This window comes from Bradyrhizobium sp. 14AA (assembly GCF_054185205.1).
The window spans coordinates 1-55,666 of record NZ_JAVAYM010000022.1 but is presented as its reverse complement, the minus strand read 5'-3'; the positions used below and the strand labels follow the sequence as shown (position 1 = coordinate 55,666).

The window sequence follows — 55,666 nt, the reverse complement described above, 5'->3', positions numbered from 1 at the left end:
GCTTTAAGCGGCCCGTCTGAAAGATACTGTTGCGCTTGAAATGCGAATTGCTGCCAAATCCAAGACCCTTGCTCAGCTGAGATTGTCAATTGGAAGTCGGCATTTGGAAATGCGCCGCTTCGTCGTGCGACCAAGCCCCGGCGATCTCACGTCTTCGGCACCTCTTGTTCGCGTCTCTGAAGCCGCAACGATATTGCAACGAATTGGGTGAAACGACCATGAACAAAACGGGACGGTAACCTCCGTCACTTCGATAAAAATCAATAACTTAGAAAATACTTACTGCGTTCGGGACGCAGGGCTCTCGCGGCTCGGATCGCAACCTGAACTTAATGTCGGTATCGGTGGGCGCGCCTCGCCGATCTGAAGCTGTCAATCGTTGAAGTTGTGCGCCTGATTCTTCGACTGCCGAACTCATCCTGTTGTGGAACGTGCAGCGGCGGACTCTCGATGCAATTGCAGCGTGCCCGCGAAGCCGCGGGCACGCATTGTCAGCCATAGCAGGAGCGCTCAGTAAGCGAGCTTTGGATACCAGTCAGTGCCGCGCCCTTCTGGCGTGGTGTCGAGAATGGACCAGAGCGGATCCAGGTCGGGCGCGCCGCGCGGATCCTGGTGGGGGTCGGCCATCGTGCCGCTCATCTCGGCGGACCAAAAATGCCGGATCGTGCCGTCGCGCTGCGTGAACACGCTGTAGCCGGGCACGTCGGCATCCTCGGCACTGACGTAGTCGCGCGTGTAATCGCCGGAGATGTCAGAGAAGACCTTGTGCCGCGTCCAGCCACGCGCTTTCTTTGCCTCGATCAACCGCGCGATCGGCGACCTCGCGATGAAGACGATCGCGATACGCTGCTCGATGTCAGGCAATTTGTGCTCCCATGTGCTCATGAAGGACGTGCACATCGGGCATGGCGTCTGCCGTTGCGGCCCGAACATGTAGCTGTAGATCGCGAGCGTCTGCTTGCCGTCGAACAAATCAGCGAAATTCGCTTTGCCGTTCTCGCCTTCGAACACGTAGTCTTTCTTCACCTCGCCGCCGAGCGGCAGCGCCCGACGCAGTTCAGCGACACGCTCAATGTGACGACGCAGCTCGATTTCCTCCGTCAGGAGGCCTTGCCGGGCGCGGCGATAATCGGCGGTTTCGTTGGGAAAATGGGCCTTGTTCGTACCAGCAAGTTCGGAAGCAGCCTTCACGATGGAACTATCCATGGCGTGACCTCTGGTTAGGGCCGATATCCGTGAAGACGTCCGGCGGCGCCTCGTTCCGACACCTCAAAAGATTAACTTCGCCGAGACCGTCCTCTCGTTCGCGCAAACTGCGGAAAGGTTGAGGACTGGCTCAAGTCGCGCAGGCCGCCTTTCATTTGGAAACAACTGCCAAGCTATTGATCTTACTGGGGCCGAATTAAGCGTATTGTTCCAAATGCCCGTTGAAATCATTGAATAATCAAGCAGGTTTTGATTCCGCCATTCGGAGGTTCGATCCCTCCCGCCCCAGCCAGATGCTCCGTTTCCCCTGACATTGCAGCTGAAACCGGCCTGGCTGGGAAGCTGATGCACAGCTCTGCGACACAACGCTGCGTTGGGGGCCTTCGCGCGCGTCCCGCGCACTGACCAGCACTCGGCCTGACGACCCAACTCCACCCGATCCTGGACGATGTCGCAGGTCTCCTGCTGCACGAGGATGGCGGATAGATCTGCTTTTTTGAACGGGCTTCTCCTGGAGCTCCTTGGAACCGCTCGCGCCAAGTTTGCGCCGGGCGCGCGAAAGCTCTTGACAGATCGCAAAATACTTAACATGTTAAGTATATCTACCGGCATACGGGATTGATGCGCTGAAGGGTCTGCGCCGTCCGTCCTCCGGCTTTGCGAAAACAGGTAGAGGTCGCTGCCCAGGTGCGGCGCTGCAAAAAGGGAGTGAACCGTCGTGTCCAAGCTTCAGGAAAATATCGACAAGGCGGAGCGCCATCTTGCCCGCTTCAAGGACAAGGGCGTCCTCAACCGCATCGCCGGTGAAGACGTCCCGTCTGCCGACAATGCAACCTTCGAAACGATCTCTCCGGTCGACCTGAAGCCGCTCGCCAGGGTGGCGCATGGCAAGGCCGCGGACATCGATCGAGCCGCGAAGGCGGCGCAGGCGGCGTTTCCGCAATGGGCCGAGACATCCGGGGACGCCCGGAAAAAGCTGCTGCACAAAGTTGCCGATGCCATCGTGGCGCGCGCCGAAGAAATTGCCTTCGTCGAATGCATGGACACCGGGCAGTCGCTGAAATTCATGGCCAAGGCCGCGCTGCGGGGCGCAGAGAACTTCCGCTTCTTTGCCGACCGGGCGCCCGAGGCGCGTGACGGCAGGTCGCTTCGTGCGGATGGTCAGGTGAACATGACCACCCGCGTGCCGATCGGCCCGGTGGGCATCATCACGCCCTGGAATACGCCCTTCATGCTGTCGACGTGGAAGATCGCGCCGGCGCTCGCGGCCGGCTGCACCATCGTGCACAAGCCAGCCGAATTCTCGCCGTTGACCGCGCGTCTGCTGGTCGAGATCGCGGAAGAGGCCGGTCTGCCCAAGGGCGTCTGGAATCTCGTCAACGGTCTTGGCGAGGATGCCGGCAAGGCGCTGACCGAGCACCCGCTCATCAAGGCGATCGGCTTCGTTGGCGAAAGCCGCACCGGCTCGATGATCATGAAACAAGGCGCCGATACGCTGAAGCGTGTTCATTTCGAACTCGGCGGCAAGAATCCGGTGATCGTGTTCGCGGATGCCGACCTCGAGCGCGCCGCGGACGCGGCGGTGTTCATGATCTACTCCCTCAACGGCGAGCGCTGCACCTCGTCCTCGCGTCTCCTCGTCGAAGCGAGCATCTACGACAAGTTCACGGCGATCGTCGCCGAGAAGGCCGGCCGGATCAAGGTCGGCCATCCACTCGACCCCGAGACCGTCATCGGCCCGTTGATCCATCCGGTGCACGAGAAGAAGGTCCTCGAGTATGTCGAGATCGGCAGGTCGGAGGGCGCCACCATCGCGACCGGCGGCCGCAAGGTCGACGGGCCCGGCGGCGGTTGCTACGTTGCGCCGACGCTCTTCACCGGCGCCAACAACGCCATGCGCATCGCGCAGGAGGAGATCTTCGGCCCCGTCCTGACGGCGATCCCGTTCAAGGACGAGGCGGAGGCGCTCGCATTAGCTAACGACGTTCAGTATGGGCTCACCGGCTATCTCTGGACCGCCGACGTCACGCGTGCCTTCCGCTTCACCGACCGGCTGCAAGCCGGCATGATCTGGGTCAATTCGGAGAATGTCCGCCACCTGCCGACGCCCTTTGGCGGTGTGAAGAACTCGGGCATCGGCCGCGACGGCGGCGATTGGTCGTTCGATTTCTATATGGAGACGAAGAACGTCTCGTTCGCAACCACGGCGCACAACATCCAGAAATTAGGCGGCTAAGCGCTCCGCGAGAGACCAAAGGAGGAAATCATGGCATTGCCCAAGCCCAACCTTTATCCGCCGTTCAACATCGTGCGTCTCAGCCATGTCGAATTTGGCGTGAGTGATCTTGCCAAGTCCCGCGCGTTTTATGTCGACACGCTCGGTTTGCAGGTGACCGACGAGAGCTCCGATGCGATCTATCTTCGCGCGATGGAAGAGCGCGGCCATCATTGCATCGTGCTGAGGAAGTCCGACAAGGTCGAGGCCCGCGATCTCGGCTTCAAGGTGTTCAGCGAGGACGATCTCGACAAGGCGGCCCAGTACTTCAAGAGCAGAGAGCTGCCGGTCGAATGGGTCGAGCGCCCCTATCAGTCGCGCACGTTCCGCACCCGCGATCCCCAAGGCATTCCGCTCGAGTTCTATTCGAAGATGGACCGGTTGCCGCCGATCCATCAGAAATACGCCCTCTACAGGGGCGTGAAGCCGCTCCGTATCGACCACTTCAATTGCTTCTCGCCGAACGTCGATGAAGCCGTCGCCTTCTACAACGAGATCGGCTTCCGCGTGACGGAGTACACGGCGGATGAGGAGACGGGACGGCTTTGGGCGGCCTGGGCCCATCGCAAGGGTGGCGTTCACGACATGGCCTTCACCAATGGCCGCGGCCCACGGCTGCACCACACCGCATTCTGGGTGCCGACCCCGCTCAACATCATCGATCTGCTCGACCTCATGGCGACCACCGGGTGGGTGTCCAACATCGAACGAGGTCCGGGCCGCCACGGCATCTCGAACGCCTTCTTCCTCTACATTCTCGATCCCGATGGTCACCGCATCGAAATCTACTGCTCGGATTACCAGACGGTCGATCCCGATCTCGAACCGATCAAATGGGACCTGAAGGATCCGCAGCGTCAGACGCTGTGGGGAGCGCCCGCACCGAGATCCTGGTTCGAGCATGGCAGTCTCTTCGCCGGCGTTAGTCCGCGCGACTCCGATCTGGCGGCCCAGCCGATCATCGCGCCCTGATTGGGGCATTCGAGGGCGGTAAAGGGAGCACCGACATGCAATTGAAGGATCCGACGCTATTCCGGCAGGCCGCCCTGGTCGGCGGCAAATGGATCGAAGTCGATCGCGCCAACGCGATTGCAGTCACCAATCCCGCGAACGGTGACGTGATCGGCCACGTGCCGAACCTCGGCGCGGTCGAGACCAAGGCTGCGATCGCCGCCGCGGAAACGGCGCAGAAGGATTGGGCCGCGCGCGCCGCAAAGGAGCGCGCGCAGGTCCTGCGACGCTGGTTCGAGCTGATGATGCAAAATCAGGACGACCTTGGTCGCATCCTGACCCTGGAACAGGGCAAGCCGCTCGCGGAAGCCAAGGGCGAGATTGCCTATGGCGCGAGCTTCATCGAATGGTTTGCCGAGGAGGCGCGCCGCGTCTACGGCGACATCATTCCCGGACATCAGAAGGACAAGCGCATCCTCGTGATGAAGCAGCCCATCGGTGTGGTGGCAGCGATCACGCCGTGGAATTTTCCCAACGCGATGATCACCCGCAAGGCCGGCCCGGCGCTGGCCGCCGGTTGCGCAATGGTGCTGAAGCCGGCTTCGCAGACGCCGTTTTCGGCGATCGCCCTGGGTATTCTCGCCGAGCGCGCCGGTCTTCCCGCCGGGCTGTTCAGCGTCATCACGGGTTCGGCGCGCGCCATCGGTGCCGAGATGACCTCCAACCCCACCGTCCGCAAGCTGACCTTCACCGGCTCCACTGAAATTGGCGCTGAGCTCTATCGCCAGAGTGCGCCGACCATCAAGAAGCTGGGCCTTGAACTCGGCGGCAATGCGCCGTTCATCGTCTTCGACGATGCCGATCTCGACGCGGCGGTCGAGGGTGCGCTGATCGCCAAGTTTCGCAACAACGGGCAGACCTGCGTCTGCGCCAACCGCCTCTACGTCCAGGACGGCGTCTATGACGCCTTTTCGAAGAAGCTCTCATCCGCTGTCGGCAAGCTCGAGACCGGCAACGGCTTCGACGATGGCGTCGTGCTGGGTCCGTTGATCGACGAACCCGCGCTCGCCAAGGTCGAAGAGCACGTGGCCGACGCCGTTCGAAGCGGCGCGCGCGTGATCCAGGGCGGCAAGCGCCATCGCTTGGGCGGGACGTTCTACGAGCCGACCGTGCTGGTCGATGTCACCTCACACATGGCCGTTGCACGCGAGGAAACCTTCGGCCCGGTGGCGCCCCTGTTCCGCTTCAAGGACGAGGCCGACGTCATCGCTCAGGCCAACGACACCGAGTTCGGTCTCGCGTCCTACTTCTACGCCAAGGATCTATCCCGCGTGTTCCGCGTCGCGGAGGCTCTGGAATACGGCATGGTCGGCGTGAACACCGGGCTGATCTCCACGGCGGAGGCGCCTTTCGGAGGCATCAAGTCTTCCGGGCTGGGGCGAGAGGGATCGCGCTACGGCATCGAGGAGTTCACCGAGATCAAATATGTCTGTCTCGGCGGCGTGACCTGAGAACACAACTAGAAGAGGGAGCTTCACCCATGTCTCGCCCGAGGTTCATCAGCTTCACCCGCAACGGCTCGCTCGGCTACGGCTTGCTCGCGGACGGCGGTGTGATCGATCTGTCCGCCCGTCACGGCAAACGCTGGCCCACCTTGCGCGAAGTGATCGAGGACGGCGCGCTGGTGTCTCTCGCCGAGGAGAGCGCCGCGCTACCGGTGGATTTTCCGGTCGAGGACATCCGCTATGAGATTCCGCTGCCGGCACCGGAAAAGATCATCTGCGTCGGCGTGAACTTTCCCGACCGGAACGAGGAGTACAAGGACGGGCAGGCGGCGCCCTCAAATCCCTCGCTCTTCATCCGCTTTCCGCGCTCGTTCACGGGCCATGAACAAGCTCTGCTGCGTCCCCCGGAGAGCCCGCAGCTCGACTACGAAGGCGAGATCGTCATCGTGATCGGCAAGGGCGGTCGCAGGATTGCGCAGAGCGAGGCGCTCGGTCATATCGCCGCGCTATCGTTGTGCAACGAAGGCACGATCCGCGATTGGGTGCGGCACGCCAAGTTCAACGTGACGCAGGGCAAGAACTTCGATCGCACCGGCTCGATCGGGCCCTGGCTCATCCCCTATACCGACGAGAGCCAGCTTGCCGACGTCAAGCTGGAAACGCGAGTCAACGGCGAAGTCCGCCAGCAGGACCGCACGAGCCGGATGATCTTCTCCTTCCGCAAGATCATCAACTATATCTCGACCTTCACGACCCTGGTTCCTGGCGATGTCATCGTAACAGGCACGCCGACGGGCGCCGGCGCGCGTTTTGATCCGCCGATCTGGCTGAAGCCCGGCGACGTCGTCGAGGTGGAGGCGGAGGGCATCGGCGTCCTGCGCAACACGATCGCAGACGAGGTGTGACCCTTGTCGACGAAGGTCGGGCGATCACCGACCTCAAGGCGCTCTCGGAGCTTCTCAACGACGTATTTCTGCCGCACGGTAGCGTCGCGCATGTGCGCTCGTCCATCGTTCTCGATCGCCTGAAGCAGACCTCGCAGTTGCCGCTTGGGCACCTGATGCCTGCCGAGAAACGCCCTGCGGGGAGCTCGCGATCCCGAAGCGAAGGTGCATCACGGTCCAGACGATCCAGAAAGGCTTGAGCCGTCGAACGTCATGGATTGCACTTGGTCAAGTATTGAATACCATGGCCATGCACTGATCCAGGGCATTGGCATTCGAGCGAAATGGCGGGGATGGTAGCCGGTTCAAAGAGAGCGCGCGGAGGCAGCGGCCGCGTCAAGCTCGAAGAGGTCGCCCGCAAGGCCAATGTCTCGACCGCGACGGTATCGCGTGCCTTCAACGAGCCCGACAAGGTGTCCGAAGAGGTCAGGCAGCGCGTCAAGGACGCGGCGCGCGCTCTGAACTGGATTCCGAATGCCGCCGGACGGGCGCTGGCCTCGCGCAGGACGCATATCGCGGGCGCCATCATCCCGACGCTCGACAACGAAATCTTCGCCCACCAGATCGGAGGCATGCAGAGCGTCTTCAGCGAGCGCGGCTTCACGCTGTTCCTGGGCTGCTCGAACTATGATCCGGACGAAGGCCTGAGGCAGGCCGATGCCATGCTCGCGCGCGGCGTCGAGGCGCTGGCGGTGGTCGGTGAAAGCCATCCGCCCGAGCTCTTCGACGCGCTCGTCTCGCGGGGCATTCCCTACGTCGTGACGTACTCCTACAACAGAGCGTCGCCGCATCCGTGCGTCGGCTTCGACAATCGCGCCGCCTTCAGTCGCATGACGGACCACCTGCTGTCTCTGGGCCACCGCCGGTTCGCCGCGATCTTTCAGCCCGACACCAACAATGATCGCGTGAAGGAACGACTTCGCGGCGTCGGCGAAGCGCTCGCGGCCGCGGGTCTGGAGATGGCCGCGCAGGATCTGCTGATGGGACCCTCGACGCTGGAATTCGGCGCGGGGAGTTTTGCGAGACTGATGACGCGGGCGGTGGGAACCCGCCCCACTGCGATCGTTTGCGGCAACGACAATCTGGCGCTCGGTGCGCTGATGGCGGCACGGGAAAGCGGCCTGGAAGCGCCCAGGGATTTCTCGATCACCGGCTTCGACGATCTTGCGATCTCGTCGCGCTTTTCTCCCGGGCTCACGACGATGAAGGTCGACAACCAGCAGATCGGCGTGTTGGCCGCCAACGAGCTGCTCGCGGTGATCGCCGGCCAGCAAGCGCAGGCGCAGTCCCGGGAAATCGTGCCGGTCCTGAAAATTCGCGAGAGCACCGGCGAGCCCAGGGGCCGCTGAGCCCTGACGGACGGACGAGGGGCGTCTTTCTCAAGATGCACGGAGTCCTCTGCCGGGGTCGCTTGACAGTGGCTATGTAAGCGCTTACATAACCGCGTTTCAAAAGCCTTGAAAAGTAACCGGCGGGCATCTCGCCGGAATGGGACGGAGAGGAAGCGACAATGCGCGATAGCCTTTTGCGGTGGGTCCGAAACTGCTCGATGGCGGTTTCACTGGTCCTGCCGGTGATGGGGACGGTGAGCCCGGCAGCGGCCGAGGAGAAGCTCGTCGTCTGGTGGAACAAGGGCTACTACAAGGCCGAAGAGGACGCGCTGCTCGACGTCATCAGGAAGTTCGAGGCCAAGACAGGGGTCAAGGTCGAGCTGTCGCAATATGCGACGCAGGACATGATGCCGAAGCTGGTGGCGGCGCTCGATGCCGGCAGTCCGCCCGACGTCAGCTATGCGGACACCTACCACTTCCAGGGCGCCGGCAAGTGGGCGTCCGAAGGCAAGCTGGTCGATCTCAGCTCGGTCCTCGCGTCGATCAAGGGCGAGTTCTCCCCGCAGTCGCTCGAAACGGTCATGCTGTACAACGACAAGACCAAGGCGAAGGCCTATTACGCCTTTCCGCTCAAGCAGGCGACGCTGCATCTGCACTATTGGAAGGACATGCTCGAGGAGGGCGGCCTCAAGGAGACCGACCTTCCGAAGGACTGGAAGGGCTTCTGGTCGTTCTGGTGCGACAAGGCGCAGCCCGCGGTGCGCAAAGCATCCGGCAAGCGCATCTACGGCATCGGCCATCCCATGGGCGTCGACGCCACCGACAGCTTCATCTCGTTCCTGGTGTTCATGGACGCCTACAACGTCGTGCTCGTCGACGACAACGGCAAGCTCCTGGTCGACGACCCCAAGGTGAGGGCGGGTCTCGTCGCCGCCATGACGGACTACATCGAGATCTCGGCCAAGGGCTGCACGCCGCAATCGGCGACGAGCTGGAAGGATCCCGACAACAACGTCGCCTTCCACAACAAGACGACGATCATGACGCACAATTCGACGATCTCGGTGCCCGGCAAATGGCTTGACGACGCCACCAACGAGACGCTCACCGCCGAGCAGCGCGACGAGGCGAAGAAGAACTATTACGAGCGCATCCGCACCATGGTCTGGCCCAACAAGCCGGACGGCACGCCGGTCCACACCCGCGCCTCCGTGGTGGTCGGCCTGATCTTCGAGCAGGCCAAGAACAAGGAGCGCGCCAAGGAATTCGTCTCGTTCCTGCTGCGCGACGAGAACCTGCAGCCCTACGTGGAAGGCGCGCTCGGCCGCTGGTTCCCGGTCAAGACCGCCGGCCAGAAGTCCGCCTTCTGGGACGGCGACGTTCATCGCCGCGCCGAGCGCGACCAGTTCTTCGCCGGCGTCGGCGGCTACGAGATGAGCAAGAACTACAAGTTCACCACGCTCAACAACGAGAACGTCTGGATGAAGGCCGTGAACGCCATCGTCACCAACAAGGTGCCGGTCGAGAAGGCCGTCGACGACATGATCGTGCGCATCAAGGAAGTGGCCGGCAACTGACCGCCGGCCAAGCGTTACGCTCACGCGTCAGGACGCGTGAGCACCGTACTTGAGATCACCGTACTTGCAGGCGAAGCTCCGTGGAGATCGTGCATGTCCCTGATCATCGTCTTCGGCTCCATCAACGTCGACCTCGTCGCCGGTGTCGACGCGATTGCCAGGCCCGGCGAGACGGTCCTGGCAACCGGGTATGCGACGCTCTGCGGCGGCAAGGGCGCCAACCAGGCGGTCGCCGCCGCGCGCGTGTCGTCGCGGGGGCGGGTCGCCATGGTCGGCCGGATCGGACGGGATGCATTCGGCCGGCTGTGCATCGACAACCTTGCGGCCAACGGGGTCATCGTCGACCGCGTCACGGCGGGCACCGAGCCGACCGGATGCGCCTTCATCACCGTCAGCGCTGACGGAGAGAATGCCATCACGGTCGCGAGCGGTGCCAATGGATATCTTGCGGCCGACGCAATCCCGGCGGCCGAACTTTCCGCGGCGACGACCCTCGTCCTTCAGATGGAGGTCCCGCTTCCGGCCTCGCTCAGCGTTGCCCGCGCCGTCCGCGCGGCAGGAGGTCGCGTGATCTGGAATCTCGCGCCCGTGCCGGAGCGGCTGAGCACGGCCGATCTCCGTTCGCTCCTTGACGCGACCAGTGTCCTCGTCGTGAACGAGCATGAGGCCCGTGTCGCTGCGCTGCGGCTGGGCTGGAGCGGCGAAAGCTTCGAAGAGGCCGCGGCCGTTCTCGCGGCGACCGGCGGAGTGACCTGCATCGTCACCGCGGGACCGCTGGGCGCGCGCGCGTTTCATCCGGATGGGACGCGCCACGCCGTTTCGGCCGAGCGAATTCTTCCGATCGATACGACCGGGGCGGGCGACACCTTCGTCGGCATTCTGGCGGCGGGGCTTGACGAGGGGCGCGGCTGGCACGAAACGCTTGCCCGCGCGTGCCGCGGAGCCTCGCTGGCGTGCCTTGCCCACGGCGCGCAGCGAGGAATGCCCACCGCTGAGGCCCTGTCGTGAGCGTCGCCGGCGGACTTGCGCGTATGTCTCTTTTCGACGGGCTCTTTGCCCGTCACTGATCTCAACGTCTTTGGAGCTGATTTGTGACTGCAACCATCAAGGGCATCATTCCGGTGATGCTGACTCCCTTCACCGAAGCTGATGCTATCGACTATTCCGGCCTCGAAAATCTCATCGAATGGTACATCGCCAATGGCGCCGACGCGCTGTTCGCCGTGGCCCAGTCGAGCGAGATGCAGTTCCTGAGTGTCGCGGAGCGCGTCGAGCTGGCACGTTTCGTCGTGCGGCAGGCGGCGGGACGGGTGCCCGTCATCGCGTCGGGCCACGTCAGCGAGTCGCGTGAGGATCAAGTGACCGAGCTGACCTCGATCGCCGCGACCGGCGTGGACGGGCTGGTGCTGGTGACGAACCGGTTCGATCCGAAGGGGCAGGGCGGCACGGTGTTCATGGACAATCTGCGCGGCCTGCTCGATGCGCTGCCCGCCGGTCTTCCGCTCGGTCTCTATGAATGCCCGGCGCCGTTCCGCCGGCTGCTGTCCGACGACGAGCTGGCGTTCTGCGCCGAGAGCGGACGCTTCGCCATCCTCAAGGACGTCTCGTGTGATCTCGACACCGTGAAACGCCGCGTGGCGCTGACGAAGAATTCATCGCTTGCAATCGTCAACGCCAATGCTGCGATCGCCTTCGACGCGATGAAGTGCGGATCTGCCGGCTTCACCGGCGTGTTCACGAATATCCACCCCGATCTCTACAAATGGCTGCTCGCTCACAGCGCGAAGCATCCGGCCCTGGCGGACGAGCTCTCCGTCTACCTCGCGCTCGCCGCGATGGCGGAGCCGATGGGATATCCCAAGCTGGCGAAGCTGTACCATCAGCGGCTCGGCACGTTCTCATGCGTCCGCAGCCGGGCCGTCGACTTCGACATCCGCGAGCGGTTCTGGGCGCTCGATGCGCTGCTCGACAAGATCATGCAGGGGCAGGAAAGCTTCCGCGCCAGGATTGCGGCCGCGCGCTGATCGGATCACGGACGAAACTGCGTTGCGGCGGCCCAAGGCCGCCGCAGCCGCATCGGGACGCCGCCGGGCGGCGGGTCGCCGTCGTCATCGAGCTTGCGCAGCGCGACGAGGATGTCCGTGAGCCGGATCGGGTGATCCACGCCGGGAATCTCGCGCAGCGCAGGATGAGATTCGACGGCGTACATGTCCGAGGCCCACGACGACAATATGATCCGCTTCTCCGCCGTCGAGAGCTCGCTGTCGTCGAGAACGGCGTTTGGCGATGCATAGTATGCGGCGGGATGAAACAGCGGATCGAGGCCGCTGGCGGTTGCATCGGCATTGGTCATCTCTTGTCTCCCTCTACACTCCTTTCGAAGGGATGGTCTGATCGGCGGATGGCGATCCGAATCGCCATCCGCCATGGTCGTCGCTGTCGAACGCGTTCGAGCGGCTTAAGCCGCTTTCTTCTGCTCGATCTGCGGCGACGCGGCGCTGGCGATCTGGATCCGGCGCGGCTTCATGGCGTCCGGAATCTCGCGCACGAGATCGATGGTCAGGAGGCCGTCCTGAAAAGCGGCCTGCTTGACCTGGACGTAGTCGGCGAGATTGAACACGCGGCGGAACGGGCGTGCCGCGATGCCCTGATAGAGATATTCGCGCGCGGCGCTGTCGGGCTTCCTGCCCTCGATGGTGAGCGCGTTCTGTTCGGCGGTCACGGTGATGTCGTTGGCGCCGAAGCCGGCCACGGCTAACGTGATCCGGTAGTGATCTTCGCCGGAGCGCTCGATGTTGTAGGGAGGATAATTGTCCTCGCCCGCCTGACGCAACGTACTGTCGACGAGGTCCGCCAGGTGGTCGAAGCCGATGGTGGAGCGCCACAGGGGCGCGAAGTCAAAGGTGGTCCTCATACCAAGTCCTCCAAAGAGCAAGATGGTTACGAAGGAGCGCATGACAGGAGATCGGAGTGGATCCGATGACCCCGGCCCGGCGCCCGCGCCGGACCCGAGCGGGCATCCGGCACACCGCTCTCGCGGCGAAAAACGACTTAGAGCGCCGCAAGGACCTTGCAAGAGGGGGGCTAAATTTTTTTTTGAGGGAGCTGCTCGGCGGCAGGCCAATGCCTCCGAGGAACCCAGGAGGCGGCGAGAGAGCGTCTTGACAGCGGACGACGCCCGAATATTTTTCTGCGTCGGAAGACGCATCTTCCGACCCCGCAAATTCGAAAAGGACTGTGAAAGACCGTCAGGAGTGACGACGATGCTCGATCAAGATCTGGCCCGCATCCGCGCGCACCGAAACAACCTCTGCCGCTATCGACGCTTGCTGAAGACGAAGCTGTCGGACATTGAGCGGCAGTTTATCGAACGACGCCTCACCGAGGAGCAGACCGCGCTCGCGGCTCTCGCCGCCGGTGCCGTACCCGTCGCATTCGCGCTTCCGAACAGGCTACCGGCTTCGTCCACCACGGGAGCTGAACGATGAGTGACGTTCGTGACCTCCTCATCCGTGGCAGCGAGAAGGTGATCGGGCACTATCGCCTGTTGCTGGCGGGTGCCAGGAACGAGAGCGAGCGCGAGCTCTATCGCGCGCGGATCGAGCGAGAGCAGCGATTGCTCGACGCGCTGCAAAGCGGCTTTCCAGAGCGATCGGTGGCGTGAGCAGGCCCGCACGTTTCATTCCGGAAACTTGCTTGCGAGCCTCCGGCCCTCCTGCACCAGCATGGCCACGAATACCGTGATTTTCGGCGGCCGGAACCGGGCGGCGGGATACACGGCATGGATGCCGCCCATCGGCAAGCTCCAGGACGGCAGAACGTGGACCAGCCGGCGCGATTTCAGGTGCTCCGCGACCAGGTAGTCGGGCAGCACGCAGAGTCCCCCGCCGGCGAGCGCCGCTCCCAGCACCGCAGGCGTCGTGTTGATCGAGATCGACTGCTCCATGCGGACTGTGCGGCTTTCGACATCGTGTCGGGTGAAGCGCCAGACCAGCGGCTCGTCGAGCGCTCCGTTGGCGATGAACGGCAGCGCCGCAAGCTCGTCGGGCGTCTTGCTCCTGAACGCTGCGGCAACGTCCGGCGCGGCCACCAGCAATTGGCGAAACGATCCGATCCGCCTGGCCTGCTGACTCGAATCGTTCAGCCAGCCGACCCGGACCGACAGGTCGATCTGGTTGGCGACGAGGTCCGTCCGCGTGTCCGACAGGATCAGCTCGACACCGCAGGCCGGATATTTTCGTGCAAACTTCGCCGCCAGCGGCGCGATCATCGTTGCGCCATAGTCGTTCGGCGCGGCGATCCGCAGCACGCCCATCGGCTCGGCATTGGTCTGGGCGAGCTCGTCGACGGCGTCTTCCGCCGCGCGCAGGATCATGACGCAGCGGGCATGCAGCAGCCGGCCGGCTTCGGTCGGCTCGACTCTCCTGGTGGTCCGGAGCAGCAAAGCCGTTTTCAATTCCGCTTCGAGCCGTGCGACCTGCTGGCTGACGACGGTCTTGGTGATGCCGAGGCGCTCCGCGGCGCGCGTGAACGAGCCGGCATCGACCACGGCTGCGAAATAGGCGAGGCGGTTGAGGTTGATCGCTTCCATGGGTCATCGCAATTGTTAGCTAATGGCAAACAATATGTACTATTACCAGGTATTTATCAAATAATGATGCGCCACTAGGTTCTGCCGCACCGAACCTTGGCGGCCTGAAATCATGCAGATCACCTATCTCTTCGACCCTCTCTGCGGCTGGTGCTACGGCGCATCGCCGGTGCTGGAGCAGCTTGCCGCGCTCGACGATGCGACGCTGGTGCTGGCACCGACCGGCCTGTTTGCGGGCCCGGCGGCGCGCACCATGGACCAGCATTTTGCGGCCCATGCCTGGCAGAACGATCAGCGCATCGCGCGGTTGACTGGCCTGCCGTTCAGCGAGGCCTATCGCTCTGGCATTCTCGGCAAGACCGGCAGCATGTTCGACTCGGCGGCGGCGACCCTTGGCATCGTCGCCGTGGGTCTCACCGCCCCCGCTCGTCAGCTCGAGGCGCTCAAGCTCCTGCAGTGCGCCCGCTATGTCGACGGCCATGACAATTCCAGTCTTCAGGTCGTCGCCGACGTGCTCGAGGGCGCGCAGCTGGCCGATGCCGGGCGCCGCGTACGGGCGCCTGACGAAGCACTGATCGTGGCTTACCAGGCGCGGATCGCGGCTGCGCGCGCCGACATGATGCGATTTGGGGCCAATGGCGTGCCGGCCCTGGTGGTTGGCGACGGCGCCGGGCGGAGGCTGCTGGACGGCAGCATGCTGTTCGGGCGGTTCGATCTGCTGGCCGCGCAACTCCGTGCCGCCTGATCACCCAAACTGATTTTCCCTTTCAATGGAGAGAGCAATGTTGTCGAGGAGACAGATCATGAAGACCAGCCTTGCCGCGGGTGCCGCCGCGGTATTCGCGCCCGCAGATGTCGGCCATGCCGCGGAGGCCAAGCTGAGCTGGAAGCATTTTCCCGCTGGTCCCAACGGATTTTTCCGTGCGCCCGTCCTGCTTTCCGGTCCGACCGAGGCGGTGCTGATCGACGGCGGCTTCTCCTATCCGGACGGACGCGCGCTCGCAGAGGCGATCAAGGCGAGCGGCAAGAAGCTCACGACCATCTATATCAGCCAGTCCGATCCGGACTATTATTTCAGCCTGAAGCCGGTGCGCGAAGCTTTCCCGAATGCCAAGGTGCTGGCGGCGTCCGCGACGCTCGCGGCCATCAAGGCGAATGTGGAGAAGAAGCTCGCCGTCTGGGGGCCGCAGCTCAAGGAGAACGGTCCGCAGACGCTTGCCGACGTCGTTCTGCCGGAAGCATTCGACGGGGCTTCTCTTGCGGTTGACGGCGAGGCAATCGAAATCGTCGACGCCGAAGGTCTCGCCAACCGCCGCTATCTCTTCGTTCCGTCGTTGAATGCCGTGTTCGGCGGCGTGATGATCTTCTCCGGCGTGCATGTCTGGACCGCCGATACGCCGACCAGGGAGCAGCGCGCAGCCTGGGTCGCCAACCTCGACAAGATCGCGGCCCGCAAGCCGTCCGTCGTCGTCCCCGGCCACATGGCACCGGGCGTCGCCGTCGATCTCTCAGCCATCGAGCACACGAAGAAGTATCTGCTCGCCTTCGACGACGAGCTTGCGAAGGCCGCCGACAGCGCCGCGCTGAAGGCCGCCATGGAAGCGCGCTTCCCGAATCTCGGCATGGGCGTCGCGCTCGATATCGGCTCCAAGGTCGCCAAGGGCGAGATGAAGTGGGGCTGAGGTCTCAATGACGGTTGAGGGCGGCTCGCATTTGCGGTCGCCCCTTCCGGCTCGATCGCCATGTCGCAGAATGGCGCCGCCCGGCGCCGACATTCTGCATTGCGTCCCTGCCGCGTCCTATCCCTCGTACTGGTCCGGCCCCATCGCCCAGGACGCCTGGTCGTGACCAAACGCGTAGTTGCGGTTGTTCAGCGCCGGATTGCGATTGGCCATCGGCCGCATGAACATCGGATGCGTCGCCGAGCGCACCTCGTGCTCGACGGTGAACAGCGGCTTGCCGCTGTCGAGATCGACGATGTCGCAGAACCGGTACTGGTATTGATTGTCCTCGCGCGAGATGAGCTTGCGCGCCAGGAGCTTGCGATACGGGCCCGAGAAATCGGTGATGTACATCTGCACATGGTGCCCGTCATAGTCGCCCTGCGGCCGATCGGTCTCGCGGAACAACAGATGCTGGTTGCGGCCCGTCTTCACGGCGGCGACGGTGCCGTCGCCATTCCACAGATCGGACGGCATGCCCATGATTTCAGGATAGAAGGCGCAGATGCTCCGCGCCGATCCCATCGGCACGTCGAACTCGACATAGGGGATGCCGAGCGCGATGCGCCCGAAGCGCGCCGCGTCAGGTTCGTAGACGTGCAGGCGGTTGCCCCAGGGACAGATCGCCTCGACATGGTCGTTGCGCTCGGCGAAGGTGAATGCCGTGCCCTCGAGCTTCTTCGCGACCGACGCCAGCCGCGCCAGCAGCGCCTCGCGCCCTTCGATGACCAGCCCGACATGACCGCGCAGCACCTGGGCCCTGCCGCTCGGCAAATGGAACTGGCTCCGTCCGGCGTTGATCCACATGTTGGTGTCGGACACCATCAGATAGGGATCGCGGGTGAGGCCAAGCCCTGCGACGTAGAACAGGGTGGCGAGGCGCTGGTCCGGAACCTGGATGTTGACGTGCTCGAAATGGATCGCGTTGCCGAGATCTTCTGCGGATCGGTCGAATTGTTGCGGCATGGGTGTTCGCTCTGGTGAGGGGACAGACAGGTCATACTAGAGCGTTTTCAAGCGAAGTGGAGACCGGTTCGCGGAAAGAAAACGCGTCAAAAATGAGAATCTCGAGGGTCGTTCCGACTCCATAGGAACGGCGCTCAAGAGCAGAATTTCCGCCAGCCGAAACAGCTCGCCGATCAAAACTTGCGGGCGAGGTGCAATGTCCATTGCGACCTTGCCGTGGCAACCGTTCCCTGTAATCTGATGAAAACACCAGGGAAGAGATCGATGCGGGGAGTTCTGGAGGGCGTGCGCGTCCTCGATTTCGGGCGCTATATCGCAGGGCCCTATTGCGCGACATTGCTGGCCGAATTCGGCGCCGAGGTCATTCGCGTGGAGAAGCGCGAGGGCAGCGAGGATCGCTTCGTGGCGCCGGTCGGTGAAGGCGGCGAGGGCGCGCTGTTCCTTCAGGTCAACCGCAACAAGAAATGCGTCACGCTCGATCCGATGAAGGCGGAAGGCCAGGAGGTGATGCGCCGCCTGATCGCGACCGCGGACGTCGTCGTCGCCAATCTGCCGCCGCAGACCCTGCGCGCGATGAAGCTCGACTACGAGTCCTTGAAGGCGATCAAGCCCGACATCATCCTGACCACGGCCACCGCGTTCGGCGGGCCGGGCCCCTGGTCCGATCGCGTCGGCTTCGACGGCGTCGGGCAGGTCATGTCGGGCTCGGTGTACATGACCGGCGCCGGAGATCCGCCGTATCGGGCCGCGGTGAACTGGGTGGATTTCGGAACGGCGCTGCATTGCGCGTTCGGCACGCTCGCAGCTCTGATCGAGCGCGGCAAATCCGGGCGCGGCCAGATCGTCGAAGGCGCCTTGCTCGCTACCGCGCTGTCCTTCACCAATGCCACGCTGATCGAGCAGGCCGTCATCAACGTCAACCGCGTGCCGACCGGAAACCTCGGCCAGACCGCCGCGCCCGCCGACATCTACCGCACCAGGGACGGCTGGGTGCTGTGCCAGGTCACGGGCCACCCGCTGTTCAAGCGCTGGGCACGGCTGATGGGCGAGGAGGAATTTTGGCTCAAGGATCCGCGCTTTGCCGACGACATCAGCCGCGGCAATAACGGCCCTGTTATCAGCGAGCGCATGGCGCGCTGGTGCGCCGAGCGCACCACGCAGGAGGCCGTCGACACGCTGGGACAAGCGATGATTCCGACCGGCCCCGTGCTCAGCCCGCAACAGGCGCTGGATCATCCGCACATCCGTGCCGCCGGCTTCATGCAGGACGTCGATTATCCCGGCCTGCCAAAACCCGCACCGGTGACGCGCGCCGCCGTCCGGCTGTCGGAAACGCCGGGCGAAATCGCAACACGCGCGCCGACGCTCGGCGAGCACACCGAGTCTGTGCTGACCGAGCTCGGCTACGACAAGGCGGCAATCGCGGCGCTCCGGCAAGGCGGCATCATCTAGAGCATGATCCGGACCGGAACGGCCGCGCAGCGCAAAGTGTGCAGCGGTTTTCCGAAAAGATCATGCTCAATCAACAACTCAAAGCGCGCGCCGCGGCGCGTCATTCCGCGCTGCGTTTCCAGGCGCCGGTGCCGAGTTTGCCCGTGATCATCGCCAGCGCGTCGCGGATCTCGTAGGCGCCGCCGTCGCTGTAACCCGACAGGCCCCTGAGGGCGTGCAGGGTCCAGCGGCCATTTGCAGCAGTGATCGTGCCCTCGTGCGCGCGCGCCGACCGCTGCGGCTCGGCGTGAAATTTGTAGGTGCCGTCACTCATGATCTGCCAGATCCAGCGCGACTGCCCACGGCGGTTCGGCACCATGATCTCCCACGTGCCCACCAATGCGGGATCGATCGCCGAGATCGTCGGCACGCGTGACGGTGGGGAGACCACGGCCGCCACCTCGGCGGTGCCCGGTGGGCCGCCGGCGAGATAGATCGCCTTGCGCGAGAGCGAGCCGTAGACGAAGGGCTGCTGCTCGTTGCCGGTGGCTTCCATCACCTCGTCGCGCACGTTGCGGAACATGAAGGTGACTTCGAGGCCGGGCGTCTCGATATTGCGCAGCAGCGCCGCCGCAAACGGGCTGTTGCGGCCGTCGCCGTCGAGCGCCGTGGTGCCGTCCCGCGCGGCATAGGCGACGAGAACATTGCCGACGGGCTCGATGCGGCCGAGCCCGGCGCGCGGGCTCGCGCGCGTCGCGATCGAGCGGTTCATCCTGGCGGCAAACGGATTGTTGCGGCAGGCGTCGAGAATGACGAGGCCGAGGCTCGTGGTGTTGGACACCTGCAGCATCACGCTCTGCATGCTGACGGCCTCGTTGGCCGCATCAATGTCCCTCTTCAGCTCTGCGTCGATCGGGATCAGCCAGTTCTCGCCGTTGATCTCCATGCCATGGCCGGCGAAGTACACGGTCGCCATGTCGGCACCGGCGGCGTCGCGCCCCAATGCAATGAGGGCGCGACGCATCTCGTCGAAGCCGGCGTCGGTGATCACCTGGACGGCGAAGCCGAGCCGCTGCAACGCCGCGGCGATGTCGCGGGCGTCCTTGGGTGGATTGAGCAAGGTCGGCACGTTCCTGTAGGCGCCGTTGCCGATCACCAGCGCGACGCGCTTGCCCTCCGCCGCGGCGCTTCTCGCGACCAGGCCTGCGAACGGGATCGCAAGGGTCAATCCCGAAACAAACGCGCGTCGGTGCATCTGAATCTCGCTGGCTGGAACCGGACGTATCCTAGCGCAGCCGATCCGGGGTCGCCACGACGAAGCCGCGGATCATCTAGGGGATGCGGACGTGATCCAGTGTCTCAGGCCGTCGATGGTGCGAAATCCGTCGGCGGCGTAGCAGCGCATGGACGGCTGAGAGGACTGCATCATCTCGGCCAGCGCATGTCCCGGGCCGAGGTCCAGCACCCCGGTGACGCCAAGCTCCGCGAGCGCCTCCAGCGTTGTCGCCCAATCGATGGGATGCGCGACCTGGTTTGCCAGTTTCGCCGTGGCACCTGCGACCGCGAAGATGCGTTCGCCGTCACCGCCGGCAAGCAGCACGCGCTGGCCTGCGATGGGCGCGCGCCTGCTGGCGTCGAGTGCCTGTTGCAGAGGTGTGCAGGCCTGTTCGAGCCTTGTCGTGTGCGACGCGATCTTCACGGCGAGAAGGCCCGCGCGGGCTCCGTCCCTGGCGGCCTCGTCGCAAAGCGCGATGACGTCCCGCTCTGCGCCTCCGATGACGACAAGAAGGTCGGGATTCCGGATCGCGATCTCGCAGCGATGTTTTGCAAGGAGAGTTTCAAGCGTAGCCTGGTCGAGTCCGCGGACGTAACCAAGGCGGCCATCCGTTCCACCGACTTCTTCCATCAGCCGAGCGCGAATATCCGTGAGCCGCAAGGCTTCGTCGGCGGTCCAGATTCCCGCAATGCTCCACGCCGCCATCTCGCCGACGCTATAGCCGGTGACGGCAGTCTCCTCAGTCAGCAGGTCCGCAACGCAGGCATGGATCGCGAGCGTCGATGTGACGGTGAGGATCTGGCTGGAATGATTGGCGGAGAGTTCGTCCGCGCCCCGTATCCTGATGAATTCCCGCGGATCTACACCGAGAAATGTCGTCGCTGCGGTAAACACTGGCTCCGCAGCGGGCTGCTCCGCGACAAGATCAAAAATCTTGTCCGAGAGCGTACCTTGTCCGCCGCAGAGCAGGGCCAGCATCAGACCTCCAGCCGATCGACGAACAGCGCCATCGCGAGCAGGTCTGCCGAGCCGCCGGGGCTGAGATTGCGCGCCACGAACGCTCGATGAATCTCGGCCGCGCGCCCGCGCCATCCTAGAGACCCGACGCCGCCGGCGGCAAGGAAGCTTGAGGCGCCCTCTTGCGCGAAGCGCAGTCCCTCGGGCCCGCCCCGATGCAGCAGGTTGGTGTCGGTGACTTCGGCGATCAGTCTCATGCAGGTCTGGACGCGCACGGCTTCCTCGTCATGGGGCGCAAGCTTGCGCGCCGCATGCAGCGCGGGCAGGGCGATATCATAGACCGACGGAAAGCCGTCGGCAGCTTCCGCCCTGGCGCCGCCGGCGCCGTAGCGCCGCCCGGCAACGGCGCCATGGCTGCGCAGCGATACCGGGCCGGACAGGATGTCGTCGCCCCAACGCTCCGAAACCAGCCGGCCGAGGGATTTGCGAAAGCCGACGGCATTGCGATAGCCGGCCGCGGCGCAGAGCAGACCCAGCCCGAAGATCGCGCCGCGGTGCGTGTTCACGCCATCCGTCGCGGCCAGCATCGCGCGCTCGGCGGCAACGCCGATCGCGCGCAGCCGGTTCATGCCGGCGCCCTCGGCGCCCGCGGCGGCGAGCTCGCCGAAGAACGGCATCAGGGTCTCGGCGCTCCGGCACAACAGCGCAGCGTCCATGTCGCGATGCGCGCCGTTGTCGACATGGCTGACGAGCCCCGGCTTCGGATAGGTCTCGACTTCGAGCTTCAGAGCGAGCGAAGCGAGATGGCCGAGCTGCTGCGCAGGAAGCGCGCGTTCCGGCCGTGATTGCCATCGGAGCGCAACGGTCATGACACGAGACCTGCGAGGAAGGCCGCGCGCGTTGTCGTGGTGACGCCTGCCTCGCCCTTCACAAGGATTTCGTCCGCGTCAGTGCCGGTCAGCTCGCGCCATTGAACGCCGCCGGCCGGACCCGTGATCTCGCCGTCCAGTCGCATCGGCGCTTGCTTCGCGATTCCCGCGATGTCGGACAACAGAGTTTCGGCTTGCTTCGCCGACGACAGCGGCCAGAGCAGGTCGAGATCCGAACTGTCTGTGAGATAGGGCAGGCCGGTGAGGTGCTGCCAGGCCACGCTGCCATAGGTGCGGGTCTCCGGCAGAAGCTGGACGAGCTTCTCGATCGTTGCGCGCCAGGAAGCGGGCGCTGCTGCTGCGGCGTCGGCGAGCAACGGCGGCGGAGCGGACGCGACGATATCGGCTATGGCGAGCGAGACCGCAATGCGCCGCTTGCCGTGGCTCGGGGGAAGCGGCAGACCGAGCGGAACGAGGCCCGCGGTATCGCTGCAGGCCGGCCGGCGGACGACGAGCGGACGGCCGGCATGTGCCCAGCCCGCGACGATCGGCTCGCTCGCAAGTTCGGGATAGCGGTTCATCACCGCGCTCCATCCGGCCACTGAGGTCTTCACCATGCTGTGGCGCGCGAGGGCTTCAGCCATGTCGCGCTCCATGAGGTGAGGCGGCGCGTGCAACGCGCTCGGCAAGCTCGGCGGCCTTCCGCCGTCCGCCGCGCTCAGCGCCGAGCCGGCCGCGATCATCCTGTCGCTGTGGCCGCCGCAGCACGGCGGCAAGCTGCGGCGCCAACGGCGCATCCGCATCCCAGACGGCGTGAATGCCGCCGGTCTTCACCATGTTGTCGAGCCCGGGCGCGAACACTGGTGTGGTCTCCGCCTTGGCCTTGAGGACGTCGATCGGAAGCTTGGTGACCCGCGCCATCGACGGCAGGTCCATCACCGCGGGATGCGCGCCGGGCAGCGCCACCAGCGTGCCGGTCGCAAGCGCGGTCGCAATGAACGCACCGGCGGCGCTGCCGCCATAGAGCAGGCCGACGGTGCGGTGTTCCTCGGCTTCCGCCAGCAGCAGCGTCTTGGCGAGATGCGACAGATACTCGCTGAGGCCAAGCAGCTCGTCGCGCTTGCTCATGCGCTGGCTGGCGGAATCGACCAGCAGCAGGATCGGCGCCCGATCCCCTGACTTGACGATCTCGATCACGCGCCCCGCGAGCACGATGGCTTCGTCCACGCCGAGCGGCTGCCCTTGCGTGACGCCGAGCACGTGGATCGGTCCGCCGTCGGGCAGCGTCGCCTGTCCCGCGATCATCGCGCCGGTCGTCTCGATCTCGGCACCGTTCGAGAACAGGCCGGCCAGGATGTCATCGAGCGTCATCGGCGTTCTCCCTGTTGGCAGCGGCGCGAAGGAACGCGCCGGTCGGAAGTGCGGGAACATCGGTCGGATTGTCGATGCCGAGTGCCTGCCAGATCTCGACGGCGTCCTCGGCCTCGCCAAAACGCTGCAGCCGCCGCTCGAGGCGCGCCTGTTCAGCCTCGAGAACCGCCGCGTCGCATCCTCTGCCGGCCTTGAGCGCATCGATCGTGGCTTGCCGAAACGCCAGCACCTCGTCGTCGACGAAGGCATCGGCGCCGCCGATGAGGTAGCGGTGCTTGCCGCCCATGGTGCGCCAGACCAGCGCGCGGTCGCGCGAGTCGAATTCCTCGATGCCCTTGTTGGTCTCGATCACCTCGGGACCGCTGACGCTGAGCCGCCCCTGCTCGGAGATGACCAGCTTCGAGCAGGTTCCGGCGATCAGGCTGCCGCCGCCGTAGCATCCCGCGCGGCCGCCGATCAGGCCGACGACGTTGACGCCGGCGCGTCGCGCCTCGATCACCGCGCGCATGATCTCCGCGATCGCGAGCTCGCCGGCATTGGCCTCCTGAAGCCGCACGCCGCCGGTGTCGAACAGGATCAGCAGGTCCTGCTTGAGCGCGCGGGCTGCGCGCAGCAGGCCGGTGAGTTTTGCGCCGTGGACTTCGCCGAAGGCGCCGCCCATGAAGCGTCCCTCCTGCGCGGCAACGAGCACGGGCGCGCCGTCCAGGCGGCCGCGGCCGATGACGATGCCGTCGTCGAACTGCGCCGGCAGGTCAAAGATCGAAAGATGCGGGCTGATCTCGCGCAGCTCCGGGCCGATGAATTCGGAGAAGCTGCCGGCATCGACCAGCGCGTCGATGCGCTGCCGGGCGCTCGCCTCGTACCAGCTCAGCGAGACGTCATTGGCTGTGACGGCTGTCATCGTTCCGGCTCCTCGATCTTGCGGACGCCCTGGGCAAGGCGCAACGCGACCGTGTCGGGCCGGGCGCCGCCGTCATTGATGGAGATGCGCAAGCCCCCGGCAGAGCGGCGGGCGACGAAGTCGCGGACGACGGCGTCCCACACCGTGCCGAATCCGTGGGCGGCGGTTGCGATGTCGATCGTGCAGGTGTCGGCCGGGACGCTGCGTTCCAGCAGCACTTCGAGATTGCCGGAGGCGACGACGCCGACGATCGCCTGCGCGCGGGTGCCGCCGGCGGATTGGGGTGCAGTCAGTTTGAAGCTGAGCTTTTCCATGCAAAACTCCTCACCAGTTGCGGAAGCGGCTGGGCGGGCGGTAGAGGCCGCCGGAGGCCAGCATGAGGTCCTTGATCGAGCGCGCGGCCAGCAGGCGCCGGTCGGCGTCGAGCGGATCGATGCCGAGATCTTCGGGGCGGCGGATCACGCCGCGCTGCCGGAGCTGCTCGACCAGCTTGGCATCGCGCGCGCGTCCGATGTCGGTGTAGCCGGCAACGCCGCGGATCGCCTGCTCGCGTTCGTCCTTGCTGCGGCACATCAGGAGGTTGGCGATGCCTTCCTCGGTGACGATGTGGGTGACGTCGTCGGAGTAGACCATCACCGGCGCCAGATCGAGGTCGAGCTTGCGCGCCAATTCGAGCGCATCCAGTTGCTCGACGAAGAGCGGAACGTTGCTGTCACCGAAGGTCTCGCCGATCTGCACCACGAGCTTGCGGCCTCGGCGCAGCGCGGCGCTGGAATCGGGATCGGCTTCGGCGCCGGCCTTGAGCCAGGGTTCGCTCGGATGGCGACGGCCGCGCGGATCAGAGCCCATGTTGGGCGCGCCGCCGAAGCCGGCGATGCGGCTGGTCGTCACCGTCGAGCTATGGCCTTCGAGGTCGATCTGCAGCGTCGAACCGATGAACATGTCGCAGGCATAGAGGCCCGCTGTCTGGCAGAACGCGCGGTTCGATCGCAGCGAGCCGTCGGAGCCCGTGAAGAAGATGTCGGAGCGCGCGGCGACGTAGTCCTCCATGCCGACTTCCGATCCGAAGCAATGGATCTGCTCGACCCAGCCGGATTCGATCGCCGGAATCATCGTCGGATGCGGGTTGAGCGCGAAATGGGTGCAGACCTTGCCCTTCAGGCCGAGCTTCTCGCCATAGGTCGGCAGCAGCAGCTCGATCGCGGCGGTGTTGAAGCCGATGCCGTGGTTGAGCCGGCGCACGCCGTAGGGCGCGTAGATGCCCTTGATGGCGAGCATCGCCGTCAGGATCTGGGTCTCGGTGATGGCGGCGGGATCGCGGGTGAACAGCGGCTCGACATAGAAGGGGCGGCCGGCCTCGACCACGAAATGCACGAGGTCGCCGGGAATGTCGACGCGCGGCACCTTGTCGACGATCTCGGTGACCTGCGCCACGACGAGACCGTTCTTGTAGCTGGTCGCCTCGACCACCGTCGGCGTGTCCTCGGTGTTCGGCCCCGTATAGAGATTGCCGTCCTTGTCGGCGCTGACCGCCGCGATCAGCGCGACGTTCGGCGTGAGGTCGATGAAGTAGCGCGCGAACAGCTCGAGATAGGTATGGACCGCGCCGAGCTCGATCTTGCCGCCGAACAGCATGCGCGCGATGCGCGCCGATTGCGGGCCGGAATAGGAGAAGTCGAGCTGCCGCGCGATGCCCTTCTCGAAGATGTCGAGGTGGGAGGGCAGCACCACGCCCGACTGCACCATGTGCAGGTCGTGGACATCCCGAGCGTCCAGGTTCGCGAGCGCCGCGGCGAGGATGTCGGCCTGCTTCTGATTATCGCCCTCCAGGCACACCCGGTCGCCTGACCGGATCACCGCCTTCAGAAATGCGGGGAGGGTGGGGATCGGGACGACCTTTCCCTTGGCGTGCTGTCGGCCGGCCGCGAGGCGCTCGCCCAGGGCGGCCTTTTGCATACCCCAATCGCTCATTTCAGCTCCTTGGCATGCGAAGTTGGTCTTCGATGGGGTCGAATGTATGCGTATTGCCTTCCTCTGTCAATTAGTGTATGCACAAACTTATAAGCGAGGAACTTTCGCATACACAGGAGGGAATTTATGATGCGAATGCATACAGAAGCCCCGTATCCTGGGGCTCGCGCCCCGCTCGCAGAGGGGAGGCACCCGTGACCATTTCCGGCGTAGCTCTGCTCGCGATCTGCACCCTGCTGGGGGGCCTGCTCGGCGACCTGCTCGGCGTTGCCCTCGGTGTGAAGGCCAATGTCGGCGGTGTCGGCATTGCGATGATGTTTTTGATCGCCGCCCGGCTCTGGCTGGTGCGGAACGGCCTGCTCAGCCGCGGGCTCAATACCGGCGTCGAGTTCTGGGGCAGCTTCTACATTCCGATCGTGGTCGCCATGGCCGCGCAGCAGAACGTCGTCGCCGCGGCGAAAGGCGGCCCGATCGTCGTCATTGCGGGCGCCGGCGCGGTCGCGGTGTGTTTTGCGATGGTGGCCTTGATCGGCCGGCTCAGTGGCCGCGTCGAGACCATGGACGAGATCGAGGCCCGAGAGGCGATCGAGGCGAATGTGCCCCACTTCAAGTCCGGGAGGGTCGGATGACCATGATCTCTCACATTCTCGCAGCCAATGCGCTGATCACGGCATTTGCCGCTGTCGGGATCCTGATGTGGATCTCGGGGGCGATCTCGAAATACCTCACCTTCGGGCGCATTCACGGCTCGGCGATCGCAATCATGCTGGGTCTCGTGCTGGCCTTTTTCGGGGGCCTCGCCACCGGCGGCGAGAAGGGCGTCGCCGACCTGCCGGCGTTGACCGGGATCGGCCTGATGGGAGGCGCGATGCTGCGGGATTTCGCCATCGTCGCCACCGCCTTCGAGGTCGATGTCGTCCATGCGCGCAAGGCCGGACTGATCGGTGCGGTCGCGCTCGGATTGGGGACGGTCGTTCCGTTCATTCTGGGCGTTCTCGTCGCCGCGGCGTTTGGCTACACTGATGCCGAATCGCTGACGACGATCGGCGCCGGCGCGGTCACCTACATCGTCGGTCCGGTCACGGGGGCAGCGATCGGCGCGTCATCGCCGGTCATTGCGCTCTCGATCGCGACCGGTGTATTCAAGGCGGTGATCGTGATGATCGGCACGCCCTTCGTTGCGAAGATGATCGGCCTCAACAATCCGCGCAGTGCAATGGTGTTCGGCGGCTTGATGGGGACGGTCAGCGGCGTTTCCGGAGGCCTTGCGGCAACCGATCGGCGTCTGGTGCCTTACGGCGCATTGACCGCGACGTTTCATACTGGGCTTGGATGCCTGGCCGCACCGTCCATTCTCTACTTCACGGTGCGCGCAATCATAGGAAGCTGAATGGCAGGTCTGTTCAAAGTCGCAGCCGAAGCAGAAGAAGATGGCGGCCTCCTCTCCGATCGCATCCGCAATGCGCTCACGGACGAGATTGCGTCCGGTGCGCTCGTTGCCGGCTCGGCTTTGGAAGAGCAGCAGCTTGCCGATCGCTTCGGGGCTTCCCGCACGCCGGTGCGGGAAGCTCTCCGGCAGCTCGTCGTCAGTGGGCTCGTCGAGGTGCGTGGGCGTCGCGGGGTCGTCGTGGCGCGCATGACACCCGAACGGATCATGGACATGTTCGAGACCAGCGCAGAGGTGGAAGCCATGTGCGTCAGGCTCGCGACCTATCGCATGACGCCGCTCGAGCGCAGCCGCCTGATCGAGCTGCACGAAGGCTCGCTGGCAATGGTCGAGGCCAACGACGTCGATGCCTATGATGCGTTCAACCGGGTGTTCCACGAATGCATCTACAGCGCGACGCACAACTCGTTCATGGCCGAGCAGGCGCAGGACGTCCGTGCGCGGCTGAGCGCCTTCCGCCGCACGCAATTGCGGCAGGGCGATCGCATCCGCAAGTCCCGCGACGAGCATGATGCGATCATGCAGGCGATCGCCGAAGGCGACGGCGAGACGGCCTCACGCCGGATGCGTGCGCATATGCTGAACGCCGCCGCAGCGCTGCGGCGCTACATCGATGATCGTCTCGGCGGCGAGGACTGATCCGCTGCAGAAAATTCCGGCCAAAGCGCAGTGGCCGCGACGTTCCTGCCGGGACGGCTACGGAAGTCCAAGGGGAAGTCGTTGCAGCGCGACAGCGATCGCGTCGTCTGTCACATTCCCGATGCGGGATGCGTCGTTCGAGCGGGTCGAGGAATTGCTGGAGCTTCTGGACGAGTCGTGTGTCAGGGCGTGGGCTGATCAAGGCAATGTCGGCTGCTGACGGCCAAACGGAACAGGTCTACTCGGTTTGAGCTTTACCGGTTTTGACCCGGAGCGGACTCTCGCATCGGCTACTAGTCAGCTTCAACGTAGCGAATGATGCTCTGATTTTGAACGTTTGCTACCAATTCATCGGTGCGGGACAAAAGACGGCGGAGCAGGGGCGACGGATTGGTCCGATTGTATCCCAACGCCAGATCGACCGTGGGCGTGCCGCCCTCGAGAGCTCTGGCGACGACGTTCGGTGCAAGCATATTCTGCGCATAGAGCGGGACGAGGCTAATTCCGCCTGTGGAAGCCACGAGCGACATGGCCGATGATATGTTTTCGCCTTCATACTTCGCCTTGAGGGTAATGCCGACCCGAGATGTGTAATTCTGTATGACCTCTTGCAAGACCGGCGATGTTCTTGCCGAGCTGACATAGATCTCGCGGGTGAGATCCTGCGGACGAATCTTCTTCCGTGATGCCAAGCGGTGTTCGGCCGGCAGCACGGCAATCAAGGGCTCCTTCGCCAATATCTTGAAGACGACGCCCTCGTTGTCTTTCTCCGGACGAAGGAAAGCGATGTCCAGCTTTCCCCGCATCAATGCCAGTGCGAGTTCTGGCGAAGATTGCGTGCTGAGCGTCACGTCGACATCGGGAGCTTCCTCGCGGAGGATGCGCAGCAACTGGGGGAGCCACATCACCTCCAGCCCGACGAGAAAGCCCATCGAGAGGAGGGGCCTTTGCGGTTGTGCCGTCTGCCGGGCCCCTTCCGTTGCGGCCTCGACCTGCAGCAGCGCCAGCCGCGCATGATCGAGAAACACGCGACCGGCAGCGGTCAGCGTCACGCCTCGCGCCTGGCGCTCCAATAACTGGACGCCGACTTCGGCTTCCAGATCGCGAATTTGCCGGCTCAAGGACGGCTGGGAGGTGTTCAGTCGCCGTTCGGCGGCGTTCAGCAGGCTGCCTTCTTCAGCGACGGCAACGAAATAGCGCAGGTGCCGGAGCTCCATGATCCCTCGTATATCTTCCAGGCATAGCTTGAAGCCTACAAGGTCTTGGTCAGGAGCCAAAGAGGGATTTACCGTTTCGCAGTCTTCAACAAAAAAAGGACAACGAACAATGTCTCCGCCGAAGCATAGTATGGTCTTCAGCAAAGTGATCCCAGCACTCCAGGCCGATAGGCACGGCGTGATCGCAATTTAGTACGGCCTCGACAAAAATGAAACGCGCGCGAATGCGCAGGAGCGACGAATAGCGCCGCGCCGGATTCGGCGATAACGCGTCGGCGATCGGGTGTTACGACGGCAAAGGCTCGCCGGCCAGGCCGCTGAACGTCGTGTCTTCTGGAAAGACAGGGGGCGCGATCTGTGGCCTGATCAGCTTGGGCCTGTCTGCTTTTTTAGACCCCCCGTCCGCAAACTTTTCAACAAAGATCTAACAGCGCAGATGGAGCGACTCGATGCCCACGATCACGACTACCGACGGCGTAAACATCTTCTACAAGGACTGGGGCTCAGGCCAACCGATCGTTTTCAGCCACGGCTGGCCGCTGACAGCGGACGACTGGGACGCCCAGATGACCTTCTTCCTTCGCCACGGCTACCGGGTGATCGCCCATGACCGGCGCGGCCACGGCCGGTCCGACCAGCCCAGCACCGGCAACGACATGGACCACTGGGTTGCCGACCTCGCGGCCCTGACTGAACACCTCAACCTGCGCGACGCGATCCACATCGGCCACTCCACAGGTGGCGGTGAGGTGGCTCGCTATGTCGCCCGCCACCAGGAGCGCGTCGCGAAGGCAGCGCTGGTCGCTTCACTGACGCCGAACATGTACCGGGGCAAGGACAACCCGTCCGGACAGCCGCCGGAGTGGTTCGAAGCGATCCGGGCAGGCGTGCTAGGCAACCGGTCGGAGTTCTACCGTTTCGTCCCTGAGAATCCGTTCTACGGCTACAACCAAGATGGAGCCAAGCCTTCGGAGGCGATCATTGCGAACTGGTGGCGCCAAGGCATGGCCGGCGGTGCCCTCGCTCATTACGCAACCGTCGACTCCTGGCTCGAAGATTATACCGAAGATCTCAAGAAGATCACCGTGCCGGTGCTGGTGATGCATGGCGAGGCCGATCAAGTCGTCCCGTTCGCAAGTTCAGTGCCGCGTGCGGTCGACCTGCTCAAGAACGGCTCGCTGAAGACCTATCCCGGCTACCCCCACGGCATGCTGACAACGCATGGGGATGTCCTCAACCCCGACCTGCTTTCGTTCATCAGATCTTGACGACATCTCTCATCCATCATCGCCTTCCCGCACGAAGGAGATGCCGTTTGCAAGGCGGCCTCTCCTTCCAGTTCAAGAGACGGTATACGACAGCCGCTTTTGGCCCATTTGCGACCTCAGAGAATGTCCGGTCTTGGTCCGGTGTTGGAAGTTGACCGGATATCAGTCGGCTCGTCGCTTCATGAGCACACGCCCTAGAAGCACACACGCCCTAGTTCACAGCGAGCTGCCGCCGCAGATCACGAGCTGCTGTCCGGTGATGGCGGCGGCGTCCGCCGAGAGCAGGAAGGCCACGGCGGCCGCGACTTCGTCTGCGCGAATGAAGCGGCCGATCGGCGGCAGCTTTGGCGTGACGTTGGCGCGTGACGGATCGCTCAGCATCGGCGTCTCGGTCGCGGCGGGCGCAACGACGTTGACAGTGACGCCGCGCGGCGCGAGCTCGCTCGCCCAGGACCGCGCGAGCGCCACCAGCGCCGCTTTCGTCGCGGCATATTGCCCGCGACCGGGCGCGCCCGATGCGGTGCGGCTGCCGATGAAGACGATGCGGCCGCCTTGCGTCATGCGCGGCGCCAGCGCGTTGGCGAGGCGTTCGGCGACGTCGACATGCAGCCGCCACATCGCCGCGCCGTCGTCATGGCTAAGCGATCCGAGCTGACCGGTCTTGAGCATGCCGGCGGCATGCACGAGCGCCGTCGGTGCGATGCCGGCCACGGCACTCGCGATGCTCTCGACCTCGCTCAGATCGAGCGACAGGTGCTCGAAAGCCGGATGGTCGAACGGCCCGGGCCGCCGGCTGATGCCGGTGACGCGCCAGCCGTCGCGCAGCAGCCGCTCGACGATCGCAGCGCCGATCCCTGAACTGGCGCCGGTGACCAGCGCATGCGGCTTTACGTCCATCGTCTCAGTCTCGCACGGTGCGCGTTACCCATGCCTCGCTCACGCGCACATATTTGATCGCGCGGCGATGGAAGGTAAACGCCGTGTGGATCGCCCCGTCGGCGGTCTGTTTGACGGACGGATAAGACAGCTCGCGATTGGTCTGCTCGCGCGAATTGTTGGTCATGCAATAGCCGTCGCCGGTCTCGACGTTGCGTTTCGTCCAGCTCCGCCCGCCGTCGGTGGAGATCGCCAGCGTCATCGGCGCGCGCGGAGCTCCCCAGAACGCGGTGCGACCGTCGGCCTTGCTGCCGTCGCCGGCGAGAACGGGCGGCAGATCGTCCTCGATCTCGTCATACAGCGAGAGGCGGCGGTCGGTCGCGTCCTTTGCGCTGGAATCGTTGAACACGAGTGCGAGATGGCCGTTGCCGAGCCGCGTGACCTGGATCGAGGAATTGTTGTTGGGAAGCACGGTCGCAACAGGCGCCGACCAGCTGCGGCCGTGGTCGGTCGAGCGGCTCTGATGGATGTTGTCCGCCCAGCGGCTGCGATACAGCGCCAGCAGCGAGCCGTCGTCGAGCCGCACGATGCTCATATGCACGCAACCGCGGCTTCCGGGAACGTCGACATCGCGCCAGGTCGCGCCGGCATCGGAGGAGATCTTCACCGCGCTGGTGTCCTCGTCGCCGTTCCATTTCCGGCCGGGCATGCTGTGGCAATAAAACACCGGCAGCAGCCAGTCGCCGTTGTCGAGCACGACGATCGGCTGCCGGATGAAGGTGCCGCGGCCGCGATGCTCGGGAAACAGCGTCTCGATCGGGCCCCAGCTCTTGCCGTGGTCGCGGGAGAGGCGGCGGCGGATCAGCGCGGTGTCCTGGTTTCCGGCGAGTTGCGCCGTCCACATCAGCCACAGCGTGCCGTCAGGCGCGGGAAACAGCACCGGGTTCTGCTCCGAACGCGCGCTGTCGTCGGACAGCTTTTCGGCCCGAGACCATTGCGTGGCGCCGCGGGGCAGGCGCGAAAAATACACCGAGATATCAGACATGCCCTCCTGCGTGCCGCCGAACCAGACGCAGGCGAGATCGCCATTGGCGAGCGGCATCAGGTTGGCGGCGTGGTTCTGCACGCAGGGCGAGGGAATGAAGGCATCGAACCGGTCGGGATCGCCGGCGGCCGGGCGAACGATGCCGTCGGCGGCGATCTCGGTATCGACGATCATGTCGAAGTCCTTTCCATCAATGCGTTGGGTTGCGGCGCCGGCGTCGCGGGGGCTGCCGAGGCGCGGGGCAGGACAAGCCGCTCGATCGCCATCACGATCAGCGGCGTCGCTGCGGCGATGTACATGTTGTCGATGCCGAAGGGATTTCCGAGCATGTACCAGACCGTGGTCGAGACCGCCGCGCCGATCAGGCCCGCGGTCGCGCCGCGATTGCTGGCGAACAGCGGCAGGTAGAAGCCCATCATCGCGATGATGGTGATCGACAAGCGCAGCGCGCGCGTGAAGAACGACAGCTTCAGGATCTCCGGGACGAAGAACACGAACACCAGCGGCACGATGCCGATCACCACCGAGAACACGCGGGTCATCTTCAGCTCGCGCTCCGGCGTCGGCTTCCAATAGGGGACGTAGAAGTCGCGCACCACCAGCGAGGCGATCGCGAGCGCAACGGTGCAGACGCTGACGAAGATCGAGGCGACCAGTGAGGTCGTCACGAAGGCCGAGGCCAGCGGCGGCATCTTCTCCAGGAACACCGGCAGCGCATAGAGGCTGTTCATGTCGGGATAGAGATATTTCGCGGCGACGCCGATCAGCGCGAGCAGGAAGCCGAGCGGCAGGCAGAACGCGGCCGCATAGAAGGTCGCCTTGCGCGCGTCGTCGGCGCTCGGCGTCGAGGAGATCGCCTGGACGATGAACTGCGTCGAGAAGATCGCGCCGACCGTGCCGAAGGTCCAGGCGAAGATGGTCGCAAAGCCGATCTTGCCGTCCCAGCTGAAATAGTGTGCCGGCAGCTTGGCCTGCATCGGCGCAATCCCGCCGGTCAGCGACATCGCGACCGCGAAGATGATGATGATGCCGACGACCTTGAAGGCGCTGTGCAGGATGGTCACCCAGGCGACGCCCTTCAGCCCGCCGAACACGTAGTAGAAGGTGGAGACGACCGCGATGACGCACATCGCCACGGGCAGGCTGACATGCAGCGCGGTGGCGATCGCAGCCGCGCCGCTGACGTAATTGCCGACGTTCACGAGCAGCAGCGCGTAGATCATGATCACGGACACCGTCAGCATGGTCGACTTGCCGTATTTCTGCGCGATCGCCGCCGAGATGGTGTATTCGCCGGAATTGTAGAGCTTCTTCACCATCAACAGGCCGAACAGCAAAAAGCCGATCGAGGCGCCGAGCACGGCCCACCCTGCGGCCATGCCGGATTGAAACGCCTCCTGCGCGGTCCCGACGGTCGACTTGGCGCCGACGAATTCGGACATCATCAGCACGCCGACGACGACGGCCGGCATCGCGCGCGCGCCGGTCATGAACTGTTCGCTGGTCCGGCTGCGCAGCTTGAGCGTGAGCCAGGAGGTGAAGGCGATGTAGGCGACGATCATCGTGATGATGAGCGTGCTCCCACCGTTGAGGATGGTTTGCATCGTTGACGTTTCCTCTGGTGACGGACGCGGTGTTGTGAGCCCGCTCTGTCCAATTCGCGATGTTCGGAATGCGAACAATTGTTCTTTAAAATCATTAGACCTGTCCGGGCGCCTTGCGTCAAGCACGCGCGCGCGAACCCGCGGCGAGAACGTCCCGCAGGCCGGCATTGCTGGAGCCTGTTCAGAGGGTTGCCGGGAGGAACCTGTCGCGATGCAATTGCGCGATCAGGTCCGGCCGTGGCGCCGTGCTGTCCCGATCAGTTCGCGCTCAGCGCCGTCCTGGCGACTTCGGCCATCCAGCTCGAGGCCACCGGCAGGATCGCGTCGTTGAAATCGTAGCGCGGGCCGTGCAGCTCGGCGCCGTCGCGCAATTCGCCGTTGCCGATCCAGACGAACGCGCCGGGCCGCTGCTGGAGATAGTGGGCAAAATCCTCGCCGGCCATGCTGGGCGCGAGGTCGCGCCGCACCTCGGCCCGCACCTTCTGCGCGGCGATGCGCGCGAGGTCCGCCTCGTCAGGCGTGTTGATCACGATGCCGACGCCAATGGCGATGTCAGGCGTGACCTTGACGCCAAAGCTGGTCGCAATTCCGGCGCAGGTCCGCGCGATGCCGTCGAGGATGATGTCCTTGATCGCCTCGCGATGAAACCGCAACGTGCCGCGGATGGTCACGCGTCCGGCGATCTGGTTCGGCGCAGTACCGCCTTCGATCGTGCACAGCGAGAGCACCGCGGTGTCGAGCGGATCGACGCTGCGCGACACGATCGATTGCAGCGCGACGATGAGATGGCCGGCGGCCACCACGGGATCGCGCGTCAGATGCGGCATGCCGGCGTGGCCGGCATGACCTTCGATGGTGATGGTGACGCGCCCGCCGGAGGCCATGACGACGCCGTCATGCACCGCGATGGTGCCGGCCTGAAGGCCCGGCCAGTTGTGGAAGCCGAACACGCGGCTCATCGGAAAGCGTTCGAACAGTCCGGCCGCGACCATCGCGCGCGAGCCGCCGTAACCTTCCTCGGCCGGCTGGAAGATGAAGTCGACGGTGCCGCTCCAGCTGGTGTCGGCGGCGAGCAGCGCGGCGGCGCCGAGCAGCGAGGCGGTGTGCCCGTCATGGCCGCAGGCATGCATCACGCCTGACGTCGTCGAGGCATAGGGCAGGCCGGTATCCTCAGTGATCGGCAGCGCGTCCATGTCGGCGCGCAGGCCGACGCGGCCCTGCGCGGACCCGCGTGCCAATGTCGCGACGATGCCGTGGCCGCCGATGCCTGCCTCGAAGGGAATGCCGAGCTCGGCGAGCTTGTCCTGCACGAAGGCGGCGGTCGCCTTCTCCTGGAGGGACAGTTCGGGGTGCGCGTGAAGGTGCCGGCGCCACGCGGTCAGTTTCTGGTGCAGTTCGGGTGTCAAGGCGGGACTCTCTCGCAAGGTGTCGGCTGCCGCCACCATAGCGGATTATCCGCGCCCCGCATCAAGCGCCTTGGAATGCCTCGCGTGCAAAGCAGCTCTCTCAATCGTCATGGCCGGTCTTGTCCCGGCCATCCACGTCTTCTCACGGCGCCAAGAACGTGGATGCCCGGGACAAGCCCGGGCATGACGGAGTTCTACGCCGCCAGCTTCGCCAGCCCCTTCCAGTCAAAACTGATACCGTGGCCCGGCCGCGACGGCGCCAGCGCCTTGCCGTCCTCGAGCACCAGCGGATGCTCGATGTATGTGTCCAGCCCGAAGCCGTGTGCCTCCAGATAGGAGCGGTTCGGGCAGGCCGCGAGCAGGTGCACGGTGATGTCGTGCGCGCCGTGGCTGGTGACGGGCAGGTTGAACGCCTCCGCCAGCCGCGCGATCTTCATGAAGGCGGAGACGCCGCCGCAATTGGTGACGTCGGGCTCGGGATAGGACACCGCGCCCGCGACGATGTAGTTCTTGAACTCCCACAGCGAGCGCAAATTCTCGCCGGCCGCGATCGGCACGCCGCCTGCTTGCATGATCCGCGCGTGGCCCGCAACGTCGTCGGGGATAACAGGCTCTTCGAGCCAGGTGAGGTCGTAGGGCACGAAGGCGCGGGCGGCGCGGATCGCCTCCTCGACCGTCCACTTCATGTTGGCGTCCGCCATCAGCGGAAAGCCGTCGCCGAGATGCTGTCGCATCGCGGCGACGCGGGTGACGTCGGATTTGAGGTCGGGTCGTCCGACCTTCATCTTGATGGCGCGAAAGCCTTTTGCGAGATTGCCGTCGGTCTGCTTCAGCAGCGCCTCGACGGAGAGATCGAGGTCGATGCCGCCGGCATAGCACGGCACGTGCGCATCGAAACCGCCGAGCAACTGGTACAGCGGCAGTTCGGCGCGCCGCGCCTTCAGGTCCCACAGCGCGATGTCGAGCGCGGACAGCGCCAGCACCGCCGGCCCGCCGCGCCCGCCATAATGCAGGCCCCACCAGACGTGATGCCAGATCGCTTCGGTGTCGTCGGCCTCACGTCCTTCGACCAGCGGCGGGATCTCGCGCTTCAGGATATCGGCGGTCGCACCGCCGTTGCGTCCCACAGTGTAGGTGTAGCCGACACCTTCGGCGCCATCGACATCGCGGACGCGGCAGGTGATCAGCTCGAACGCCGCGATCTCGCCATGCGTGGAGTCGGAGAGCGTGACCGGGAGGGGGATCCGGTAGAGCCCGGATTCGATCTCTGCGATGCCTGGCATGTGGCCTCCCTGTTTTTTCTTCTTCGTAGGGTGGGTTAGCCAGTGGCTGTGCGAAGCGCAGCCACTGGCGTAACCCACCACTTCTGCATCCGCGGTGAGAGGCGTTGGTGGGTTACGCCGAGCAGATGCGCGTTGCGCATCTGCACGGCTAACCCACCCTACGAGAGCAACATCTCACCGCATCGTCGCAAGCTGCACGGCCAGCGCACACGCGCGGTCGTATTCGTCGAGATTGATCCATTCGTCCACCGTGTGCGCCTCGTTCTGGCCGGCGCCGAAGGTCACGGTCGGAATGCCGTGGCGAACCATCCAGTTGGCATCGAGGCCGCCATTGGCCGCGCGCACGTTTGGTGTACCGCCCACCGCGGACACCGCCTCGGTCGCGCGTTTGACGACCGGAAGGCTCTCTTTCATGCGGAACGGAAAATAGTCGGTCTGGGCCTGGAACTTGACCTTGCCGGACTTGCCTTGCGCGTTCGTGACCTTCTTGGCCGCCTTCTCGAACGCGGCCTTGTAGGCCTTGGTGATCTCCTTGAAGAACTTTCCGTCATGGCTGCGGCTTTCGCCGCGCACATGCACGTAGTCGGTGACGACGTTGGTGGCATCGCCCGCCGGGCGGCCCTCGCCGCCGGTGACGGGGCCGACATTGCTGGTGCCTTGAAGCTTGCCCTTCACCACCTTGCCGAACCAGCCGCCGGCCTTCACGTCGGCGAGCGCGAGGGCCATGATCATGGTGGAGGAGATGCCGCGCTCCGGCGCGACGCCGGCATGCGAGGCGCGGCCATGGATCTCGACGGTCCAGCGGTCCGCGCCGACCGCGCCGATGATGACGTTCGAAGCCGAGCCGCCGTCATAGTTGAACGCCATCACCGGCGAGCCGAGCTCGTCCAGCTTGACGTGGCGCGCGCCATAGAGCCCGCTCTCCTCGCGTACGCAGAACAGCAGCGTGATCGGCGGATGGTCGAGCTTCTGTTTTGCCAGCTCGGCCGCCAGCGTCACCAGCACGCCGCAGCCGCAACGATTGTCGCCGCCGAGCGCGGTCTTGGCGGAGTTGACGATTTTGCGGCCGGATTTTTTCGGCTTGGCGCCGGCGCAGAGCGGCACAGTGTCCATGTGGGTCATGAACATGATGCGCGGCTGGTTGTGCAGCGCGCCGCGGCCGGGCAGGTCGACGATGAGGTTCCCGGTCTCGGTCGGCACCGGAATGCGGGTGTTGGCATCGTCGAGCCGGATCGCCTTCGTCGGCACGCCGGCCTCCTTCAGCGCGGCCGTGAGCTCACGCCCGATCGCCGCCTCCTGTCCGGTCACGCCCTCGATGGCGAGGAAGCGCATGAGACGGTCGGTGGCGGCTTTGGTGTCGACGGGCATGGAGCATTCCTTCGGTGCACAAATTCGGTAGGATGGGTTGAGCGAAGCGAAACCCATTGAGCCAGGCGCGATCACGATGGGTTTCGCGAAGAGCTCAACCCATCCTACGAATGCGATGACGTATAAGTCAAAAAGATCAGCACGCCGAATGCCAGCATGGCAGCCATGAACAGCAGCACCGCAGGCAGCCCGGCGAGCGCGGCCACCGCGCCGGTGACCGACTGCATCAGCGCAGCGCCGAGGAAGAAGGCGAGGTTGATTGCCGCCAGCGCCTTGCCTGCCACTTGCGCGTCGACCAGCTGCCTGGACATGCCGAACAGCAGCGGCTGCGCGGAGGTCGCCAGGCCAATCAGCACGAACAACACGAGGTCATATTGCGGCGGCATCACGGGCACGCCGAACAGCATCGACACGGCATAGTGCGGCGCGCCCAGCGCCATCAGCGCCAGCAGCAGCGCGCCAACCATATGCGAGCCCGCCACCAGCTCGCGGCGGCGGCCGAGCCTGCGGTCGATCATGCCGATGCACAGCGGGCCTGCGATCATCGCCAGCGTGAACGCGCCAAGCTGGTTGCCGGCCTCGACCCGCGACAGTCCCTTGACCTCCATCAGCCACGGACCGCCCCACAGGCCGCGCAGCACCAGCGAGGTCGCCAGCGACACCAGCGCCAGCGCGATCAGGCCGCGCAGCGGGCGCGAGAGGCCGAGCCTGAGCACCTCGATCATCTGCGACAGCGGCGAGGACTCATCCTTGTGCTCGGCCGGCTGGCTCGGCACCAGCAGGAACACGGCAAGCGCCACCACGACGCCGCCGAGCGCCGAGATCCAGAACCCGGCGCGCCAGCCGTAATGATCGACCACGAAGGCGAGCGGGCTCGACGACAGCAGCATGCCGATATTGCCGATCGAGAGGATCGCGCCCGACCACAGGCCGAAGCGCGCCGCCGACAATTGCTTGGCCGCCAGCGTCATCGGGCACATCAGCATGCCCGAGGTGGCAATGCCGAGCAGCACCTGCCCGACCGCAAAACTTTCGGGCCCGGTCGCAAAGCCCGATGCGATGGCGCCGACCACGGTGCCCGCGAGCAGGCTGAGCGACACCGGCCGCACGCCAAACCGGTCCATCGCCGCGCCGACCGGGATCTGCGCCGCGGCAAAAGCGAACGGATAGACCGAGGTGAGGCTCGCCAGCGCCTGCGGCTCGATGTGGAAATCCGCCGCCATCAGATCGAGGCTGACCGCGGGGATGGTGCGCAGCAATGTCGAGAGCATGTGCCCGCAGGCGAGTGCGACGAGCGCGAAGATCAGCGCGCGAGTGGCATCGCCCGCGTCATTGGTGGTGGCGGTGGTCATGGGCGTCCCGTCCCGAGAAGGCTTTGGGTCGGGTTACAGGATTAGGAGGCGGGTGCCAATGGCGGAGCTGTTGCCCAAATGCAGGGCCGGCCAGCTCGGCTAGCGCCTCCGGAGCGTCGACGAATGCGAACGCATTGAGGAATTGCCGCAGACCACTCGAGCCAATCGATCCCGCCGGTACTCAGCCTGACTTCATCTCGGCCAGCAGCTTGCCTGTCTCGGCCAGCAGCGTGCGGATCGCTCTTCGTTCCGCGATCCGGTCTTGTGTGAAGGCGCCGTGCTTTCGCGCGTTCTGATTTCCCCGTGGCGCGCTCGTTCCCCACGCACCGCCGTGCATGCGGCAGCGGACCTTGCCGCGCATTGCCGGCGCGCGGCACGCGGTGCCGTTTCTCGTCCCGGCGTCGCAACGCGGGCTCGCCAGCATCGCGCCCGTGTTGCGCAAGTGATCGGCGTTCATGCGGCGGCACCTTGGCTGGCGTCGACTTGTCCGCGTTTGTCGGCGTCGCGGGGCGTGACCAGTGCTGGATCCGGCGTAGCGTTCACGTCGGCAACCGTCACACCTGCATGCTGCGTGACGTTGCCCACGAACGCCTTGCCGCCGTCCTGCACCGACAAATTCCGGACCGTGATCGCGCAGGCGCCGTTGCTGCGATGACGGCTCAAGGCTTCCATCTGGGCGGCGAAGGTGCGGGCCAGCCGGGTCAATGCGCGTGTGATGCTCTCCTGCTGCGAAAGGTCGTCGGTGAGGGCGAGGCGACAGGCGGAGCGCATCGCCGCCATGTGAACAGAGACCATCTGGGCCACCAGCATGGCCTCGATGGAATCCCTCGGCGCGATGCTCCTGATCATCGAGATCATGAAGGCGAGATTGGCTTCATCGGGCTTATGTCCGATCGCGCTCGCCTTCACCAATTGCTTGAGGATGCCGTGCAGCGCGTCACGGTCGGTGGCACCGAGCGCCTCGGCTAGCAGCCGCTCGCCGGCTTGCGGGTCGGGATGGCGGATCGCAATGCGCCGCTTGTAGAGCCTTATCCGTGGGGTCGCGGCAGGGCCGCTGCGATCACTTGCCGCCATGGGGGGCGTATTGTTGCGGGTCTGAGGTGTCGTCATGTCGATGTGTCCTTTGCCGGCACAGAAGCGAGGCCTCGCCGTGCGCGAGGCGGGTCGCGCCTGCTGCGCGGCGGTTGCGATTTTCAGATGTCGATGAGGGGGTTGCGCACAATCGCCGCGAGGCGTCCAGGGCCGGTCCGGCGTGGGCGCTGGCGATTGTTGCGATGATGGCATCATGCCGGTGTTTTGCCCGACGAGTCAAATGGAATTTCGCTGTATCCGAAAATTATCCGTCCCCGCGCAAGTCCTTGTTCCGACAGGGGCCGGCTACTGTGCATGGGGTTGTTTTCGCGCTTTTTGTTTTGAGGTGGCTCTTCACGTGCCGTGCGGCGGAATTGCGTTGGCGTCGCGAGCATGGAAACGCGATTGCGAAATCCGGCGCGGCCGCTATTCATGATCCTCGACTGCGCCGCACCAACAAGCCTGCACAAGCGGCGCGATGAGGTCTGGGGAGAGAACGAATGCAACGGACGGCTCGTCTGCTGGCGATCATCGCCGCGCTCTGCGCCTCTGCGCTGTCGACGCAGGCTCTCGCGCAAAAATATCCGGTGCGACCGGTCAAGATCATGGTCGGCTTCAGCGCGGGCGGTCCGGTCGATGTCGTCGCGCGCATCATCGGCGATCGGCTCGGCAACAAGCTCGGCCAGCCCTTCGTGGTCGAGAACCGCGCCGGCGCCAACGGCATGATCGCCGCCGAAGGCGTCGCGCATGCGGAGGCGGACGGCTATGTCATGCTGGCCTGCAACTCCTCCACCATCACGCTCAACAAGACGCTGTTCAAGGATATCCGCTACGATCCGCAAGGCGACTTCGCAGCTCTCACCACCGTCGTCTCGGCGCCGCTCGTGCTCGTGGTCAATCCCGAGAATCCCAAGACGGCCAACATCAACACGGTGGCCGATCTCGTCGCGGCGGCAAAGGCCGCGCCCGGCGCGCTCGCCTACGGCTCGGGCGGCAACGGCAACCTCGCCCATCTCGCCATGGAGCTGCTCGGCCAGAAGGCCGGCATCAAGATGATTCATGTGCCGTATCGCGGCGGCGCGGCGTCCGAGGTCGGCATCCTCGCGCAGGAGGTGCTTGCGGTGTTCGATCCCCTGTCCGCAGTGCCGCTGGTGAAGGCCGGCAAGCTGCGCGCGCTGGCGGTGTCATCGGCCGAGCGGCTGCCGGCGCTGCCTGACGTGCCGACCGTGGCCGAAGCCGGCTATCCCGGCTTCGACATCTCGTTCTGGGTCGGTTTCTTCATGCCAAAGGCGACGCCCGCGCCGATCCTGGAGACGCTGCACCGGGAGATCGTCGCCGCCGCCAAGGATCCGGCGGTCGCGGAGAAGCTCAGCTCGCAAGGCGTCGTCAGCGTGCTCAGCCCGCCCGAGTACGCGGCCAAGATCGCCAAGGAGACGAAGGAGCTCGCCGAGGTCGTCGCCGCCGCGAACATCAAGGCGGAGTAGGGAAGTCGGTATGACCCCTTAGCGCTCGCTCGACGCGAGGCGGATAGCGCGGGCCTTCGCGCTCTTTCCGGCGGCGCGCGCCGCAATCATGCTGCGCGTCTTGCCGTGAGTGCTCTTCCGGATCGAGGACGCAAGCCGCTTGCGCGCGCGATTGGCCGTCAATCGCGCCGCCAGTTGCTCGGCCTTGCGAATGATGGTGGCAACCGAGGGCGTCAGGTTCGCCGGAACCCATGCGACGTCCCTGGTCTTGGACAGGTTGCCGATGCCTTCGCAGGGCGCTTCGCGCGGCAGGTCGATCCGGATCGCAAGCGCAGCCGCGCGCTCGGTCCAGTCCTCGGCCCTGGTGCCGGTGATGATGCGGACATAGTCGCGCGTCTCGCGCGGCAGCTCGCTTTCCCTGGCGAGCCATTTCTGGACCCGGCCGGGACCTGCGTTATAGGCGGCCGCGGCAAGACCGAGATTGCCGAATTCGTCGTGGAGCCTGCGCAGGAATTTGGCCGATGCAGGCAGCGCCTTCATGGGATCGAAGGGATCGTCGAGCCCGACTTCGGCGGCCGTGTCCGGCATGAACTGCGCAACGCCCTGCGCCCCGGCGGAACTGATCTCGTCCGATCTGAAGCGGCTCTCCTGCCAGAGCAGGCGCGCGAAGAACGGCACGGGAATGCCGCTGCTCTCTGCGGCTTCGCGCAACGCGTGGCAGAATCGTTCGATCGGTGAGACTGGCGCCTCGACGGCAGGTTCGACCGCAAACCGTGGCGGCTCGATCGTCTGCTCATGGGCCGCCCGCGCATTGGCCAGCTCGATGGCCTGCACGCTCGCGAGGAAGAGTTCGACGAGAGGAACCAGTGACGGCGCGCGATCGGATTTCAGGGCGGAGTTGTCGAAGCGCGATGCTTGCCAGGACGGCGACGAGCCGACGTCGCACATCAGAATCAAGAACGCGGCGCAAGCCGCGACGAGAAATCGCATCTCGGTGGAAGTCCTCGAACTGTGGGGGAACGACCGGCGCCAGCGCCGGTGACAAGGACTTCTTAACCGCAATTGCGGCGAAGCTGCGATTCCGCGGCACGACCGGTGTTAGTACGGTGTTCCGCAACGACGAATGCGAGTCGTGCTCCCGCGGATCTACGGGAACCGATGACGGTGGGATGCTGTCAGCGAGGATGGCTGCGGGCCGGCGCCGATTCCGCCTTGCCGATTACGCCTTGGGGAAGTCCTTGCGCATCGCGATTTCGGCGGCGTCGCCGGGCGACAGCACGGTCTGGTCGAAGGCGGATTGCGGCCTCGTCATGATGTCGTAGAGCGAGATGCCCTTGATGGGCTTGCCCATGAGCTCGCGGACACAGTCGGCGAGCGTGCCGTTGTAGACGAGATAGGGCGGACCTCTGTCCTTCTGCCTCTCGCCTTTCAGCGACGGCCATTTCTTCAGCTCGGCCGGCGCGTCATAGGCGATCGGCGATCCCTCTTTGAACATGCGCTTGACCTCAGGCAGCGTGAAATGCCTGAAAATCCTAAGCCCGCCGGGTAAACGCTTGTTAAAGAATTAGTTAAAATCAGCCGGCAACGAAGACGAGCAGGGTGCCGTTGGCCTTGGCCGGCGGCACGCAGATCGCAGCCCCGCTGCGCTGGCTGGTCGACCCCAGTGCCTTCTCGGTCGCCGCAAGATCGCCGCTGACGAGCACCAGCGCGGCGCCGCCGCGCTCGGAGAGCCCCGCGAGCGGCACGCCGGGATAGCGTTTGCCGAGCTGGTCCAGCGTCAAATAGACGAAGTCGGCACGATCGCCGCCGGAGGGCACCGTGACCGCGCCGTCCGCTTCGGCCTTCGGTTCTTGGTCGATCAGCCGGCCGAGATGCGCGGCTTCCTTCGCGGGCTCCGGTGTTGCGATCAGCGTCTGCTTGATCCGCTTGGCCGCATTGGCATGCTCCATCAGTTCGGGAATCCAAACCGTCTCGCGCGTCTTGTGCTGGCAGGCGAAGATGCGGACCCCGCCCGGCGCTTCCGCGGTCGGCCACATGAAGGTGCGGAATTTTGCCGCCGAGACCGTGCCATCAGGCAGCGTGACGGGCCGTTCGAAATCGGTGGGGCCGATCGGCGTCAGGCCACGCGCGCGGATCTCCTCCGCGCCCGCGGCGGAATCGACGGCCGTGAAGGCGATGCGCTCGATGCCCTCGCCCTGCTTGTCGAGAAAGGCGCGCGCTGGTGCGTTCTGTTCGGTCGCGGCCAGGACGCCGAGCAGCTCCATATAATCTGGGTCGAACATGATGGTGTAGTTGCCGGTGCCCATATGCGCGCTGTGGGTGCCGCGCGGCGATAGGGTGAAGCCGAGCTGACGGTAGTTCTCGGCGGCCTTGTCGAGGTCTTGAACCATGACCACGGCGTGGTCGATACCGATGACGTTCTTGAGGGCCACTGTTCTTTCCCCGCGACATTTCAAATGAACTCGGACCGCACCGGCGGCCGCGGGTCCTGTCTACGCCGGATGGGCGGTCAAGTCATTTTCAAATCGGCGGGAAAGGCGGAATTTCATTCCGCGAAAAGCTCCGTCGGCGCGATGGCGTCAGCGGGCCTGCTCGATATAGGTAGCGAGGATCGCGCGCTCCTCGCTGGTCATCTCGGTGATGTTGCCGGGGGGCATCGCGTTGGACCAGGCGGCGACGCGGCCGATCAGGCGGATGTTGCGGTGGATGTGTTCGGGGGCGTCGAGCAGAATGCCCTTCGGCGCCGTCACGATGCCGGCCCAGACCGGCTCGGCCGCGTGGCACATGCTGCAGCGGGACATCACGATCTCCTCGACATTGGCAAGCGTCGGCTGCGCCGACAGCGCGCCGGTCTTGATCTCGCGCGGGCCGGCTGCGGAAAGGAAGAGGATCGCGATCACGCCCATCGCTGCGACGCCCCATACCCACCACGGCGATTTGCGGCCGGCGTGGCCCTCGTTGAAGAAGTGGCGGATCACCGGTCCCAGCGCCAGGATGATGGCGACGATGATCCAGTTGAAGCGGGTGGCGTAGAGCAGGGGGTAGTGGTTGCTGATCATCAGCACGACCACGGGCAGCGTCAGATAGTTGTTGTGGACCGAGCGCTCCTTGCTGGTCTTGCCGAGCTTCGGATCGGGCGCCTGGCCCGCGATCAGCGCCGCCACGATCTTCTTCTGGTTCGGGATGATCAGCGTGAAGACGTTGGCGACCATGATGGTGCCGATGATCGCACCGATCTGGTTGAAGGCGCCCCGGCCGCTCAGCACATGGGTGAAGGCGTAGGTCAGCGCGACGAGGAACAGATAGCCGCCGATGGCGAAGGGCAGCTCGCGCTGCGCCAGCCCGGTGCGGCAGGCGACCTCATAGAGCAGCCACGCCAGCGCGAGGCTAAAGAAGCTGAACAGGCCGGCCTGGAATGGCGTGAGGTCGAGGATCGACTTGTCGACCAGGAACAAATCGGCCTCGAGATAATACACCACCACCATCAGCGCGAAGCCGGACAGCCAGGTGGTGTAGGCCTCCCATTTGAACCAGGTCAGCTCGTCCGGCATCTGGCTTGGCGCCACCATATATTTCATGATCCGGTAGAAGCCGCCGCCATGGACCTGCCAGGCTTCGCCCTGCACGCCGTCCGGCAGGTCGCTTCCGGGCTTGAGGCTAAGGTCGAGGGCGATGAAATAGAAGGAACTGCCGATCCAGGCGATTGCCGCGACCACGTGCAGCCAGCGGAGCAGCAGGCTCGCCCATTCCGATATGATGGATCCCCACATGATCACCCCATCAGGTGCGACTTGGATGCCGCAGCTTTGATGACCGCAACCGGCGGCCGTGCCCCTATGATGTGTCGCACCTATCCGCCGCGTTTTCCAGTACGATGGGTTGCGGCTGATGCACATCGTGCGGGCATGAGCTGATGTGGGATGCGGCAGGCGTTTTGCCTGCTGCAGAGGGTTTGCGGGGCGATCGGCGTTAACGCTCGAGACGTGCAGGCCGGGAGGAAGGCGACGTGAAAAACAGGATTTCGACTGCGGCGATGTCTGCGGTGGTACTGGTTGTGGCTGCGGCTGGCGCGCAGGCCGAGCCGGTGCTGCAAGGGAAGGACGCCTACGGCGATTGGCAGGCTGACAAGCCCGGCACGGTCAGGTTGATCCGGCCGCAGGATCTGGTCAGGCCCGGCGCCACGCGGTCGGTTGCGAGTTCGTCGCGTGTGGTGCCGCGTCCGCCGGAGGCCGTGCTCCAGGTGCCGCCGGGCTTCAAGGTCGAGCTGTTCGCAGAGGGCCTGCGCGCACCGCGCATCGTGAGGGTTGCGCCGAACGGCGACGTCTTCGTCGCGGAGACGCGGGCCGGCACCATCCGCGTGCTGCGCACCGGCGACGCCGGCAAGGTCGCGACCAACGAGGTCTTTGCCAGCGGTCTGAGGCAGCCATTCGGCATCGCCTTCTTTCCGAACGGCGACAATCCGCAATGGGTGTACGTCGCCAACACCGACAGCGTCGTTCGCTTTCCCTATCAGGCCGGTGATCTCAAGGCACGCGGCAAGGCGGAGACGATCGTGGCGAGCCTGCCGCATGACGGCGGCCATTCCACCCGCGACATCGTCTTCACGACGGACAACAAGCGCATGCTGGTCTCGGTCGGCTCGCTCAGCAACGTCGCCGAGGGCATGGGCACTCCACCGGGCGGGCTGGAGGCCTGGTCGAAAGCGCAGCCGCCTGGCGCGACCTGGGCCAGCGAGCTCGAGCGCGCCGCGGTGCTGGCGTTCAATCCTGATGGCAAGGAGCGAAAGATCTACGCGACAGGCATCCGCAACTGCGTCGGCCTCGCGGTCCATCCGCAGACCGGTCTGCCCTGGTGCTCGACCAATGAACGCGACGGTCTCGGCGACGATCTCGTCCCCGATTACGTGACCAGCGTGAAGGAGGGCGCCTTCTACGGTTGGCCGTGGTTCTATATTGGCGGCAACGAAGACCCGCGCCATGCCGGCGCGCGGCCGGACCTCAAGGACAAGGTGACGGTCCCGGATGTGCTGATCCAGCCGCACTCGGCTTCGCTCGGCATGACGTTCTATCAAGGCACGCAGTTTCCGGCGGAGTATCAGGGCGATGCCTTCGCCGCCGAGCACGGCTCCTGGAACAGGTCGAAGCGCACCGGCTACAAGGTGATCCGCATCCGGATGAAGGACGGCAAGCCGACCGGCGAGTACGAGGATTTCGTCACGGGATTTGTCGTGAGCGATGCGGAGGTGTGGGGAAGGCCGGTCGGTGTTGCCGTCGCGAAGGATGGTGCGCTGCTGATCTCGGAGGATGGCAACGGCACGATCTGGCGGGTGACGAGAGCGCCGCAATGACACTGCACCCTCTCCCCTTGTGGGAGAGGGTGGCTCGCCGCGAAGCGGCGAGACGGGTGAGGGGTCTCTCTGCGCGAGTCCATATCGCTATGAGCTTGTCGACAGAACCCCTCATCCGGCGCTTCGCGCCACCTTCTCCCGCAAGGGGAGAAGGTAAGAGCAGCGTGCTCGCTGCTACCCCCGTCTCACGCTCGCCCCGCCATCCACTGGCAGCGTCACGCCGGTGATGAAATTCGCCTCGTCCGAGGCGAGGAACAGTGCGGCATTCGCGACGTCCCATCCGGTGCCCATCTTCTTGCGCAGCGGCACCTTTGCTGTCGCGCTCGGCTTCGACCTCGGCGCGGGTCTTGTGCCATTCGCGGGCGCGGGTATCGACGGCCATCGGCGTGTTCATCAGGCCGGGCAGGATGACGTTGGCGCGGATGCCGTATTCGGCGTTCTGGTAAGCGAGCTGTTCGGTGAAGGCGATCATCGCCGACTTCGTCGCCTTGTAGGCGACATAGGGATAATTCGTGATCGCCGCCATCGAGGAGATGTTGATGATGGCGCCACTGCCTTGCGCGCGCATGATCGGGATCACCTCTTTCGCCGCCAGGATGCAGCTCTTCAGATTGATGGCGACGACGCGGTCGAACGCTTCCTCGGTCAATTGCAACAGCTCGGCGTCGCCGCCGGACAGGCTGACACCGACATTGTTGTGCAGCACGTCGATCCGACCCCAGCGCGACTGCGCTTCCTTGACCATCGCCTTGATGTCGGCGGACTTGGTGACATCGGCCTTGAAGGCTGCGGTGGTGCCATGTTTCGCGGTGATCATCGCAACCGTTTCCTGCGCCGACTCCAGATGATGGTCGACGCACAAGACCTTCGCGCCTTCGCGCGCGAAGGTCAGCGCGGTGGCGCGGCCGTTGCCGATGCCCTCGCCGGGGCTTTGCCCGGCTCCGACCACGATGGCGACCTTGTCGTTCAAGCGCATGACGTTTTCTCCCTGCTTTTTCATCACGATAGCACGTGCGAGCAGCGGCAGAAGACCGAACCTGCATGGCTGCGTCGCTCTCGCGAAACACCTGCCGGCCAATGGTTTGCTGCCGCGCAGGAACGGTTTTCGCGCGATCGCGTTTGCTGCCGGAGCCTTTCCCGCGCTAGGCTCTCTCCCGGGGCTTCCCAACCGCCAGTGGCTTGCCGATGAATCTGCTTGATCCACAAGGGCCCGTGGCTGCGGCCAACAGCACCATTTTGGTCGATTCCGTCTTCATCATGCTCGTGATCGTGGTGCCGACCATTATCGCGATCCTCGCCTTTGCGTTCTGGTTTCGCGCCTCCAATCCGCGCGCGCGGTTTCAGCCGGACTTCGTCTATTCCGGGCGCGTCGAAATGGTGGTGTGGGCAATCCCGGCGCTGACCGTGATCCTGCTCGGCGGCGTCGCCTGGATCGGCTCGCATCAGCTCGACCCCGCCGCGCCCGTGCCGGGCACCGGCAGCCCGGTGCGAATTCAGGCCGTCTCGCTCGACTGGAAGTGGCTGTTCATCTACCCCGACCAGCGCATCGCCACCGTCAACTCGCTGACGGTGCCGGCGGGGGCCGAGCTGAACTTTCAGCTGACGTCGTCGAGCGTGATGAACACCTTCTTCATCCCGCAGCTCGGCAGCATGATCTACACCATGAACGGCATGGTGACGCGGCTGAACCTGCGCGCCGACAACGAGGGCAAGCTCCAGGGCCTGTCGGCGCACTTCTCCGGCGACGGCTTTCCCGACATGATGTTCGACGTCAACGTGATCTCGCCGCTCGCCTTTCCGGACTGGGTGGCGAGCGCCGCGAAGTCCGATGCGGTGCTGAACGAGGACAGCTACAAGAAGCTGATGCAGCAGGGCATCGAGAGAGGCAGGCCGACCTATCGGCTCGAAGACCCGCGCCTGTTCGACCTGATCGCGACCCAGCACATTCCGCCAGGGCCCGGCCCGGAGCTGATTTCCGCTGCCGGCCGTCCGCACAGTGGAGGCCACGATGCTCGGTAAGCTCGATTGGTCGGCCATCCCGTTCGATCAGCCGATTCCGCTCGTCGCCGGCGCGATCGTGCTGGTCGCGATCCTCGGCGTGCTGGCCTGGGTCGTCGTGAAGGGACACCTGCCCTATGTCTGGCACGAATGGATCACCAGCGTCGATCACAAGCGCATCGGCGTCATGTACATCCTGCTGGCCTCGGTGATGCTGCTGCGCGGCGGCAGCGACGCCATCATGATGCGGATCCAGCAGGCCGTCGCCTATCAGTCGCAGGGCTATCTGCCGCCGGAGCACTACAACCAGATCTTCTCGGCCCACGGCACCATCATGATCTTCTTCGTGGCGATGCCGTTCGTGATCGGATTGATGAACCTGATCGTGCCGCTTCAGCTCGGCGTGCGCGACGTCGCTTTCCCGACGCTGAATTCCGTCGGCTTCTGGCTGACCGCGACCGGCGCGCTGCTGGTCAATCTCTCGCTCGTCGTCGGCGAGTTCGCGCGCACCGGCTGGCTCGCATTTCCGCCGCTGTCGGGACTGTCCTATTCCCCCGGCGTCGGCGTCGACTATTACGCCTGGTCGCTGCAGATATCCGGCGTCGGCACGCTGGTGGCCGGCATCAATCTCGTCACGACGGCGCTGAAGCTGCGCACCAGGGGGATGAACTATCTGCGCATGCCGATGTTTTGCTGGACCACGCTGGCCTCGAACCTTCTGATCGTCGCGGCCTTCCCGATCCTCACGGCCACCCTCGCGATGCTGCTGCTCGACCGCTACCTCGGCTTCCACTTCTTCACCAACGAGGCCGGCGGCAACGTGATGATGTTCATGAATTTGATCTGGGCCTGGGGCCATCCGGAGGTCTACATCCTGGTGCTGCCGGCCTTCGGCATCTTCTCCGAGGTGGTCTCGACCTTCTCGGGCAAGGCGCTGTTCGGCTATCGCTCCATGGTGCTCGCGACCATGGCGATCTGCGTCATCTCCTTCATGGTGTGGCTACACCATTTCTTCACGATGGGGGCAGGGCCCGACGTCAATGCCATCTTCGGCATCGCCAGCATGATCATCGCGGTGCCGACCGGGGTGAAGATCTACAATTGGCTGTTCACGATGTATGGCGGCCGCATCCGTTTCGCGACGCCGATGCTGTGGGCGGTCGGCTTCATGGTCACCTTCATCATCGGCGGGCTGACGGGCGTTTTGGTCGCGGTGCCGCCGGCCGACTTCATGCTCCACAACAGCATGTTCCTGGTGGCGCACTTCCACAACGTCATCATCGGCGGCGTGCTGTTCGGAGCTTTCGCCGGCTTCGAATACTGGTTTCCCAAGGCGTTCGGCTTCCGTCTCGACGAGCGCTGGGGCAAGCTCGCGTTCTGGTTCACCTTCACCGGCTTCTACGTGACGTTCATGCCGCTCTATGTCGCCGGCATGCTCGGCATGACCAGGCGCCTGCAGCACTATGACGTCGCGGCGTGGCGGCCCTGGATGTTCATTGCGGCAGCCGGCATGGCCGTGCTGACGATCGGCGTGATCTGCCAGATCATGCAGCTCGTGGTCAGCATCCGTAACCGGGAGGCGCTGCGCGATCGCACCGGCGATCCCTGGGACGGCCGTTCGCTGGAATGGGCGACGTCGTCGCCGCCGCCGGTGTTCAATTTCGCCTTCCATCCCGATGTCCGCGGCGAGGACGCCTATTGGGACATGAAGACCCGGGCCCTGCAGCAATCGTTCGAGCACGAAGAGCCCGAGTATCGCGACATCGAGATGCCCCGGAATTCGCCGACCGGATTTGTCTGCGCGTTCTTCGCCACCATCATGGGCTTTGCGCTGATTTGGCACATCTGGTGGATGGTGATCTTGGGGGGCATCGGCGCGTTCGCGACCTTCGTCGTGTTCGCCTGGCGCGACCATGACGAATACGTCATTCCGGCCGGGGAAGTCGCCCGCATCGACCGCGTCAATCTCGAGGAGCGGCGCAGCCTCGTCAGCATGGCGGGAGTAGTCTGATGTCGATGACCGCGACCGCCGGCCACGCCCATGCCGATCCCCATCACATCGGGGTCGTCATCGAGCATCCCGGGCCCGCGTCGAAGCGGATCGTGACCGCCTACGGCTTCTGGGTCTTCCTGCTCTCCGACATCGTGATGTTCTCCTGCTTCTTTGCGGCCTATGCGGTGCTGTCCGGCCAGACCGCCGGCGGCCCGAAAGGCTCGGAGATCTTCGAGCAGAGGAATGTCGCGATCGAGACGGTCTGCCTGCTGCTGTCGAGCTTCACCTGCGGCATGGCCAGCATCGCGGCCGACGTCCGCAGCCGGTTCTGGTTCTATCTCGGCATGACCGTGACTTGCCTGCTCGGGCTCATCTTTCTGGCCATCGAGTTCCGCGAATTCGCCGATCTGGTCTCCCGCGGCTATGGCCCGTCGCGCAGCGCGTTCCTGACGTCGTTCTTCTCGCTGGTCGGCTGCCACGGCCTGCACGTTTCGGCCGGCATATTGTGGCTGCTCACGATGATGGCCCAGGTCTTCGCCAAGGGATTTCGTGCCGATGTCCTGCGCCGGATGATGTGCTTTGCGCTGTTCTGGCACGCGCTGGACATCGTCTGGGTCGGGGTCTTCTCCGTCGTCTACTTGCTTGGAGGTGGCGCATGAGCGATCAGACGGACGTGCGGACCGAACATGGGCTTGCACCGGGTGAGGAAGAGCAACACAGTGTCGGCGCCCGGATCCTCGGCTATGTCGTCGGCCTTGTGCTTGCGCTGCTGCTCACGGCGACGTCGTTCTTCATCGCCGGGACCGATCTGGTCTGGCAGCCATCGATCCCGGTCGCGCTGATCGTGCTCGCGATCGCGCAGATGGGCGTGCACCTGGTGTTCTTCCTGCACATCACCACAGGCCCCGACAACACCAACAACGTGCTGGCGCTCGCCTTCGGGCTCCTGGTCGTCTTCCTGGTGGTGGGCGGGACGGTCTGGATCATGGCGCATCTGAACGCGAACATGCCGCCGATGGACCAGATCATGATGCGCCAGTAGCGCGGACTGCGAAAGCGCGGTTAGCGCCGCACAAAAAAGAAGAGCCGCTTGTTGTGACAAGCGGCCCAAGTCTAGGGAGGAAACGCCCGAGCAAAACAATCGGCCGGAGCCGGATTGCCGCCAAGGAAACGCTCGCGCAAAGCGCTTGCGTACACATATAGGTGCAGCAACTCCCGTAAGAGTTCAATTCCGGATCAATACGGTCTCGGACTACCACTCACGCGTGCGTGAACCAATTGTTCACTTTGGCCGGCGGCAGTTATACGCCTTGCGGAAGCCGGCGGCCTGGGCGTCGTCCTCCGAGCAGAACCAGCGGTCCGGCTTGGTGGTCGCGGGATAACTCGGGCAACCCCGCAGATGATAGATGCCGATATTGCCGGTGACGCGCGCGCGCACCGCGAGCTTGCCCTTGATGCTGCAGCTCGGCGGCATCGTCAGTTCCTCCGGAAACAGTACGCCGCGGATCTCCTTGTCGCGGTCCGCGCGGCAGGCGGCGCCCAGAAGCGCGCCGTCCTTCTTGCCGGCGCGGAATTCTTGCGGTGCAACAAAGCAGCCTTTCCAGATTCCGGCCGAGGCCGTCTTGGCGTCGGACGCCGCCGGCTTGACGTTCGCCTTGATCGGTTCGCGCGCGATGGCAAAGCCGAGCTTGACCAGCTGCTCGTTCAGGCTGGTCTTGTCGCCCTCGGCCGTGCAGATCGCGCGGTGCCGCTTGCCAAAACTCTTTTCCGGCCCGACATCGTCGCAACGCACGGAGCGCTTGTTGATCAGCTTGGCCAGCTGGTCGCGGGCCTCGATGCCGCAGGTCCAGGAATCGGCGTGATCGTCGATGCAGACCTGGTCGAGCTCGGGCGCATCGACGCCGTCGAGCCGGTAGGTGACGTCGCCGAGCTGGATGGAGTTGCCGTCCCGGACGGTCGCGGCGGCGGTCAGCGCGGAGGCGGGGCCGGTTGTGCCCAGAAATCCGGACAGGGCGAAAAACGAAACGAACGCAAAAGCGCGGGCGGAGGCAAAGAAATTTCGGAAGGACATACGATCTCGCTATCGATTGCTCGTGCACCTCGTTCCTAGCATCCGGATGTGGCGATACCAATGGTCTGCGCCCTGCGAAGTGCGACATTCCGGCCCCGCGGCTTTACTCGGCCGTAGCTCTGATCCTATCGTTCGCCGGCCCCGCTGACCGCGAAGGGCCGAATCGCCCGGAAAGCGGCGAGGGGGAGGAAAAGGTTGCAATGAAAGACCCCGTGGACGTCCTGATCATCGGCGCCGGCGCTTCAGGCGCGGCGGTGGCGTGGTCGCTGGCCGAGACCAAGATGCATATTCTCTGCATGGAGCAGGGCGGCTGGATGAACCCGGCGGAATATCCCAGCACGGGCCGGGACTGGGAGGCCAAGTTCTACGGCGAGTGGTCGTCGAGCCCCAACATCCGCGGTCGTCCCGAGGACTATCCTGTTAACGACGACAATTCGCCGATCAAGGTCGTCAACTACAATGCGGTCGGCGGCTCGACCGTGATGTACACCGCGCACTGGCCGCGGCTGCATCCCTCCGATTTCAAGGTGAAGACGCTCGACGGCGTCGCCGACGACTGGCCGATCGACTACGACGCGCTGACCCCGTTCTTCGAAGAGAACGACCGGATGATGGGCACGTCGGGGCTCTCAGGCGATCCGCGCTCGCCGCTGACCCATCCGCCGATGCCGCAGCAGCCGCTCGAATTGTCCGGCGCCATCATCGGCAAGGCCATGAACAAGCTCGGCTGGCATTGGTGGCCGTCGGACACGACGGTCGCGACGATGGACTATGAGGGCCGGGCGCGCTGCATCAATCTCGGCCATTGCACGCCGGCCTGCGCGCAAGGCGCGAAATCCTCCACCGACATCACCTATTGGCCGCATGCGGTCCGCGCCGGCGTCGAGCTGCGCACCCATTGCCGCGTGCGCGAGATCACCACCGACGAGAACGGCATGGCCTCGGGCGTGGTCTATTACGACAAGGACGGCGTCGAGCAGTTCCAGCCGGCGCATGTCGTCATCATCGCCTGCAACGGCGTCGGCACGCCGCGGCTGCTGCTGAACTCGGCCTCAAACCGCTTCCCGAACGGCCTTGCCAATTCGTCGGGCCTCGTCGGCAAGAATTTGATGTTCCACCCCTACGCGCAGATCTACGGCTATGTGAAGGAGCCGACCGACTCTAACCGCGCGCCGCCGACCTGCCTGTGGAGCAAGGAGTGGTACGACACGGACCTGTCGCGCGGCTTCGTGCGCGGCTATGGCGTGCAGTTCGTGCGTGGGGCAGGTCCCGTGTTCGAGGCCGTCGTCAGCGAGCAGAAGGGCATTCTGCCGTGGGGTGAGGATCACCACCGCGTCTTCCGCAAGCTCAACGGCCACCGGCTGGGTTTCTCCGCGATCTGCGAGGATCTGCCGGAGGAGCACAACCGGGTCACGCTCGATCCCGTGCTGAAGGACAGCCACGGCATTCCCGCGCCGAAGATCGACTACACGATCAGCGAGAACAGCCGGAAGATGATGGAGCACGCGCTCGCGCGCGGCCGCGAGGTTCTCGAGACCGCAGGCGCCACCGACATCTGCGTCAACTCGCCGATCCCCTGGGGCGGCTGGCATTTGCTCGGCACCGCGCGCATGGGCACTGATCCCGAGCGCTCCGTGGTCAACGAATGGGGCCGCACGCATGACGTGAAGAACCTCTTCATCGTCGACGGCAGCATCTTCGTCACCTCGGGCGGCGTGAACCCGACGTCCACCATTCAGGCCCTCGCGCTCTACATCGCCGACCAGATGAAGCAGCGCCTCGCCAATTTGTTCGATTGAGGCCGTCATGTCCGCAGACAATCTTACGCGCACCCAGCGCGACGACCTCCGCACCGTCGCCGGGATGATCGTTCCCGCCAGCGACGAGTACAAGGTGCCCGGCGCCGACGATGCCGTGATCCAGGCCGACGTGCTGGCAACGCTCGGCCGCGACACTAGACTGGTGGCGGCGGCGCTGGACCATCTGGCACAGCTCGCAGGTCAGCCGCTCGCCGAGCTCGATACCGCCAGGCGCGATGTGGTCGCGCAGGAGTTTCGCACCTCCGGCGGCGCGGCTGCCGCCACGCTCGTGCGCGTGGTGCTGCAATGCTACTACCGCGACGACCGCGTGTTGCGTTCGCTCGGGCTGGAGCTGCGCGCGCCGTTCCCCAAGGGCTATGTGCTCCCGGATGGCGACTGGTCGCTGCTCGACCCGGTCAAGGCGAGGGCCGGCACACTGCGGCGAGCGCCCTAGGGCCGATCGACATTCAGGATTCCCAAGTGGTTTGATCGCTGATTCATAGAGTTCCGTGATTCGACACGGAGCAGATGATGGCGGCGAAGCGATATGAGCTGACCGAGGCGCAATGGGCGAGG

At 64.8% G+C, this 55,666-nt stretch carries 54 protein-coding genes and 3 pseudogenes (1 of these 57 cut by a window edge); 28 read left to right on the top strand and 29 right to left on the bottom strand.

The features are described from left to right. Positions 1-20 carry the final stretch of an inorganic diphosphatase gene (locus RAD15_RS31760; protein WP_458182327.1) on the top strand. Its footprint begins 166 nt before the window's first position, so 20 of the gene's 186 nt are visible here — the last part of the coding sequence; its start codon lies off the left edge, out of view; it ends in the stop codon at positions 18-20. 490 nt (positions 21-510) lie between these two features. Here the strand turns inward: RAD15_RS31760 and RAD15_RS31755 are convergent, their stop codons facing one another. Beyond that, entirely contained in the window at positions 511-1,206 is a 696-nt protein-coding gene (locus RAD15_RS31755; RefSeq protein WP_458182325.1) for a DUF899 family protein, read from the bottom strand. A 718-nt stretch (positions 1,207-1,924) separates the two neighbouring features. Here RAD15_RS31755 and hpaE point away from each other — a divergent pair. The 9 genes and pseudogenes from hpaE (at position 1,925) to RAD15_RS31710 (ending at position 11,813) form a co-directional block, all read left to right on the top strand. After that, a complete protein-coding gene (gene hpaE / locus RAD15_RS31750; protein WP_458182323.1) occupies positions 1,925-3,442 on the top strand; it encodes a 5-carboxymethyl-2-hydroxymuconate semialdehyde dehydrogenase in 1,518 nt (505 codons plus the stop codon). 30 nt (positions 3,443-3,472) lie between these two features. Then, positions 3,473-4,453, top strand: coding sequence for a 3,4-dihydroxyphenylacetate 2,3-dioxygenase (gene hpaD / locus RAD15_RS31745; protein ID WP_458182322.1), 981 nt, complete (start codon positions 3,473-3,475; stop codon positions 4,451-4,453). Between the two features lie 35 nt (positions 4,454-4,488). Then, positions 4,489-5,943 (top strand): NADP-dependent succinate-semialdehyde dehydrogenase, encoded by a 1,455-nt coding sequence (gene gabD, locus RAD15_RS31740; protein WP_458182320.1) that lies wholly within the window; start codon positions 4,489-4,491, stop codon positions 5,941-5,943. 29 nt (positions 5,944-5,972) lie between these two features. Further along, complete coding sequence (locus tag RAD15_RS31735; protein WP_458182318.1) at positions 5,973-6,842, top strand: fumarylacetoacetate hydrolase family protein; 870 nt, start codon at positions 5,973-5,975, stop codon at positions 6,840-6,842. Between the two features lie 23 nt (positions 6,843-6,865). Further along, positions 6,866-6,997 (top strand): annotated as a pseudogene (locus tag RAD15_RS31730) (Lrp/AsnC family transcriptional regulator); the annotation flags it as partial. A gap of 177 nt (positions 6,998-7,174) precedes the next feature. Next, complete coding sequence (locus RAD15_RS31725) at positions 7,175-8,230, top strand: LacI family DNA-binding transcriptional regulator (RefSeq protein ID WP_458182317.1); 1,056 nt, start codon at positions 7,175-7,177, stop codon at positions 8,228-8,230. 200 nt (positions 8,231-8,430) lie between these two features. Next, the gene (locus RAD15_RS31720; protein WP_458182315.1) at positions 8,431-9,789 is read left to right on the top strand and encodes an ABC transporter substrate-binding protein; all 1,359 of its coding nucleotides are present in this window, start codon (positions 8,431-8,433) and stop codon (positions 9,787-9,789) included. Between the two features lie 93 nt (positions 9,790-9,882). Further along, positions 9,883-10,797, top strand: a complete 915-nt coding sequence (locus tag RAD15_RS31715) for a ribokinase (RefSeq protein ID WP_458182314.1) — start codon at positions 9,883-9,885, stop codon at positions 10,795-10,797. 83 nt (positions 10,798-10,880) lie between these two features. Beyond that, entirely contained in the window at positions 10,881-11,813 is a 933-nt protein-coding gene (locus RAD15_RS31710) for a dihydrodipicolinate synthase family protein (RefSeq protein WP_458182312.1), read from the top strand. A 5-nt stretch (positions 11,814-11,818) separates the two neighbouring features. Here the strand turns inward: RAD15_RS31710 and RAD15_RS31705 are convergent, their stop codons facing one another. Together RAD15_RS31705 and RAD15_RS31700 are read right to left on the bottom strand one after the other, a co-directional pair. Further along, positions 11,819-12,142: a hypothetical protein gene (locus tag RAD15_RS31705; protein ID WP_458182311.1), complete on the bottom strand. Its 324-nt coding sequence runs from the start codon at positions 12,140-12,142 to the stop codon at positions 11,819-11,821. Positions 12,143-12,247: 105 nt separating this feature from the next. Beyond that, a complete protein-coding gene (locus tag RAD15_RS31700) occupies positions 12,248-12,703 on the bottom strand; it encodes an Hsp20 family protein (RefSeq protein ID WP_458182309.1) in 456 nt (151 codons plus the stop codon). Between the two features lie 349 nt (positions 12,704-13,052). Here RAD15_RS31700 and RAD15_RS31695 point away from each other — a divergent pair, with 349 nt between their 5' ends. Continuing rightward, positions 13,053-13,277 carry a hypothetical protein gene (locus RAD15_RS31695; protein ID WP_458182308.1) on the top strand — a complete coding sequence of 75 codons (225 nt, stop codon included), beginning with the start codon at positions 13,053-13,055 and terminating at the stop codon, positions 13,275-13,277. Then, the gene (locus tag RAD15_RS31690; protein WP_458182307.1) at positions 13,274-13,453 is read left to right on the top strand and encodes a hypothetical protein; all 180 of its coding nucleotides are present in this window, start codon (positions 13,274-13,276) and stop codon (positions 13,451-13,453) included. Before RAD15_RS31695 ends, RAD15_RS31690 begins: the two co-directional genes overlap by 4 nt. A gap of 15 nt (positions 13,454-13,468) precedes the next feature. Here RAD15_RS31690 and RAD15_RS31685 read toward each other — a convergent pair whose 3' ends face one another. Next, positions 13,469-14,380 carry a LysR substrate-binding domain-containing protein gene (locus RAD15_RS31685; protein WP_458182305.1) on the bottom strand — a complete coding sequence of 304 codons (912 nt, stop codon included), beginning with the start codon at positions 14,378-14,380 and terminating at the stop codon, positions 13,469-13,471. 112 nt (positions 14,381-14,492) lie between these two features. Between RAD15_RS31685 and RAD15_RS31680 the strand changes: the two genes are divergently transcribed. After that, positions 14,493-15,125 carry a DsbA family protein gene (locus RAD15_RS31680; RefSeq protein ID WP_458182304.1) on the top strand — a complete coding sequence of 211 codons (633 nt, stop codon included), beginning with the start codon at positions 14,493-14,495 and terminating at the stop codon, positions 15,123-15,125. A 37-nt stretch (positions 15,126-15,162) separates the two neighbouring features. Further along, positions 15,163-16,062: an MBL fold metallo-hydrolase gene (locus RAD15_RS31675; protein WP_458182303.1), complete on the top strand. Its 900-nt coding sequence runs from the start codon at positions 15,163-15,165 to the stop codon at positions 16,060-16,062. Between the two features lie 117 nt (positions 16,063-16,179). Here the strand turns inward: RAD15_RS31675 and RAD15_RS31670 are convergent, their stop codons facing one another. Next, a complete protein-coding gene (locus RAD15_RS31670) occupies positions 16,180-17,067 on the bottom strand; it encodes a hypothetical protein (RefSeq protein WP_458182301.1) in 888 nt (295 codons plus the stop codon). Positions 17,068-17,331: 264 nt separating this feature from the next. Here RAD15_RS31670 and RAD15_RS31665 point away from each other — a divergent pair, with 264 nt between their 5' ends. Then, complete coding sequence (locus tag RAD15_RS31665; protein WP_458182300.1) at positions 17,332-18,519, top strand: CaiB/BaiF CoA transferase family protein; 1,188 nt, start codon at positions 17,332-17,334, stop codon at positions 18,517-18,519. 100 nt (positions 18,520-18,619) lie between these two features. Here the strand turns inward: RAD15_RS31665 and RAD15_RS31660 are convergent, their stop codons facing one another. From RAD15_RS31660 to mdcA, 8 genes are all read right to left on the bottom strand, one after another. Continuing rightward, on the bottom strand, positions 18,620-19,753 hold the full coding sequence (locus tag RAD15_RS31660) for a caspase family protein (RefSeq protein WP_458182298.1): 1,134 nt from the start codon (positions 19,751-19,753) through the stop codon (positions 18,620-18,622). A gap of 72 nt (positions 19,754-19,825) precedes the next feature. Then, positions 19,826-20,752: an acyltransferase domain-containing protein gene (locus RAD15_RS31655; protein WP_458182297.1), complete on the bottom strand. Its 927-nt coding sequence runs from the start codon at positions 20,750-20,752 to the stop codon at positions 19,826-19,828. Next, positions 20,752-21,600 carry a triphosphoribosyl-dephospho-CoA synthase MdcB gene (mdcB, locus tag RAD15_RS31650; protein WP_458182295.1) on the bottom strand — a complete coding sequence of 283 codons (849 nt, stop codon included), beginning with the start codon at positions 21,598-21,600 and terminating at the stop codon, positions 20,752-20,754. Before mdcB ends, RAD15_RS31655 begins: the two co-directional genes overlap by 1 nt. Continuing rightward, positions 21,597-22,244, bottom strand: a complete 648-nt coding sequence (gene mdcG, locus RAD15_RS31645) for a malonate decarboxylase holo-[acyl-carrier-protein] synthase (protein ID WP_458182294.1) — start codon at positions 22,242-22,244, stop codon at positions 21,597-21,599. Before mdcG ends, mdcB begins: the two co-directional genes overlap by 4 nt. After that, a complete protein-coding gene (gene mdcE, locus RAD15_RS31640; RefSeq protein ID WP_458182292.1) occupies positions 22,237-22,971 on the bottom strand; it encodes a biotin-independent malonate decarboxylase subunit gamma in 735 nt (244 codons plus the stop codon). Before mdcE ends, mdcG begins: the two co-directional genes overlap by 8 nt. Then, a complete protein-coding gene (locus RAD15_RS31635; RefSeq protein ID WP_458182290.1) occupies positions 22,958-23,872 on the bottom strand; it encodes a biotin-independent malonate decarboxylase subunit beta in 915 nt (304 codons plus the stop codon). The genes mdcE and RAD15_RS31635 overlap by 14 nt, the downstream gene beginning before the upstream one ends. Further along, positions 23,869-24,186, bottom strand: coding sequence for a malonate decarboxylase acyl carrier protein (mdcC, locus tag RAD15_RS31630; RefSeq protein WP_458182289.1), 318 nt, complete (start codon positions 24,184-24,186; stop codon positions 23,869-23,871). Before mdcC ends, RAD15_RS31635 begins: the two co-directional genes overlap by 4 nt. A gap of 10 nt (positions 24,187-24,196) precedes the next feature. Further along, positions 24,197-25,843: a malonate decarboxylase subunit alpha gene (gene mdcA, locus RAD15_RS31625; RefSeq protein ID WP_458182287.1), complete on the bottom strand. Its 1,647-nt coding sequence runs from the start codon at positions 25,841-25,843 to the stop codon at positions 24,197-24,199. Positions 25,844-26,037: 194 nt separating this feature from the next. Between mdcA and madL the strand changes: the two genes are divergently transcribed. From madL to RAD15_RS31605, 4 genes and pseudogenes are all read left to right on the top strand, one after another. Then, positions 26,038-26,472, top strand: a complete 435-nt coding sequence (gene madL / locus RAD15_RS31620; RefSeq protein ID WP_183259649.1) for a malonate transporter subunit MadL — start codon at positions 26,038-26,040, stop codon at positions 26,470-26,472. After that, complete coding sequence (gene madM / locus RAD15_RS31615; RefSeq protein ID WP_458182286.1) at positions 26,469-27,233, top strand: malonate transporter subunit MadM; 765 nt, start codon at positions 26,469-26,471, stop codon at positions 27,231-27,233. Before madL ends, madM begins: the two co-directional genes overlap by 4 nt. After that, positions 27,234-27,929, top strand: a complete 696-nt coding sequence (locus RAD15_RS31610) for a GntR family transcriptional regulator (protein ID WP_458182285.1) — start codon at positions 27,234-27,236, stop codon at positions 27,927-27,929. Between the two features lie 18 nt (positions 27,930-27,947). Continuing rightward, positions 27,948-28,149: pseudogene (locus tag RAD15_RS31605) on the top strand (hypothetical protein); the annotation flags it as partial. A 73-nt stretch (positions 28,150-28,222) separates the two neighbouring features. On the opposite strand, the gene RAD15_RS31600 reads toward RAD15_RS31605, so the two are convergent. Continuing rightward, a complete protein-coding gene (locus tag RAD15_RS31600) occupies positions 28,223-29,146 on the bottom strand; it encodes a LysR substrate-binding domain-containing protein (RefSeq protein WP_458182284.1) in 924 nt (307 codons plus the stop codon). Positions 29,147-29,595: 449 nt separating this feature from the next. Between RAD15_RS31600 and RAD15_RS31595 the strand changes: the two genes are divergently transcribed. Continuing rightward, positions 29,596-30,414, top strand: coding sequence for an alpha/beta fold hydrolase (locus RAD15_RS31595; protein ID WP_458182283.1), 819 nt, complete (start codon positions 29,596-29,598; stop codon positions 30,412-30,414). A 216-nt stretch (positions 30,415-30,630) separates the two neighbouring features. On the opposite strand, the gene RAD15_RS31590 is transcribed toward RAD15_RS31595, so the two are convergent. The 9 genes from RAD15_RS31590 to RAD15_RS31550 form a co-directional block, all read right to left on the bottom strand. Then, entirely contained in the window at positions 30,631-31,311 is a 681-nt protein-coding gene (locus tag RAD15_RS31590) for an SDR family NAD(P)-dependent oxidoreductase (RefSeq protein WP_458182282.1), read from the bottom strand. A gap of 4 nt (positions 31,312-31,315) precedes the next feature. Then, a complete protein-coding gene (locus RAD15_RS31585; protein WP_458182281.1) occupies positions 31,316-32,509 on the bottom strand; it encodes a sialidase family protein in 1,194 nt (397 codons plus the stop codon). Continuing rightward, a complete protein-coding gene (locus RAD15_RS31580; RefSeq protein WP_458182279.1) occupies positions 32,506-33,939 on the bottom strand; it encodes a sodium:solute symporter family protein in 1,434 nt (477 codons plus the stop codon). Before RAD15_RS31580 ends, RAD15_RS31585 begins: the two co-directional genes overlap by 4 nt. A gap of 257 nt (positions 33,940-34,196) precedes the next feature. After that, positions 34,197-35,345 carry an amidohydrolase gene (locus RAD15_RS31575; RefSeq protein ID WP_458182277.1) on the bottom strand — a complete coding sequence of 383 codons (1,149 nt, stop codon included), beginning with the start codon at positions 35,343-35,345 and terminating at the stop codon, positions 34,197-34,199. A 194-nt stretch (positions 35,346-35,539) separates the two neighbouring features. Next, complete coding sequence (locus tag RAD15_RS31570; RefSeq protein WP_458182275.1) at positions 35,540-36,628, bottom strand: mandelate racemase/muconate lactonizing enzyme family protein; 1,089 nt, start codon at positions 36,626-36,628, stop codon at positions 35,540-35,542. A 174-nt stretch (positions 36,629-36,802) separates the two neighbouring features. Then, on the bottom strand, positions 36,803-37,996 hold the full coding sequence (locus tag RAD15_RS31565) for a M20/M25/M40 family metallo-hydrolase (RefSeq protein WP_458182273.1): 1,194 nt from the start codon (positions 37,994-37,996) through the stop codon (positions 36,803-36,805). Between the two features lie 104 nt (positions 37,997-38,100). Continuing rightward, positions 38,101-39,348: an MFS transporter gene (locus RAD15_RS31560; protein ID WP_458182272.1), complete on the bottom strand. Its 1,248-nt coding sequence runs from the start codon at positions 39,346-39,348 to the stop codon at positions 38,101-38,103. Between the two features lie 181 nt (positions 39,349-39,529). Next, a complete protein-coding gene (locus RAD15_RS31555; protein WP_458182270.1) occupies positions 39,530-39,805 on the bottom strand; it encodes an HGGxSTG domain-containing protein in 276 nt (91 codons plus the stop codon). Further along, entirely contained in the window at positions 39,802-40,458 is a 657-nt protein-coding gene (locus RAD15_RS31550; RefSeq protein ID WP_458182269.1) for a hypothetical protein, read from the bottom strand. Before RAD15_RS31550 ends, RAD15_RS31555 begins: the two co-directional genes overlap by 4 nt. A gap of 461 nt (positions 40,459-40,919) precedes the next feature. Between RAD15_RS31550 and RAD15_RS31545 the strand changes: the two genes are divergently transcribed. Next, positions 40,920-41,903, top strand: a complete 984-nt coding sequence (locus RAD15_RS31545) for a Bug family tripartite tricarboxylate transporter substrate binding protein (protein ID WP_458182268.1) — start codon at positions 40,920-40,922, stop codon at positions 41,901-41,903. Between the two features lie 18 nt (positions 41,904-41,921). Here the strand turns inward: RAD15_RS31545 and RAD15_RS31540 are convergent, their stop codons facing one another. The 4 genes from RAD15_RS31540 to RAD15_RS31525 form a co-directional block, all read right to left on the bottom strand. After that, the gene (locus tag RAD15_RS31540; RefSeq protein WP_458182266.1) at positions 41,922-42,872 is read right to left on the bottom strand and encodes a lytic transglycosylase domain-containing protein; all 951 of its coding nucleotides are present in this window, start codon (positions 42,870-42,872) and stop codon (positions 41,922-41,924) included. 229 nt (positions 42,873-43,101) lie between these two features. After that, on the bottom strand, positions 43,102-43,377 hold the full coding sequence (locus RAD15_RS31535) for a hypothetical protein (RefSeq protein WP_458182264.1): 276 nt from the start codon (positions 43,375-43,377) through the stop codon (positions 43,102-43,104). 79 nt (positions 43,378-43,456) lie between these two features. Then, entirely contained in the window at positions 43,457-44,314 is an 858-nt protein-coding gene (locus RAD15_RS31530; protein WP_458182263.1) for a VOC family protein, read from the bottom strand. A 147-nt stretch (positions 44,315-44,461) separates the two neighbouring features. Further along, the gene (locus RAD15_RS31525) at positions 44,462-45,652 is read right to left on the bottom strand and encodes a urate hydroxylase PuuD (protein ID WP_458182262.1); all 1,191 of its coding nucleotides are present in this window, start codon (positions 45,650-45,652) and stop codon (positions 44,462-44,464) included. Between the two features lie 236 nt (positions 45,653-45,888). Here RAD15_RS31525 and RAD15_RS31520 point away from each other — a divergent pair, with 236 nt between their 5' ends. Next, complete coding sequence (locus tag RAD15_RS31520; RefSeq protein WP_458182261.1) at positions 45,889-47,229, top strand: PQQ-dependent sugar dehydrogenase; 1,341 nt, start codon at positions 45,889-45,891, stop codon at positions 47,227-47,229. A gap of 174 nt (positions 47,230-47,403) precedes the next feature. Here RAD15_RS31520 and RAD15_RS31515 read toward each other — a convergent pair. Continuing rightward, positions 47,404-48,205: pseudogene (locus tag RAD15_RS31515) on the bottom strand (SDR family NAD(P)-dependent oxidoreductase). A gap of 236 nt (positions 48,206-48,441) precedes the next feature. Between RAD15_RS31515 and RAD15_RS31510 the strand changes: the two are divergent. The 4 genes from RAD15_RS31510 to cyoD are packed head-to-tail and all read left to right on the top strand — an operon-like array spanning position 48,442 to position 52,262. After that, positions 48,442-49,248 carry a cytochrome ubiquinol oxidase subunit II gene (locus RAD15_RS31510; protein WP_458182260.1) on the top strand — a complete coding sequence of 269 codons (807 nt, stop codon included), beginning with the start codon at positions 48,442-48,444 and terminating at the stop codon, positions 49,246-49,248. Further along, complete coding sequence (gene cyoB / locus RAD15_RS31505) at positions 49,238-51,238, top strand: cytochrome o ubiquinol oxidase subunit I (RefSeq protein WP_458182258.1); 2,001 nt, start codon at positions 49,238-49,240, stop codon at positions 51,236-51,238. The genes RAD15_RS31510 and cyoB overlap by 11 nt, the downstream gene beginning before the upstream one ends. Further along, positions 51,238-51,879 (top strand): cytochrome (ubi)quinol oxidase subunit III, encoded by a 642-nt coding sequence (locus RAD15_RS31500; RefSeq protein WP_458182257.1) that lies wholly within the window; start codon positions 51,238-51,240, stop codon positions 51,877-51,879. The genes cyoB and RAD15_RS31500 overlap by 1 nt, the downstream gene beginning before the upstream one ends. Then, positions 51,876-52,262 carry a cytochrome o ubiquinol oxidase subunit IV gene (gene cyoD / locus RAD15_RS31495; protein ID WP_458182255.1) on the top strand — a complete coding sequence of 129 codons (387 nt, stop codon included), beginning with the start codon at positions 51,876-51,878 and terminating at the stop codon, positions 52,260-52,262. Before RAD15_RS31500 ends, cyoD begins: the two co-directional genes overlap by 4 nt. 240 nt (positions 52,263-52,502) lie before the next feature. Here the strand turns inward: cyoD and RAD15_RS31490 are convergent, their stop codons facing one another. Beyond that, a complete protein-coding gene (locus tag RAD15_RS31490; RefSeq protein ID WP_458182254.1) occupies positions 52,503-53,291 on the bottom strand; it encodes a thermonuclease family protein in 789 nt (262 codons plus the stop codon). Between the two features lie 200 nt (positions 53,292-53,491). Between RAD15_RS31490 and RAD15_RS31485 the strand changes: the two genes are divergently transcribed. Further along, on the top strand, positions 53,492-55,090 hold the full coding sequence (locus RAD15_RS31485; RefSeq protein ID WP_458182252.1) for a GMC family oxidoreductase: 1,599 nt from the start codon (positions 53,492-53,494) through the stop codon (positions 55,088-55,090). A gap of 7 nt (positions 55,091-55,097) precedes the next feature. Continuing rightward, positions 55,098-55,544, top strand: coding sequence for a hypothetical protein (locus tag RAD15_RS31480; protein ID WP_458182251.1), 447 nt, complete (start codon positions 55,098-55,100; stop codon positions 55,542-55,544). Positions 55,545-55,666 lie beyond the last annotated feature (122 nt).

Excerpts from the sequence above, each read along its gene's own strand:
- RAD15_RS31755 (WP_458182325.1), bottom strand. The coding sequence starts at position 1,206 with ATGGATAGTTCCATCGTGAAGGCTGCTTCCGAACTTGCTGGTACGAAC.
- hpaD (WP_458182322.1), top strand. The coding sequence starts at position 3,473 with ATGGCATTGCCCAAGCCCAACCTTTATCCGCCGTTCAACATCGTGCGT.
- gabD (WP_458182320.1), top strand. The coding sequence starts at position 4,489 with ATGCAATTGAAGGATCCGACGCTATTCCGGCAGGCCGCCCTGGTCGGC.
- RAD15_RS31735 (WP_458182318.1), top strand. The coding sequence starts at position 5,973 with ATGTCTCGCCCGAGGTTCATCAGCTTCACCCGCAACGGCTCGCTCGGC.
- RAD15_RS31725 (WP_458182317.1), top strand. The coding sequence starts at position 7,175 with ATGGTAGCCGGTTCAAAGAGAGCGCGCGGAGGCAGCGGCCGCGTCAAG.
- RAD15_RS31720 (WP_458182315.1), top strand. The coding sequence starts at position 8,431 with ATGGCGGTTTCACTGGTCCTGCCGGTGATGGGGACGGTGAGCCCGGCA.
- RAD15_RS31715 (WP_458182314.1), top strand. The coding sequence starts at position 9,883 with ATGTCCCTGATCATCGTCTTCGGCTCCATCAACGTCGACCTCGTCGCC.
- RAD15_RS31705 (WP_458182311.1), bottom strand. The coding sequence starts at position 12,142 with ATGACCAATGCCGATGCAACCGCCAGCGGCCTCGATCCGCTGTTTCAT.
- RAD15_RS31700 (WP_458182309.1), bottom strand. The coding sequence starts at position 12,703 with ATGAGGACCACCTTTGACTTCGCGCCCCTGTGGCGCTCCACCATCGGC.
- RAD15_RS31695 (WP_458182308.1), top strand. The coding sequence starts at position 13,053 with ATGCTCGATCAAGATCTGGCCCGCATCCGCGCGCACCGAAACAACCTC.
- RAD15_RS31690 (WP_458182307.1), top strand. The coding sequence starts at position 13,274 with ATGAGTGACGTTCGTGACCTCCTCATCCGTGGCAGCGAGAAGGTGATC.
- RAD15_RS31685 (WP_458182305.1), bottom strand. The coding sequence starts at position 14,380 with ATGGAAGCGATCAACCTCAACCGCCTCGCCTATTTCGCAGCCGTGGTC.
- RAD15_RS31680 (WP_458182304.1), top strand. The coding sequence starts at position 14,493 with ATGCAGATCACCTATCTCTTCGACCCTCTCTGCGGCTGGTGCTACGGC.
- RAD15_RS31675 (WP_458182303.1), top strand. The coding sequence starts at position 15,163 with ATGTTGTCGAGGAGACAGATCATGAAGACCAGCCTTGCCGCGGGTGCC.
- RAD15_RS31670 (WP_458182301.1), bottom strand. The coding sequence starts at position 17,067 with ATGCCGCAACAATTCGACCGATCCGCAGAAGATCTCGGCAACGCGATC.
- RAD15_RS31665 (WP_458182300.1), top strand. The coding sequence starts at position 17,332 with ATGCGGGGAGTTCTGGAGGGCGTGCGCGTCCTCGATTTCGGGCGCTAT.
- RAD15_RS31660 (WP_458182298.1), bottom strand. The coding sequence starts at position 19,753 with ATGCACCGACGCGCGTTTGTTTCGGGATTGACCCTTGCGATCCCGTTC.
- RAD15_RS31655 (WP_458182297.1), bottom strand. The coding sequence starts at position 20,752 with ATGCTGGCCCTGCTCTGCGGCGGACAAGGTACGCTCTCGGACAAGATT.
- mdcB (WP_458182295.1), bottom strand. The coding sequence starts at position 21,600 with ATGACCGTTGCGCTCCGATGGCAATCACGGCCGGAACGCGCGCTTCCT.
- mdcG (WP_458182294.1), bottom strand. The coding sequence starts at position 22,244 with ATGGCTGAAGCCCTCGCGCGCCACAGCATGGTGAAGACCTCAGTGGCC.
- mdcE (WP_458182292.1), bottom strand. The coding sequence starts at position 22,971 with ATGACGCTCGATGACATCCTGGCCGGCCTGTTCTCGAACGGTGCCGAG.
- RAD15_RS31635 (WP_458182290.1), bottom strand. The coding sequence starts at position 23,872 with ATGACAGCCGTCACAGCCAATGACGTCTCGCTGAGCTGGTACGAGGCG.
- mdcC (WP_458182289.1), bottom strand. The coding sequence starts at position 24,186 with ATGGAAAAGCTCAGCTTCAAACTGACTGCACCCCAATCCGCCGGCGGC.
- mdcA (WP_458182287.1), bottom strand. The coding sequence starts at position 25,843 with ATGAGCGATTGGGGTATGCAAAAGGCCGCCCTGGGCGAGCGCCTCGCG.
- madM (WP_458182286.1), top strand. The coding sequence starts at position 26,469 with ATGACCATGATCTCTCACATTCTCGCAGCCAATGCGCTGATCACGGCA.
- RAD15_RS31610 (WP_458182285.1), top strand. The coding sequence starts at position 27,234 with ATGGCAGGTCTGTTCAAAGTCGCAGCCGAAGCAGAAGAAGATGGCGGC.
- RAD15_RS31600 (WP_458182284.1), bottom strand. The coding sequence starts at position 29,146 with ATGGAGCTCCGGCACCTGCGCTATTTCGTTGCCGTCGCTGAAGAAGGC.
- RAD15_RS31595 (WP_458182283.1), top strand. The coding sequence starts at position 29,596 with ATGCCCACGATCACGACTACCGACGGCGTAAACATCTTCTACAAGGAC.
- RAD15_RS31590 (WP_458182282.1), bottom strand. The coding sequence starts at position 31,311 with ATGGACGTAAAGCCGCATGCGCTGGTCACCGGCGCCAGTTCAGGGATC.
- RAD15_RS31585 (WP_458182281.1), bottom strand. The coding sequence starts at position 32,509 with ATGATCGTCGATACCGAGATCGCCGCCGACGGCATCGTTCGCCCGGCC.
- RAD15_RS31580 (WP_458182279.1), bottom strand. The coding sequence starts at position 33,939 with ATGCAAACCATCCTCAACGGTGGGAGCACGCTCATCATCACGATGATC.
- RAD15_RS31570 (WP_458182275.1), bottom strand. The coding sequence starts at position 36,628 with ATGCCAGGCATCGCAGAGATCGAATCCGGGCTCTACCGGATCCCCCTC.
- RAD15_RS31565 (WP_458182273.1), bottom strand. The coding sequence starts at position 37,996 with ATGCCCGTCGACACCAAAGCCGCCACCGACCGTCTCATGCGCTTCCTC.
- RAD15_RS31560 (WP_458182272.1), bottom strand. The coding sequence starts at position 39,348 with ATGACCACCGCCACCACCAATGACGCGGGCGATGCCACTCGCGCGCTG.
- RAD15_RS31555 (WP_458182270.1), bottom strand. The coding sequence starts at position 39,805 with ATGAACGCCGATCACTTGCGCAACACGGGCGCGATGCTGGCGAGCCCG.
- RAD15_RS31550 (WP_458182269.1), bottom strand. The coding sequence starts at position 40,458 with ATGACGACACCTCAGACCCGCAACAATACGCCCCCCATGGCGGCAAGT.
- RAD15_RS31545 (WP_458182268.1), top strand. The coding sequence starts at position 40,920 with ATGCAACGGACGGCTCGTCTGCTGGCGATCATCGCCGCGCTCTGCGCC.
- RAD15_RS31540 (WP_458182266.1), bottom strand. The coding sequence starts at position 42,872 with ATGCGATTTCTCGTCGCGGCTTGCGCCGCGTTCTTGATTCTGATGTGC.
- RAD15_RS31535 (WP_458182264.1), bottom strand. The coding sequence starts at position 43,377 with ATGTTCAAAGAGGGATCGCCGATCGCCTATGACGCGCCGGCCGAGCTG.
- RAD15_RS31525 (WP_458182262.1), bottom strand. The coding sequence starts at position 45,652 with ATGTGGGGATCCATCATATCGGAATGGGCGAGCCTGCTGCTCCGCTGG.
- cyoB (WP_458182258.1), top strand. The coding sequence starts at position 49,238 with ATGCTCGGTAAGCTCGATTGGTCGGCCATCCCGTTCGATCAGCCGATT.
- RAD15_RS31500 (WP_458182257.1), top strand. The coding sequence starts at position 51,238 with ATGTCGATGACCGCGACCGCCGGCCACGCCCATGCCGATCCCCATCAC.
- cyoD (WP_458182255.1), top strand. The coding sequence starts at position 51,876 with ATGAGCGATCAGACGGACGTGCGGACCGAACATGGGCTTGCACCGGGT.
- RAD15_RS31490 (WP_458182254.1), bottom strand. The coding sequence starts at position 53,291 with ATGTCCTTCCGAAATTTCTTTGCCTCCGCCCGCGCTTTTGCGTTCGTT.
- RAD15_RS31485 (WP_458182252.1), top strand. The coding sequence starts at position 53,492 with ATGAAAGACCCCGTGGACGTCCTGATCATCGGCGCCGGCGCTTCAGGC.
- RAD15_RS31480 (WP_458182251.1), top strand. The coding sequence starts at position 55,098 with ATGTCCGCAGACAATCTTACGCGCACCCAGCGCGACGACCTCCGCACC.